This is a genomic window from Treponema sp. UBA7567 (assembly GCF_002476655.1).
Lineage (GTDB): Bacteria > Spirochaetota > Spirochaetia > Treponematales > Treponemataceae > Treponema_D.
Window position 1 is genome coordinate 1 of the sequence record NZ_DLLH01000017.1, and the last position, 57,570, is coordinate 57,570.

At 38.0% G+C, this 57,570-nt stretch carries 55 protein-coding genes; 10 read left to right on the forward strand and 45 right to left on the reverse strand.

Features of this window, described 5'->3' with window-relative positions; all coding sequences use genetic code 11:
• From B3Y13_RS01625 to B3Y13_RS01660, 8 genes are all read right to left on the reverse strand, one after another.
• Window positions 1–524: hypothetical protein (locus B3Y13_RS01625; RefSeq protein ID WP_296692277.1), on the reverse strand; the 524-nt coding region annotated here is incomplete at its 3' end.
• Window positions 521–1,291 (reverse strand): M15 family metallopeptidase, encoded by a 771-nt coding sequence (locus B3Y13_RS01630; protein ID WP_296692280.1) that lies wholly within the window; start codon window positions 1,289–1,291, stop codon window positions 521–523. The genes B3Y13_RS01630 and B3Y13_RS01625, both read right to left, overlap by 4 nt.
• A complete protein-coding gene (locus B3Y13_RS01635) occupies window positions 1,272–1,442 on the reverse strand; it encodes a hypothetical protein (protein WP_296692283.1) in 171 nt (56 codons plus the stop codon). Before B3Y13_RS01635 ends, B3Y13_RS01630 begins: the two co-directional genes overlap by 20 nt.
• A gap of 81 nt (window positions 1,443–1,523) precedes the next feature.
• Window positions 1,524–1,727 (reverse strand): hypothetical protein, encoded by a 204-nt coding sequence (locus tag B3Y13_RS01640; protein WP_296692286.1) that lies wholly within the window; start codon window positions 1,725–1,727, stop codon window positions 1,524–1,526.
• Window positions 1,728–1,745: 18 nt separating this feature from the next.
• Entirely contained in the window at window positions 1,746–1,922 is a 177-nt protein-coding gene (locus B3Y13_RS01645) for a hypothetical protein (protein WP_296692289.1), read from the reverse strand.
• The gene (locus B3Y13_RS01650) at window positions 1,922–2,485 is read right to left on the reverse strand and encodes a hypothetical protein (protein WP_296692291.1); all 564 of its coding nucleotides are present in this window, start codon (window positions 2,483–2,485) and stop codon (window positions 1,922–1,924) included. Before B3Y13_RS01650 ends, B3Y13_RS01645 begins: the two co-directional genes overlap by 1 nt.
• 11 nt (window positions 2,486–2,496) lie before the next feature.
• On the reverse strand, window positions 2,497–3,417 hold the full coding sequence (locus B3Y13_RS01655; RefSeq protein ID WP_296692296.1) for a hypothetical protein: 921 nt from the start codon (window positions 3,415–3,417) through the stop codon (window positions 2,497–2,499).
• 9 nt (window positions 3,418–3,426) lie between these two features.
• On the reverse strand, window positions 3,427–3,591 hold the full coding sequence (locus tag B3Y13_RS01660) for a hypothetical protein (protein WP_296692298.1): 165 nt from the start codon (window positions 3,589–3,591) through the stop codon (window positions 3,427–3,429).
• A gap of 425 nt (window positions 3,592–4,016) precedes the next feature.
• Here B3Y13_RS01660 and gpmI point away from each other — a divergent pair, with 425 nt between their 5' ends.
• The gene (gpmI, locus tag B3Y13_RS01665) at window positions 4,017–5,678 is read left to right on the forward strand and encodes a 2,3-bisphosphoglycerate-independent phosphoglycerate mutase (protein ID WP_296692301.1); all 1,662 of its coding nucleotides are present in this window, start codon (window positions 4,017–4,019) and stop codon (window positions 5,676–5,678) included.
• Window positions 5,679–5,854: 176 nt separating this feature from the next.
• On the opposite strand, the gene mfd is transcribed toward gpmI, so the two are convergent.
• Entirely contained in the window at window positions 5,855–9,484 is a 3,630-nt protein-coding gene (gene mfd / locus B3Y13_RS01670) for a transcription-repair coupling factor (RefSeq protein WP_296692304.1), read from the reverse strand.
• Window positions 9,485–9,537: 53 nt separating this feature from the next.
• Here mfd and B3Y13_RS01675 point away from each other — a divergent pair, with 53 nt between their 5' ends.
• The 4 genes from B3Y13_RS01675 to B3Y13_RS01690 are packed head-to-tail and all read left to right on the forward strand — an operon-like array spanning window position 9,538 to window position 13,039.
• A complete protein-coding gene (locus B3Y13_RS01675; RefSeq protein WP_296692307.1) occupies window positions 9,538–10,530 on the forward strand; it encodes a hypothetical protein in 993 nt (330 codons plus the stop codon).
• 31 nt (window positions 10,531–10,561) lie between these two features.
• Window positions 10,562–11,497 carry a hypothetical protein gene (locus tag B3Y13_RS01680; protein ID WP_296692310.1) on the forward strand — a complete coding sequence of 312 codons (936 nt, stop codon included), beginning with the start codon at window positions 10,562–10,564 and terminating at the stop codon, window positions 11,495–11,497.
• Window positions 11,498–11,502: 5 nt separating this feature from the next.
• Window positions 11,503–11,901, forward strand: a complete 399-nt coding sequence (locus tag B3Y13_RS01685) for a zinc ribbon domain-containing protein (RefSeq protein WP_296666559.1) — start codon at window positions 11,503–11,505, stop codon at window positions 11,899–11,901.
• Between the two features lie 25 nt (window positions 11,902–11,926).
• Window positions 11,927–13,039, forward strand: a complete 1,113-nt coding sequence (locus B3Y13_RS01690; RefSeq protein WP_296692314.1) for a 4-hydroxybutyrate dehydrogenase — start codon at window positions 11,927–11,929, stop codon at window positions 13,037–13,039.
• A gap of 30 nt (window positions 13,040–13,069) precedes the next feature.
• Here B3Y13_RS01690 and B3Y13_RS01695 read toward each other — a convergent pair whose 3' ends face one another.
• The 8 genes from B3Y13_RS01695 to B3Y13_RS01730 form a co-directional block, all read right to left on the reverse strand.
• On the reverse strand, window positions 13,070–13,750 hold the full coding sequence (locus B3Y13_RS01695; protein WP_296022637.1) for a pseudouridine synthase family protein: 681 nt from the start codon (window positions 13,748–13,750) through the stop codon (window positions 13,070–13,072).
• Window positions 13,738–14,787 carry an RluA family pseudouridine synthase gene (locus B3Y13_RS01700; protein ID WP_296692318.1) on the reverse strand — a complete coding sequence of 350 codons (1,050 nt, stop codon included), beginning with the start codon at window positions 14,785–14,787 and terminating at the stop codon, window positions 13,738–13,740. Before B3Y13_RS01700 ends, B3Y13_RS01695 begins: the two co-directional genes overlap by 13 nt.
• Window positions 14,774–15,280, reverse strand: a complete 507-nt coding sequence (locus B3Y13_RS01705; protein WP_296692321.1) for a hypothetical protein — start codon at window positions 15,278–15,280, stop codon at window positions 14,774–14,776. The genes B3Y13_RS01700 and B3Y13_RS01705 overlap by 14 nt, the downstream gene beginning before the upstream one ends.
• Window positions 15,277–15,957, reverse strand: a complete 681-nt coding sequence (locus B3Y13_RS01710) for a YggS family pyridoxal phosphate-dependent enzyme (RefSeq protein WP_296666571.1) — start codon at window positions 15,955–15,957, stop codon at window positions 15,277–15,279. The genes B3Y13_RS01705 and B3Y13_RS01710 overlap by 4 nt, the downstream gene beginning before the upstream one ends.
• Before the next feature lie 8 nt (window positions 15,958–15,965).
• Window positions 15,966–16,841, reverse strand: a complete 876-nt coding sequence (rsmA, locus tag B3Y13_RS01715) for a 16S rRNA (adenine(1518)-N(6)/adenine(1519)-N(6))-dimethyltransferase RsmA (protein ID WP_296022641.1) — start codon at window positions 16,839–16,841, stop codon at window positions 15,966–15,968.
• Window positions 16,842–16,861: 20 nt separating this feature from the next.
• Window positions 16,862–18,175: a ComEC/Rec2 family competence protein gene (locus B3Y13_RS01720; RefSeq protein WP_296692324.1), complete on the reverse strand. Its 1,314-nt coding sequence runs from the start codon at window positions 18,173–18,175 to the stop codon at window positions 16,862–16,864.
• The gene (locus tag B3Y13_RS01725) at window positions 18,169–19,332 is read right to left on the reverse strand and encodes a hypothetical protein (RefSeq protein WP_296022643.1); all 1,164 of its coding nucleotides are present in this window, start codon (window positions 19,330–19,332) and stop codon (window positions 18,169–18,171) included. The genes B3Y13_RS01720 and B3Y13_RS01725 overlap by 7 nt, the downstream gene beginning before the upstream one ends.
• 19 nt (window positions 19,333–19,351) lie before the next feature.
• Window positions 19,352–20,554 carry a PilZ domain-containing protein gene (locus B3Y13_RS01730; protein ID WP_296022644.1) on the reverse strand — a complete coding sequence of 401 codons (1,203 nt, stop codon included), beginning with the start codon at window positions 20,552–20,554 and terminating at the stop codon, window positions 19,352–19,354.
• Window positions 20,555–20,593: 39 nt separating this feature from the next.
• Between B3Y13_RS01730 and B3Y13_RS01735 the strand changes: the two genes are divergently transcribed.
• A complete protein-coding gene (locus tag B3Y13_RS01735) occupies window positions 20,594–21,253 on the forward strand; it encodes a CPBP family intramembrane glutamic endopeptidase (protein WP_296692327.1) in 660 nt (219 codons plus the stop codon).
• 36 nt (window positions 21,254–21,289) lie between these two features.
• On the opposite strand, the gene B3Y13_RS01740 is transcribed toward B3Y13_RS01735, so the two are convergent.
• From B3Y13_RS01740 to B3Y13_RS01755, 4 genes are all read right to left on the reverse strand, one after another.
• On the reverse strand, window positions 21,290–22,135 hold the full coding sequence (locus tag B3Y13_RS01740; RefSeq protein WP_296666584.1) for a hypothetical protein: 846 nt from the start codon (window positions 22,133–22,135) through the stop codon (window positions 21,290–21,292).
• The gene (locus B3Y13_RS01745; RefSeq protein WP_296692330.1) at window positions 22,132–24,390 is read right to left on the reverse strand and encodes a GldG family protein; all 2,259 of its coding nucleotides are present in this window, start codon (window positions 24,388–24,390) and stop codon (window positions 22,132–22,134) included. The genes B3Y13_RS01740 and B3Y13_RS01745 overlap by 4 nt, the downstream gene beginning before the upstream one ends.
• 6 nt (window positions 24,391–24,396) lie before the next feature.
• Window positions 24,397–25,140 carry an ABC transporter ATP-binding protein gene (locus B3Y13_RS01750; protein WP_296666588.1) on the reverse strand — a complete coding sequence of 248 codons (744 nt, stop codon included), beginning with the start codon at window positions 25,138–25,140 and terminating at the stop codon, window positions 24,397–24,399.
• Between the two features lie 69 nt (window positions 25,141–25,209).
• Window positions 25,210–26,136, reverse strand: coding sequence for a ribonuclease Z (locus B3Y13_RS01755; protein WP_296692333.1), 927 nt, complete (start codon window positions 26,134–26,136; stop codon window positions 25,210–25,212).
• Window positions 26,137–26,404: 268 nt separating this feature from the next.
• Between B3Y13_RS01755 and B3Y13_RS01760 the strand changes: the two genes are divergently transcribed.
• On the forward strand, window positions 26,405–26,632 hold the full coding sequence (locus B3Y13_RS01760) for a helix-turn-helix domain-containing protein (protein ID WP_296692336.1): 228 nt from the start codon (window positions 26,405–26,407) through the stop codon (window positions 26,630–26,632).
• A 35-nt stretch (window positions 26,633–26,667) separates the two neighbouring features.
• Here B3Y13_RS01760 and B3Y13_RS01765 read toward each other — a convergent pair whose 3' ends face one another.
• The 22 genes from B3Y13_RS01765 to trpS form a co-directional block, all read right to left on the reverse strand.
• Complete coding sequence (locus tag B3Y13_RS01765) at window positions 26,668–26,844, reverse strand: hypothetical protein (RefSeq protein WP_296692338.1); 177 nt, start codon at window positions 26,842–26,844, stop codon at window positions 26,668–26,670.
• A 42-nt stretch (window positions 26,845–26,886) separates the two neighbouring features.
• Window positions 26,887–27,741, reverse strand: coding sequence for a hypothetical protein (locus B3Y13_RS01770; protein ID WP_296692341.1), 855 nt, complete (start codon window positions 27,739–27,741; stop codon window positions 26,887–26,889).
• Between the two features lie 100 nt (window positions 27,742–27,841).
• Window positions 27,842–28,717, reverse strand: a complete 876-nt coding sequence (locus tag B3Y13_RS01775) for a hypothetical protein (protein WP_296692344.1) — start codon at window positions 28,715–28,717, stop codon at window positions 27,842–27,844.
• A gap of 19 nt (window positions 28,718–28,736) precedes the next feature.
• Window positions 28,737–29,513: a JAB domain-containing protein gene (locus tag B3Y13_RS01780; protein ID WP_296692347.1), complete on the reverse strand. Its 777-nt coding sequence runs from the start codon at window positions 29,511–29,513 to the stop codon at window positions 28,737–28,739.
• Between the two features lie 19 nt (window positions 29,514–29,532).
• Window positions 29,533–29,868 carry a hypothetical protein gene (locus tag B3Y13_RS01785; RefSeq protein ID WP_296692349.1) on the reverse strand — a complete coding sequence of 112 codons (336 nt, stop codon included), beginning with the start codon at window positions 29,866–29,868 and terminating at the stop codon, window positions 29,533–29,535.
• A 21-nt stretch (window positions 29,869–29,889) separates the two neighbouring features.
• The gene (locus B3Y13_RS01790; RefSeq protein ID WP_296022655.1) at window positions 29,890–30,075 is read right to left on the reverse strand and encodes a hypothetical protein; all 186 of its coding nucleotides are present in this window, start codon (window positions 30,073–30,075) and stop codon (window positions 29,890–29,892) included.
• Between the two features lie 93 nt (window positions 30,076–30,168).
• A complete protein-coding gene (locus B3Y13_RS01795; RefSeq protein WP_296692352.1) occupies window positions 30,169–30,387 on the reverse strand; it encodes a hypothetical protein in 219 nt (72 codons plus the stop codon).
• Between the two features lie 74 nt (window positions 30,388–30,461).
• The gene (locus tag B3Y13_RS01800) at window positions 30,462–30,896 is read right to left on the reverse strand and encodes a hypothetical protein (RefSeq protein ID WP_296692353.1); all 435 of its coding nucleotides are present in this window, start codon (window positions 30,894–30,896) and stop codon (window positions 30,462–30,464) included.
• Between the two features lie 113 nt (window positions 30,897–31,009).
• The gene (locus tag B3Y13_RS01805) at window positions 31,010–31,225 is read right to left on the reverse strand and encodes a hypothetical protein (protein ID WP_296692355.1); all 216 of its coding nucleotides are present in this window, start codon (window positions 31,223–31,225) and stop codon (window positions 31,010–31,012) included.
• A 256-nt stretch (window positions 31,226–31,481) separates the two neighbouring features.
• A complete protein-coding gene (locus tag B3Y13_RS01810) occupies window positions 31,482–31,751 on the reverse strand; it encodes a hypothetical protein (RefSeq protein ID WP_296692357.1) in 270 nt (89 codons plus the stop codon).
• Window positions 31,752–32,132: 381 nt separating this feature from the next.
• Complete coding sequence (locus tag B3Y13_RS01815) at window positions 32,133–32,924, reverse strand: tyrosine-type recombinase/integrase (RefSeq protein WP_296692358.1); 792 nt, start codon at window positions 32,922–32,924, stop codon at window positions 32,133–32,135.
• 140 nt (window positions 32,925–33,064) lie between these two features.
• Window positions 33,065–34,147, reverse strand: a complete 1,083-nt coding sequence (locus B3Y13_RS01820) for a lipid II:glycine glycyltransferase FemX (protein ID WP_296692360.1) — start codon at window positions 34,145–34,147, stop codon at window positions 33,065–33,067.
• Between the two features lie 104 nt (window positions 34,148–34,251).
• Entirely contained in the window at window positions 34,252–35,565 is a 1,314-nt protein-coding gene (locus tag B3Y13_RS01825) for an HAD hydrolase-like protein (protein WP_296692362.1), read from the reverse strand.
• A gap of 100 nt (window positions 35,566–35,665) precedes the next feature.
• A complete protein-coding gene (metG, locus tag B3Y13_RS01830; protein ID WP_296692364.1) occupies window positions 35,666–38,002 on the reverse strand; it encodes a methionine--tRNA ligase in 2,337 nt (778 codons plus the stop codon).
• A 190-nt stretch (window positions 38,003–38,192) separates the two neighbouring features.
• The gene (locus B3Y13_RS01835) at window positions 38,193–40,289 is read right to left on the reverse strand and encodes a tetratricopeptide repeat protein (RefSeq protein WP_296692366.1); all 2,097 of its coding nucleotides are present in this window, start codon (window positions 40,287–40,289) and stop codon (window positions 38,193–38,195) included.
• Window positions 40,290–40,327: 38 nt separating this feature from the next.
• Window positions 40,328–41,152, reverse strand: a complete 825-nt coding sequence (locus B3Y13_RS01840) for a hemolysin family protein (RefSeq protein WP_296023749.1) — start codon at window positions 41,150–41,152, stop codon at window positions 40,328–40,330.
• A 64-nt stretch (window positions 41,153–41,216) separates the two neighbouring features.
• Window positions 41,217–41,693, reverse strand: coding sequence for an rRNA maturation RNase YbeY (gene ybeY / locus B3Y13_RS01845; protein ID WP_296668264.1), 477 nt, complete (start codon window positions 41,691–41,693; stop codon window positions 41,217–41,219).
• The gene (locus B3Y13_RS01850) at window positions 41,686–43,383 is read right to left on the reverse strand and encodes an HDIG domain-containing metalloprotein (protein ID WP_296692369.1); all 1,698 of its coding nucleotides are present in this window, start codon (window positions 43,381–43,383) and stop codon (window positions 41,686–41,688) included. The genes ybeY and B3Y13_RS01850 overlap by 8 nt, the downstream gene beginning before the upstream one ends.
• Window positions 43,361–44,317, reverse strand: a complete 957-nt coding sequence (locus B3Y13_RS01855; protein WP_296023733.1) for a PhoH family protein — start codon at window positions 44,315–44,317, stop codon at window positions 43,361–43,363. Before B3Y13_RS01855 ends, B3Y13_RS01850 begins: the two co-directional genes overlap by 23 nt.
• 49 nt (window positions 44,318–44,366) lie before the next feature.
• Complete coding sequence (locus B3Y13_RS01860; protein ID WP_296668269.1) at window positions 44,367–47,639, reverse strand: hypothetical protein; 3,273 nt, start codon at window positions 47,637–47,639, stop codon at window positions 44,367–44,369.
• Window positions 47,620–50,502: an excinuclease ABC subunit UvrA gene (gene uvrA / locus B3Y13_RS01865; protein WP_414718183.1), complete on the reverse strand. Its 2,883-nt coding sequence runs from the start codon at window positions 50,500–50,502 to the stop codon at window positions 47,620–47,622. Before uvrA ends, B3Y13_RS01860 begins: the two co-directional genes overlap by 20 nt.
• Before the next feature lie 23 nt (window positions 50,503–50,525).
• The gene (trpS, locus tag B3Y13_RS01870) at window positions 50,526–51,620 is read right to left on the reverse strand and encodes a tryptophan--tRNA ligase (protein ID WP_296692374.1); all 1,095 of its coding nucleotides are present in this window, start codon (window positions 51,618–51,620) and stop codon (window positions 50,526–50,528) included.
• Between the two features lie 295 nt (window positions 51,621–51,915).
• On the opposite strand from trpS, the gene B3Y13_RS01875 reads away from it, so the two are divergent.
• On the forward strand, window positions 51,916–53,325 hold the full coding sequence (locus B3Y13_RS01875) for a bifunctional folylpolyglutamate synthase/dihydrofolate synthase (RefSeq protein WP_296668274.1): 1,410 nt from the start codon (window positions 51,916–51,918) through the stop codon (window positions 53,323–53,325).
• Here the strand turns inward: B3Y13_RS01875 and alr are convergent.
• Window positions 53,259–54,428 carry an alanine racemase gene (gene alr, locus B3Y13_RS01880; RefSeq protein WP_296692377.1) on the reverse strand — a complete coding sequence of 390 codons (1,170 nt, stop codon included), beginning with the start codon at window positions 54,426–54,428 and terminating at the stop codon, window positions 53,259–53,261. The two genes, B3Y13_RS01875 and alr, sit on opposite strands and share 67 nt — an antisense overlap.
• Window positions 54,429–54,669: 241 nt before the next feature.
• Here alr and B3Y13_RS01885 point away from each other — a divergent pair, with 241 nt between their 5' ends.
• Both B3Y13_RS01885 and thrC read left to right on the forward strand, forming a co-directional pair.
• Window positions 54,670–55,689 carry a hypothetical protein gene (locus B3Y13_RS01885; RefSeq protein WP_296692380.1) on the forward strand — a complete coding sequence of 340 codons (1,020 nt, stop codon included), beginning with the start codon at window positions 54,670–54,672 and terminating at the stop codon, window positions 55,687–55,689.
• A 23-nt stretch (window positions 55,690–55,712) separates the two neighbouring features.
• Window positions 55,713–57,131: a threonine synthase gene (gene thrC, locus B3Y13_RS01890; RefSeq protein ID WP_296668279.1), complete on the forward strand. Its 1,419-nt coding sequence runs from the start codon at window positions 55,713–55,715 to the stop codon at window positions 57,129–57,131.
• Window positions 57,132–57,182: 51 nt separating this feature from the next.
• Here the strand turns inward: thrC and B3Y13_RS01895 are convergent.
• Window positions 57,183–57,570 (reverse strand): deoxycytidylate deaminase (locus tag B3Y13_RS01895; protein ID WP_296692383.1); only part of this gene is annotated, 388 nt, incomplete at its 5' end.

Genomic DNA, 57,570 nt, shown 5'->3' on the forward strand with positions numbered 1-57,570 from the left:
TCGTCTACAGATGATTTAACTTCGTCTACAGATGATTTAACTGCGTCTACAGACACATTTATACTAACTTGATTTTCTTTAGTAGGCATAACGTTATGAATACTATTTATCAATTCAAAATTTGGAACTTGATTATATAAAGCAGCTGTATATCTTTCAATCTTTTGTAAAGTCTTTTCTTGCGCCAACTCTTCCAAGCCGACAACATCAACTACAGAACCGTCAAGAGGAATTACGCTTGTTGGATCAACATAAGTTGTATTTACAATCGGCTCCCCGTCCTCATCATCATAAACAAGATTAAGAGAATAGACCTTGCGCCCCATTCCCTCTTTGGAGCCGTCCGCCATAACCTTACCCGAAAGAAAATCATTGACACGGAAAGCCCAACGACCCTTGCGGAACATAAGTTTGTCGTCACCCTCAAAACCATCCCCAACAGGGTTAAAAATAACCTCTACATCTCCGTAACTGTCAACCGTGATATAATTACGGCTAGGAAACACCTGTTTCACTTTTTTCATCTTCTACCCCTCTTATTGCCCATAAACGAAGCAATTAAATACGCAACAACACCGAAAGCACCCATTTTGACAACTTTTTTGGCACCGCTTAAAACACCGCCCGAACTTTCAGAACTTCCGACAGAAAGCCCCGAATTAAGACGCTGTAAGAACTCAAAAGTCATATTCTTGTCATAATGATATTCAATGCTAGGAATTGTATAATTTTCATCCTGAAAATGCGCCAAGTCGGGAAAATCTCCCCACAATCCGCCCCATTCCAATCCGCAATCTTCAGCCAACTTTGTCAGACCGATTAAAGAATAATAATTGGCAAGACTAATAGCACCGTCCGAAACCTTGATAATAGAAGCGGTACCAAACTTGCGCAGAACCAAATCAACCGCAAGCCCCCAATTGTGATAACTTCCGCCAGCCCAAACATTCGTAGAAATTTTCGCTTTGTTGTCAATAACACCCTTGTTTGTCAAGGTATATTTCCAAGCAGGCACGGCAGAACAATACTTATTGGCACGCAACAAGCACTCTGTCTGACTCTCAACACCCTTGCGCCCTTTCTTGTATTCATTTATCTGTTCTTTCGCAGTACGAACCGAAGAAACAACACGGAAAAAAGAACCGTCTTTTTGCATACAGCCATCCCTCTCAAGACGTGCCCATTTTATGCGACTGTCCTTTTCATTAAGTGCCCTTAAAAATTCCTGTATGTTTGGACTGCAACGAGTAAGAGCCGTCAAATACTGCTCATCATTTAGAATTGCCGACATCTTCAACCCCCTGTGTAACATCAAAAACTTTTGTCAAATCATCGCCATTGCATATTTTTTTATATGTCTGACACAAAAGCAACGCAACTGACGACCAATAAACTACGTTTTCAACCCAATCGGGAACTTTATTTCTATTCTTATCCGCCATTTTCTACCCCCTTAAAAAAAAACCCTTTATTCTTGAAAAGAAAAAGGGAGAAAAAGAACAAGCGGAGAATTTCAAAATAACCTAAAAACCCGACTTCCGATTTTTAGGCATTTCTGTAAATTTCAACCAACCAAGAACACCGTCTTTTTTACTGTCGGAATATTCAACTTTGAAAAATTGATTTTTGATTTCAATATATCCCCGTGGAAACCCCTTGCCATTGTCTTTCATTCCAATAACCAAACAGTTGTTTCCAAACCTATCTTTTGAAACATATCTTGCCATTACCTTACCACCTTTTAATTAAGAAAGTTTTGCGCCAAGCGCAGAACCAATAGCAGAACCAACCAAAGCCCCACTTTCAGAACCAATTGCAACATTGCCAAGCAATGCCCCCACCAAAGTCATAACCAAAGGCAGAATAGCCTTGATTACGCTGACACCAAAATTTTTAAAAATGTTTTTTGTTTTTTCAGTCATTACAATACCCCCATAACTTTTAAAGCAAGAGCACCAAGGGCAAGCCCCCCGACACCCGAATCAACAATGCTTTTAGAACTAACAGAACTTCCCGAACTGACAACCAAATTCCCTGTTCCATCAACTTCAGTTTTCGCAACATCTGTTGACGGAACAACTTCCGTAGTAGTCGTTACATTCGAGCCAAGCAAATCTTTTACAACTTTCCAATCATCGTAATATTGATAGCCGTAAGAAACCGCCAAAATATACTCATCACGAGAGGGAAAGCCGTATTTTTTATATTCGTATTCCGAATTATATTCGCCCGACTTGTCAAGTTCCGTCATTGTTTCATTCATCAACGAAACCGAAGCCCCTGTAATCGCCCCAGCAATTCCGCCAGTCTGCAAACCCGATATGGCATTTGTTAGCGTTTCTTTTGAAAAAAGATTTTTAATGCCTGTACTAGCAACAGATACTGCACTTCTTACCCCCGATTTAACAGTAGACGCAACGGACTTGATACCGGACGAAAATTTTGAAGCTGCGCTTTTAAAAGCCTTTTTCAAAGACCAACCCATAAAAGCCCCCTTTATGCCGAAAGTGTTACACCGTATGTGTTTGCACCCTCAAGTTGTAAAGATTTGAATTTATCAGGATCAACAGAAGCAACTTTTGCCATAAGCGCACGAGCATCGTTTACAAACTCACTGTTACCGCTCATTTGTGCGGAAAGATTGAAAACACGGCAACACATCAAAATCTGCTCATCATCGTTAATATTTGGACAATTAAATGTAAGTGTCTGACCTACACCAAATTCATCTTCATAGAACTGTCCATAACGTTTGAATTTCTCGAAACGTCCGACCGCATTTGAAAGAGCGATACAAGTTTCAATATTCAAAACTTCATTTGACATATAGTCCGAAGTGCTGATTGTGTCATTAAGTTCCTTTTCAGTCGAAATGAAAGCGGAAAGAACATTTTCAAATGTTTGACTTGCGCCTGTCGGCTTTGTCTGTCTGTACTGAACAATCTGAACATCAGAACGCTGACGCAATTCTGTTGAAACATAAAGTTTCGATGTGATTTCAGGATTCTGCGTAACGTAACATTGAATATCAAGCGAAGCATTTTCGCTTACTGAAAGATAACCCAATCCAAGATGACCGCAAGCCCGCCATTCCTTGCCAGCCTCCATTGGAGTTTGCGTAATATCCAAACCAGCAATAAAATCAGAATGTTCCATAAGCAAGAACAAATTAACCCTGTCAATCAAAAGCGCATTTTTTCCCGAACCTACACCGTCTCTGTAATTGACATTGACAACAATGTTTTTCAGAACACGATAAGCAGATTTCCCACTTGTTGTACCCTCAATATATTCCTCCGTAGGAACAAAGCGGAAATCAAAAACAATGCCATTCATTTTGACATTCTGCAAATTCGTTGACCTGTCTGTTATTCCGTTTGGCGCAAATTCAGTCTGTAAATAACTCTGTAATCTCATACCGCCCCCCTACTTTTTGCCAAGCGCGCTATTTATTACGCTTTTTACCGAAGTCCAAATCTTTGTAAAAATAGACTGTGTAGGACTAAGCGAAAGCCCCACGCAGAAAACCGCCATACCAATCAACGCAGATTTTACATCTACATTGATTTTACCAACTCTTATACTTTTCATTTATTACCCCCTTGAAAAATAATCAGATATTTAAAGAACTTAAAAAAAAATAAAGTTTTTCTTTTGATTTTTAATTCTTGCATTGGTAAATAAAAAACTAAAAAAAAACTGAAAAAAAAACAAAAAAAAGCCCTTATAACTCCCCTACTCCACTTTTCCTGAACGTTTTTTTTGCAAGCAAAAAAAAACTAAGAAAAGTGGCAAAAGAACCCTATTTTTTTCCCTCACTAGTATTTGTCAAAGAACTATACACATAATGACTAGATAGAATTCATATTATAATAAGTATATTATTTTTTCAAATCTGTAAGTAAAGCAGTTTTTTTTATTTATCTGTTATGTTTTTCTTTTAGATTTACAAATTATTGTAAAAAATCGTAAAAAAAAGTATTATTTTGTATATAGAATACTTTTTGGAGTAAAAAATGGCAGATACAATGCATGCTTTGGAAAAGAATCCAAATTGGAAAGGACGCCGAGGACCGGTTGTTCTGGTTATTATGGACGGTGTTGGTTACGGAAAATATGTTGAAGGCGATGCTGTAAAGGCTTCTAAAATGAAGTATTTAGACTGGTTTACGGCTAATTGCCCGCACACAAAACTTAAGGCTCATGGAACTGCGGTTGGACTTCCGAGCGATGATGATATGGGAAACAGCGAGGTTGGGCACAATGCAATTGGTTGCGGCCGTGTTTTTGCCCAGGGTGCGAAACTTGTTGGTGAATCTATAAAGTCTGGTTTGATGTATCAGGGTGAAACTTGGAAAAAACTTATTAAAAATGTAAAGGAAAAAAATTCTACGCTTCATTTTATCGGACTTGTTTCTAACGGGAATGTTCACGGTCATATTGATCATCTCAAGGCAATGGTTGCAGAGGCTAACAAGGAAGGAATTAAAAAAATCCGAGTTCATGCGCTGCTTGACGGCCGCGATGTTGACCCTACTTCTGCGCTGACTTTTGTTACTCCGCTTGAGGAATATCTTGCGTCGTTCAAGGATTCTGATTACAGAATTGCTTCTGGCGGCGGACGTATGTTTATTACAATGGACCGTTACAACGCTGACTGGCCGATGGTTCAGCGTGGCTGGTACGCGCATGTTCTTGGCGAAGGCCGGCAGTTTGAGTCTGCAACAAAGGCGATTGAAACTTACCGTTCTGAACAGGCAGGGCTTTTGGATCAGGATATGCACGAATTTGTAATTGCGGAAAATGGAAAGCCTGTTGGAACTATTGAGGATGGCGATTCTGTTATTTTGTATAACTTCCGTGGCGACCGTGCCCTTGAAATTACAAATGCTTTTGAGGCTGGCAGTGAATTTAATCATTTTGACAGAAAGCGCGTTCCTGCATGTGAATATGCCGGCATGATGGAATATGATGGTGATGCTCACATTCCGCACCAGTATCTTGTAAATCCGCCGAGCATTGACCGCACAATGGGCGAATATCTTACAAAGACTGGCGTTCATCTTATGGCTATTTCGGAAACTCAGAAATATGGCCACGTAACTTATTTCTTTAATGGAAACCGCCAGGGAAAATTTGACGAGAAACTTGAGGATTACGTTGAAATTCCTTCAGATGTTGTTCCTTTTGAGCAGCGCCCATGGATGAAATGCGCGGAAATCACTGACAAAGTTATTGAGGCAATCAAGTCTGGAAAATATGACCACATCCGTTTGAACTATCCGAACGGTGATATGGTTGGTCATACAGGCGTATTCAATGCGGTTGTTTGCTCAATGGAAGGAATGGATTTGCAGCTTGGACGTCTTAAGGCTGCTATTGACGAGACCGGAGGAATTCTGTGCCTTACCGCTGACCACGGAAACAGCGACGATATGTACGAGCACGCAAAAGACGGTTCTGTGAAATTAGACAAGAACGGCGAACCTAAGCCAAAAACAAGCCATTCTTTAAATCCGGTTCCTGGAATTATCTACGATCCGGAATACAAAGGTGAATACGATAACACAAAGCTGAATGACGGGCTTGGAATTTCTTCTTGGCCTGCAACATTGATGGAATTGATGGGATATTTGCCACCAAAAGATTACGACAAAAGTTTGATTAACTTAAAATAAGTTTTGACAAAATTATAAAAAAACAACTTGCCCAATCACAGAGAAATTAACGTTTCTGTGGCTGGGCTTTTTTTTGCGTTACGGATTGCAAGGGCGCCGAAGGCGTTGTTTTCTGGAAGAAAACAATGACAACCCTGAAAAGCCGGACGGCAACTTGTTGCCGGAACGCCCTACCCTTAAATTAAAGTTTCCAGTTTTTCCCGGATATATTCGCTTTTTTCTTTTAGGCCGATTTTGCCGGTTGAAAGAATCAGCTGGTTCGGTTTTGTGCTGTCGAGACGAATTTTTCCAGAATTTTCCTTTATGAGTTTCATCAGCTTGTCAAGCGGAACATCTGTTACGCGGCCGAATTCTACGGTTATCTCGCCTTTTCGTTCGCGCAATGTTGTTATGCTCAATTTTTTTGCAATAATTCTGACTTCGGCAAGGCTCAAAAGGCTGTACACTTCGTCCGGAATTGGGCCGAAACGGTCTTCAAGCTCGTTGTACATGCGGTCTAGTTCCTGTTTTGTCTGAATTCCCGCGACTTTTTTGTAAATCTCCATTTTGGTCTGGATTGAATGAACGTAAGTGTCTGGAATAAAGCCTGTGTATTCAAGCTCAAGGAGAACTTCGTTTTGCTGGTGATAATCTTTCTGTTCTGTGAGCCGTTCGACCGCATCGCTTAAAAGTTTGACATAAAGCTCAAAACCGACAGAATAAACATCGCCGCTCTGATCCCTTCCGAGAAGGTTTCCGGCTCCGCGGATTTCCATATCTTTCATTGCAATTTTGAATCCGGCTCCAAGCTCTGTAAAGTCAGAAATTACCTGAAGTCTTTTCATTGCAACTTCTGACAAAACCTTGTGCTCAGGATAAAGAAGATACGCATAGGCTTTTCTGTCGCTTCTGCCTACCCGTCCACGCAACTGATAAAGCTGGCTTACACCGTACATATCCGCGCGGTCAATTATGATCGTGTTTACGTTAGGAATATCAATTCCGTTTTCGATGATTGTTGTAGCGATAAGAACTTGAAAGCCGCCAAGTTTAAAACGCCTGAAAATATCGTCAAGTTCTTCTGAACTCATCTGTCCGTGAGCAGTTTCTATCATCATTTCAGGAACAATGCGCTGAAGCTTTAGCCTTGTTTCTTCGAGCGATTCTACACGGTTGTGAAGATAAAAAACCTGTCCGCCACGGTCTGTTTCCCGGCGGATTGCCTGCGCGACTTTTTCTTCTGTGTATTCGGCGACTATTGTCTCAACGGGTTTTCGTGTTTGGGGCGGCGTTGTCAAAAGCGACATATCGCGGATTTTTAAAAGGCTCATGTGAAGAGTCCGTGGAATCGGAGTTGCAGACATTGCAAGACAGTCGATGTTCGCTTTTAAGGACTTTAATTTTTCCTTGTCTTTTACACCAAAACGCTGCTCCTCATCGATTATCATAAGACCTAAATCTTTGTATTTTACGTCTTTTTGAATTATTCTATGAGTTCCAACAAGAATATCCACTTTTCCGCTTTCGAGTTCTGCAAGAATTTTTTTCTGCTCTTTCGGAGAAACAAAACGGCTCATCTGTTTTATTGTAACCGGAAAATTTTTAAACCGTTCAAGACAGGTTTCATAATGCTGCTCCGCAAGAATTGTCGTAGGAGACAAAAAAGCAACCTGTTTTCCTCCCATTACAGCTTTGAACGCCGCTCGCATGGCAATTTCCGTTTTTCCAAAACCTACATCGCCACAAACAAGCCTGTCCATTGGAACTGGTCTTTCCATGTCTCTTTTTATTTCCTGCGTAACCGAATACTGATCTGCTGTGTCTTCATAAGGGAAACTCGCTTCAAATGCTGTCTGCCATTCATTGTCTTTTGGAAAAGGAAATCCTCTTGAAGCCTGACGGCGGCTGTAAAGCGCAATCAATTTTTCAGCCAAATCTTCAACAGCCTTTTTAACTTTGTTTTTGCGGTTTTCCCACGATTTTGAACCGATTTTATCGAGATGAGGTTTTTCGCCCTCGTTTCCAATGTATCTTTGGACGAGGTTTACTTGCTCAATCGGAACAAAAACAAATTCTTCTTCGGCGTATTCAAGTTTTATGTAATCGCGTTCATTGCCCATGGCTTTTACGCGCTGAATTCCTTTAAACTGGCCAATTCCATAATTTACGTGGACTACAAAATCGCCTTCGTTAAGCTCAACAAAAGTGTCAATTGCCTGACTCTTTACATGTCCGAGCGATTTTTGAACATGCTTTCTTCTGCCAAAAATTTCATTTTCCTGAATAACCAGAGTTTTTGTCTCATCAATTCCAAATCCGCCGCTAATCGGAAAAGGAAGAACGGCAAGCGCAAAGTCTTTTAAAATTTCTTTTATGCGAAGCGACTGATTCGGATTATCTGCAAAAACAACTACGCTCCAACCGGAAACAATCGCCGCATTTAGCTCATCTTTCAGATAGTTTATGTTTCCAAAAAAACTTCTGCCAGGATTGCAACGAACAGTCAGTTTTGAACGGGATTTTTTTGAATTTTGAAGAATTTCTGTTTTTTCGCCTTCGCAATGTACAGTTTTTTCAACATCTTCAGCTTCCGTTGTAAGAGTACGGAAGAAAATTGACTTTTCGTGAATGTTTATAACATCATCAAAATTCAAAAGCATCAGCCCTGCTTCGAGAACAGGAAAATTTTGACGCGCAATTCTGAACATTCCGGAATATTCCCTGGCAAAGCTTTCCTGCGCATTTTCCTGACGGTCGTAATCAAAATAAAAAACCGGAGTATTTTCTGCAACGTAGTCTAAAACCGTATAAATTTCATCCCACAAAACAGGATAAACAAGTTCTTCGCCTTCGCTTTGAGCCTTCGTTTTTAATTCTTCAATAAGCTTTTCTTTTGCTTTTTTTGCAGCCTCCGTAAGTTCAAGATGTTCCGAAAACTCTTCTGTTTTTTCAAGCTTAGAAATAAATTCGTCATTCCAAATCACTTCTTTCATCGGAAAAACTAAAATCGAATCAACAGTTCCAATTGTAGCCTGATTTTCCGGATTAAAAGTTTTTATATTTTCAATCTGGTCAAAATCAAAAAGAATTCGGTTTGCGACATCCATTCCTGGCGTAAAAACATCAAGAACTTCGCCCCGAAGAGTAAATTCTCCAGGCACGCTAACTTTTGGAACACGAAGATAGCCCAATTTGGCAAGATTTTCTGCAATTTGAGTTGAATCAATCTGCTGATTTTTGCGCAGGCTAAAGACAAGAGAACGAAGATATTCTGGCGGAGGAACAGGAGATTGAAGAGCTCTTTGCGTTACAAGGAAAATTCTAGGTTTGACTGAAGAACTTAACTTTCTTTCCTGAAATGCAAGTTTAGACAAAAAAGCCGAACGTTTTCCAAAAACCGCAGAACCTACATTTGCCGCCCTATACGGAACAGTTCCCCACCACGGAAGCGTAAAAATTTCCACATTTTCCTCAAATGCAGTCGCAAGATCCGAGGAAAGCTCCGCTGCATCTTTTTCGTTTGGAACGACAAAAACTGCATCAAGCGAAGCAGAATCGTTTGCTTTGATTATATTTTTTTGAGCTGGATTCACCGCAGAATTTGAATACCGTCCGGTCGCCTCATACTGCATTCTGCTAAAAGCCGCATTTTTTGCGCTATCAAGACAAGATGCCGCAAAAAAAGGAACTGCAGCTCCCTGCAGGCCGTTTATTTCGATTGGAAAAGAAATTTCACCGTTTTGAGAAGTAATTTTTTTTACGGCGGAAGAGAATTCCTGCCAACCATTTAAAATTGACAAAACGGAATTTGATAATAATGATTTCATTAAAAGTATCCGATATTAAAATATAACATGTTGAATTAAGGGAGACATAGGTTTTGAAACGAAGCCCACTTTTGATTATAGCGATTTTTTCTTTATTTGCACAGACAGCGTTTTGCAGCGGTCTTTCGGATAAAAAAAATGACGCAAAAAAAGACTTTTCCGATGCGAGCGTAAAAATTAAATTTTACGACAGGACAGTTTATTACACTTCTGCAGCTCAGGATAATCCTGTTTATGTAACTGTTTCTATCGAAAACACAGGCTCTCAGACGCTGCGCTTTAAGCTTGCAGACGACCGCGCATTTAGCCTTGATTTTGTTACAAGAACAATAAAAAACAAAGTTTTGCCGGCAACAGAAAATCTTATTATGAAACGTTCTGCAAACCAAACAGTATATTTTCGGGAAGTTTCTATTGAACCAGGGGAAGCATATTCTTTTGTCGAAAACGTAAAAGATTATATTAAGTTTGAAGAACCTTCGATTTATTACCTTGAATTGAAATTTTATCCAGAACTTTACAAATCAAAATACATTGAATTCGTGTCAAACCGTCTCAGCCTTGAAATCCGCCCTTCACCATCAGCGGCAAATTCTTTGATTCTTCCTGTTTCTGAAGAAAATGGACTTCTTCTAAAACCGGAAAACATTTCTCCAGACAAAGTTGTAGAACAGACAATTGTTGCAAGGCAGAAATCTCTTTGGAATCAGTATTTTCTGTATATGGATATTCAGGAAATGATACTTAGAAATTCACAGCAGCGACGCCGTTACAACGCTGCTTCTGCTGACGAAAGGGAGCGCATATTAAAAAATTACAAAGCCGACCTTATGCAAAACAGAATCGACAGCGATATTGTTGCCGTTCCTGAACATTTTTCAATCGAAAATACATCTTACGGTCAAAATGAAGGAACTGTAACAGTAAAAGAATGGTTCAAATATCCGAATTTCCATGAAGTTAAGCGCTATATTTACAAAGTTCGCCAGCGCGATGGAATCTGGCAGATTTACGACTATTCAGTAACAAACCTCGGAACAGAATAAACAAGTAATAAAAAAATATTAAGGTAAAAAAATGAAAGCACTTTTGGTAGCAGACAATCAGATTGCAATTGACAACATTTCTCAGGTTCTCGAAACAGCAGGATACGATGTTATTATTTATAAATGGCTTTTAAAAGCTCTTGATAATGTTGAAGAAATTGCTCCCCACTTGATTATTGTAAGCACAAAGGATTATCCGCGCCATTGGAAAACTCTAACGCAATACGCGCAGACTGTATGCACATCTTACAAACCTCAGGTAATTTTATACTCGGAAGGCGGTCTCGAAGATGAAGAAGCTCAAAAGGCAAAAGCTTTAAATGTCCGCGGAATATTTGACTCAGTTGATGTAAAAGGTTTAGACGAATTTAGAAAGATTCTTACAAAAGAAACTGACATTTATTCAGGAAAACTTCTTTCTGACGATGGAATTCCGACAGTTGGAAACCTGCTAACCAACAGCGAAAATGATGAAAAAACTGAAACAGAAAATTCAATTCAAAATACTCAAAATAAACAAAACTGCGAAAAAGAAGAAATTGACGAACTTTTAAAAAATGCCGCAGAAATATTGAATTCTCAAGAAACAGAAATCGTTCAGCCAGATAAAAGTTCTTCTATTGAAAAAACTGAAAACTCTTCTGACAATGAAAATTCTCTGCTAGAAATCAAAGAAAATGCAACCCCTTCTGATTTTTCCGATATTGTAAAATCCGGCGAAAAAATAAAATCCATAGCCTGCACTTTTATGTTTGAAAATCCAGTTTCTGGAAAACTTATAACCGGTTATGCCTGCAATTTTGACGGGAAAACCTTTGAATTCAATGCCGACATTCCAGATTTTGTAAAAAATCTTTACAGCGGAATTGAAATTGAAAACTGTTCGTTAAAAACAAAAGAAAGCACAAAAAATGTTCATACAATCGTAAAGCAGAATGAAGAAAATATGATTTTGGAGTTGCGCTGAATAAGATGACGCAAAAAGTAAAAACTGCAAAATTTTTTTGTGAAAACTGCGGCGCCGAAGTTTCAAGAAATGCAAAAGTTTGCCGGCATTGCGGGAGATTTTTTTCAAGCGTACGTTGCCCTCAATGCGGAAAAACCGGAACCCCAGAAGAATTTTCAAAAGGCTGTCCTGCCTGTGGCTATACTGTTGAAGCTTCAGCAAAAAACGAAAGGTCCATTCTAAAAAAAGACAAAAAAGCTCCATTTTTTAAAAGGAAAGCCTTAAAAAATCAAATAACCAGATTCAACAATCAAAGAAAAAGCGAAAAAACTTCTCAAAATGACGAAAATCTTCCTGTCTGGATTTTTCTTTTTATTTTTTTTATATTCTTGCTGATAATTTATTTTTTCTTAAAATTCTTTTAAGTTTTTCATTTTTTGGAGGCTAGATATGAAAACTTTTAAAATTGTTCCTCAAATCGTTGAGTACGAATCTTCAAGTGATTTTTGCAATGAATTTAAAATCGGAAGCGGCGATCTTGTTTTTTTGGGCAAATCTTCGGAAAAATATTTTGCAGGAAAACTAGGAAAAGCACATGTTATTTACAGAGGCGATTATGGCAGCGGAGAACCGACCGATGTCATGGTTGAAAAAATTTACGAAGACATAAAAAATATCGACTATAAACGCGTTATTGCAATTGGCGGGGGTACAATTCTTGATGTAGCAAAATTGCTGTCATTAAAAACTTTCCATCCAGTGGTTGACCTTTATGACAAAAAAATTCCGGCAGTCCGAGAAAAAGAACTTGTAATCGTTCCGACAACTTGCGGAACAGGAAGCGAAGTTACAAACATTTCAATACTTGAACTTACCGTCAGAAACACAAAATTCGGACTTGCAGTTGACGAGCTCTATCCAGACTATGCCGTTTTGATTCCTGAACTTTTAACAGATCTTCCATATAAATTCTTTGCAACAAGTTCAATCGACGCGCTTGTCCACGCAATGGAAAGCTATCTTTCACCAAAATCCACTTCTCTTTCAAGAAAATTCAGTTTTATGGCAATAGATTTAATTTTGGGCGGTTATGTAAAAATGGCGGAAAAAGGACAAGATGAATATAAAAATCTACTCTCAGACTTTTTGACAGGCTCAAATTACGCAGGAATCGCATTTGGAAACGCCGGAACAGGATATGTTCATGCAATGAGCTATTCATTCGGAGCAACTTACCACGTTCCTCACGGAGAAGCAAATTACGTTCTTTTTATGGCAGTTTTTAAAACTTACCAGAAAAAAAATCCGAACGGCTTTATTTCCTCGCTGAACAAAAAACTGTCAGAAATTTTAAAATGCAGCGAAAATGAAGTTTATGAAGAACTCGATACACTTTTAAATAAAGTTCTTCCTCTCAAAAAAATGAGTGAATACGGTGTAAAAAACAACGAGCTCGACATCTTTACAAAAAATACAGTGGAATCTCAAACCAGGCTGACACAAAACGGTTATATTCAGTTTTCTGCCGAACAGGTAAAAGAAATTTACGAAAGTGTATTTTAAACAAAACTGCAAGAAGAGGCTTTCAAGTTTTTACAGTTCATAAAAAATGTTTTTTAAACTTTTTGGATCTGTAAATTCAAACCTGAAAGCTTCAAACTGCATTTTTTCGTCAGGTTTTGCATTCGGATTGTAAAGCTTATCCCCGCAAATAGGATAACCGGAATATGCAAGATGCGCGCGAACCTGATGCCTATAGCCTTCCGATATCCGGCAGACAGCAATATTTTTTTTAATTTTTATATCCGTTGAATAAATTTTATTTCCGCACTTTTTTATATCCGCAGCCGAAGAATTTTCAAAAACAGGTTTTACCATCCGCCCTTTCGGACCAAACGGGCGAAAAGCCGATATTACGGTAAAATTCTTTTCAAAATCGCAGTTTTGGCTTTCGTTTTTATTCAATTCAACCTGGGCACGATAATATTTTATAAATCTGCCATTTTTTTGCTCTTTGCGCAAAAAATCATAACTTTCCTGATTTGAAGCAATCAGAAGAAGACCGGAAGTTTCAGTGTCAATCCTGTGCAAAAGACCATATTCAATTGATTTTTTTCCAACAACCTGTTTTAATTCTGGAAAAAATTCTATGGTCTTTGAAAGGGCACTTTCATCTCCTTCAAAAAGAGGAGCGCTTGCAAGTCCTGACGGTTTATAAATTACTGCAAAAGGATGATTTTTGTCCGGGGCTTGAATTATCTTTATTTCTGCCATTGTCCGTAACCTTTTTTTGCCTCAAAAACCAAAATCTTTTGGTTTTGAACAGTCATTTCAGTTTTAAACTTGGAGTTTATTTTTTCAGGAGGCAGAGATTTTTTGAATGATTCATGAAGTTTTTTTAAGACTTTTTTAAACCTTACAGGAACTTTCGCCGTAAAAACAGATTTTTGATTTTTTCCAGGAAGCATAATTTTTAGCTTGTAAGCATGCAGCATGAGAGTTGCGTTCTCAAAAACCGTGCTTTTTGTCTTAGAATAAATCCTGTCTCCAAGAATCGGACATCCTATAAATTTTAAATGAACTCGAATCTGATGAGTTCTTCCTGTGTAAATTTTCACTTTCATAAGGCTGTAAGGACCATAACAGGCAATACATTTGAATTTTGTAACTGCAATTTTTCCGTTTCCTTCCAAATCAGTAGCTTTAAAGCGTTTTCTGTCGTGAGGATCGCGTGTGAGCTTTGTTCTTATAAGCCCTTCTTTTACAGGAGGATGTCCTTGACATATGCATATATAGATTTTTGAAAGTGATTTGTGATTTTTGAACTGATTTCCTAAAAATTCTTCTGTATCACGGTTTTTTGCCGTTATAATGATGCCCGATGTATCTTTGTCGAGGCGATGGACAATTCCAGGTCTGCGCCCTTCAAAAATTGCAGAATTTTGATTTTTTTGCTGAGGAACCGCTTCCCGTCCCCAATGATACAAAAGAGCATTTACAAGCGTTCCGTCCCAATTTCCGGCAGCAGGATGAGTTACAATTCCTTGCTTCTTATTTACGACAGTCACATTCTCATCTTCATAAATTATGTCCAATGGAATGTTTTGCGGCTCTATGTCGTCAGGAATCGAGTCTTCCCACTGAAAATAAATTTTATCTCCAGCCTTTATTTTTGAATTGAGTTTTGCTTTTTTTTCATTTACGAGAATTTCGATTATGCCGCTTTTTAATTTTGAGCGGTTCATTGCATTTGGAAGAGNNNNTTCAGTTCCATTAAATTCAGCAGGAACCGTTTCGTTAAAAAATGGCATTTTCAAGTCCTCCGATTAAATATTCTTTTTTATGTTCTCTTTCCCGTTCAAAATTAAAATCTTCTTCAAAATTTTCATGTTCAGAATTTTGAATTTCCAACATCTGCTCGCTAAAAGGAATTACGCGGATTGTTTTTTCAATTTTGTTCTGTCTGGATTTTTTTACGTTCCTCATAATCAGATTTATTGCAAGATCTGTAAGTCCAAGGCCAACACTTGCCGCCGCTGAAATAGCAAAAATCTGTTTTTGTTCAGTTTGAGTATATCTTGTTGTCGATTTATTGAGCGGATTATGAAAAGTTCCATGGACTGCAAGACCGTAGCCAACCGTTGTCCAAAGCGTTACAAAAGGAAGCGAACCGAATGTAATTATTTCCGTGCGTCTTAAATCTTTAGACCACTGAGGAACCGTCTGCTCCGAAGTTTTTTCGGCAAAAGCAAAATTTGAAGAAAAAATCAATAATGAAAGCAAACACAAAGACTTTAATTTCATTTTGAATAATTCCGCTCGCCAAAAATTGCAGTTCCGATACGAACCATTGTAGAGCCTTCTTCAATTGCAATTCTATAATCTCCGCTCATTCCCATCGAAAGTTCTGAAAAATCAAATTCGCTGAATTTTTCAGCAAATTCATGCTGGATTTTTTTTAAAGTTGAAAAAGATTTTCTGACAAGTTCTGAGTCCTGCGAAAAAGGCGCCATCGTCATAAACCCCTTTATTTCGATATGAGGATACATTCCTTTCCTGAAATTTTGCACAGCTTCCTCGAGGTCTGGTTTCGCCGTAAAACCTGATTTGGATTCTTCTCCTGTATGAATTTCAAACAAAATTTGAATTTTTTTATTGATTTTTGAACACTGTTTTTCTATTTCGTTTAAAAGTTCAATCCGGTCAACAGATTCAATCATCGAAGAAATTCTTACTGCCTCTTTTACTTTGTTGCGCTGCAAGGAGCCGATTATATGAAGTTCTGGAGAAAACCCCGCGCTTCTGATTTCGTCGAATTTTTGAGCGGCTTCTTGAACCCTGTTTTCCCCAAAAAGATTTTGGCCAGCCCTTATAGCTTCTATAACTTCTTCAGCAGGATGAAATTTGCTTACGGCCACGAGTTTTACGTTTCTTGGAATCGTTTCTAAAATTTTTTTTAAGTTTTCCTGAATTTTTGACATTTTCTACTTTATTCCATTTTAGTTTTTTCTATTACGGAATTAAGCGCATCTGACAGTTTTAGCAAATCGTCTACGCTTAAATTTTCAGCACGGATTGAAGGCTCAATTTCTGCAATTTTTAATGCTTCGTCGCAAATTTCCGCTTTTACAAACCTGGACAGATTATTCCTCAAAGTTTTTCTTCTAAACGCAAAAATCTGACGGACCATTTTTCTAAAAAGCTCCGGATTTTCGCACTTAGGGAAATCTTCTTTTTTCGTCATCAAAACGGCGCGGCTTGCAACATTCGGCACAGGCCAGAAATTCCCGCCAGCCAAATCCATAACCGGTTTTACATCGTAAGCCCACTGACACAAAACACTGAAAGAAGAATAATCTTCCGTCCCAGGCTTTGCATTCATTCTTTGGCCTACTTCCTTTTGAATAGTAAAGACAGCTTTGTCAAACCTAAAGCCTTTGGTTATCGTGTCGGCAATAATTGTCGCCGCAACATTGTAAGGAAGATTTCCAAAAAATCGTTCCGGAATATCATTTTCTTTTGCAAATTTAGGCCAGGTTTTTAAAACATCGCCTTCCACAAGAGAAAAATGACTGGAATTTGCATATTCTTCAAAAAATTGAGCCAGCAACCTTGCAAAACCGTGATCAATTTCAAAAACGGTAAGATTAACACCGCGTTCCAAAAGTTCGCTTGTCATGCTTCCAAGACCAGGACCTACTTCCCAGACTTTCATTTCAGGCTTTACGTCAAGAACATCGACAAGTTTTTTTCTGGCATCTGCATTTACCAAAAAATTCTGTCCGAATTTTTTCTGCATCGCCATATTGTTTTCATCCATAAAACTTTTCAAGGCAATTGGTGAATTATAATCAGGATGCTGCATTTTTTTTCTCCGCAGTTATGTTAAATTGTGATTATTGGAGCTTTTGCAAAAAATAAGACCAAATTTTTTAAGATTAAATAAACCGCATTCATAATAACACTAAAACCGCCACCTAGAAAAGGGATTACAAGACTCAGCAAAGTTCCAAAAAGTCCCGCATACAAAAAAAATATTACGAAAGGACTTACAATCACAGAAGAAATTATTCCAACAGGCATGACTTTTCCGAAAAGACTGAGAGTTACAGGAGCAGTAAAAATCTGAGCACCTGCGCTTTCACTCAAAGCTGAAGCAAGTTTTGGAAAAAAACGCTTTCCCATAAAAAATTTTATAACCTGCCCTATGCTCATAATTCCTGCCAGAGCGCCATAAGACAGCATAAAGGCTGGTGATTTTAAATGGACAGGAAAAATCATCAGCTGCAGCAAAAAACTTGCAGAAAGCACCGTTATTCCCTTAAAACGGCGCATTCTAAGCGAAGAATTAAAAAAAACAATCAAAGAGCTAAGCATTGCCCGAAAAAGCGACGGCGAAAGTCCTGCAAACCAGACAAAAAATATAATAGCTGCAAGTTGAAAAAAATCCGCCGTACTGCGTTTTGCAAGCCGTTTTCCCAAAAAAAACGCAATTCCTCCAAAAAGATTCAAATGCATGCCAGAAAGCGCAAGAATGTGCGAAAGTCCGGCATTTTTAAAAGCTTCGCCTGTCAAGGTTTCGGTATATTCTCTCGAACCAGACAGAAGAGCCAATAAAAGACCTCCCGCTTCATTCCAGCCATACATAAGCCTTTTGAATTGCAACCTGCATAAACTCCGTATTTTTTGAAGAAAGCCAGAAAAAGACTGCGAAAATCCAAAAGAAACTGCCGATTTTACAACAAAAAATGAAAAATTTTCATCTTCAGAAAAATTTACATTTACGAGGAAATTGTTTCCCGTTTCAAATAAAAGCGGATATTTTTTTTCGTTTTTTGAAACATTAAAAGAAGTATAGATTTTACCAGGATAATATTTTTCAACAAGTTCTGAAGGAATTAAAACTTTCACAGTTCCAGAGCAAGCTGTTTTTGAAGAATTATCTAAAACAGCCTCCGAAACCTTAAAATCCGCAACATAGTATTTTTTTTCAGAAGAAGATTTTACAGGACTTGATGCAAGGCTGCCATTTAACTGAACAATTTTTTCCGAAGGAAAAAGGCAGTTAAAACATTCCCTGTCTTTTATTGAAACAATATCAAAATAAAACAAAAACGCACAAATAATTGCCGCTAAAAAAACAGGATTGGCCAGAAAAAGATAGAAAAGAGACTTTAGAATTTTTTTATTTTTTACCACTTAAGTTTTGCCAGAGAATTTCTGGCTGCTGTTTTTACATCTTCCGAATAATTCAAATAGGTTACATAGAGAAGATTGTCAAAAGCAGTCTTATCTCCGAGCGCTCCTAAAGAATTGATTACGGCCAAAACAACATTTTGGGCAGAAAAATTATTTTTTTCAGTTTCAGAATTTATTTCTGCAAGATAAGCCGAAATTGTCTGAGCCGCGTCTGGCGAAGACAGCTTTGCAATACATTCGATAACCTGAATAAACTGCTCATCGTTCAAACAGGAGGTTTTATATTCATCTTTTGCAATGGCAAAAAAACGAACCGAAAGTCCTGCTCCGCGAGTCCAGTTTGCGTCAGAAATCGCCTTTAGAAGCTTCAGCTGAAGTTCGGCAGTAGCTGCATTTTTTTCCGACTTATCTTCCATATAATGAATTGTCGCTAAAAGTGCATTTTCAGCAATTTCTGCCTTAAAATTTAATGAAATTTCCGAAGAATTATTGATTAAATCAAAAAATCCTCCAATTTCTTCAATGCTGCTCGAAGAAATCAATTTTATTGATTCAGTTATATTTGCGTACGAAAGTCTCAAAAGCGATTTTTGAATTTCCAGCGAAAATTCTGGATATTTTTTTTCTTTCCAAAGCCTGTAAACAATAAAAAAAGACTCCTCATTTCCTGTTTTTCCGACCAGTTCAATGACTTTTTTTGTTACGGCAGAATTTTGAGAATTTGAATCAAGCTCTTTTAAATAGCCGTTCATCAAATTTTGAACTTTAAAAAATGATTTTGAATTTGAAACGTTTTCAAATTTTTCAAGAACTGCAATTCTTACAGTTTCATCTTCAAAAACTTCAAAAAGCTGTATTAAATTCTCTGTAGCCGACGGGAAATTTTTTCCGAGAATTTTTTCATCTTTTGGCAGCTTAAAAAGCGACGCCACAGCAAGCGCGCTAAAGTCTCTGTCTGATCTTGCAATTTCTTCGTTTTCGAGAATAAAATCAATTCCTTTTTTTGCAAGCCTGTCGCCTTCTTCACCTGAGGATTCTTTTACTGCCCGAGTCTTATCCTGAATATTTCCCTTGATAAAACTTTTTTCAAAATCGGAAGTTTCCGCGTAAAGACTAAAAATAAATGCCAAAGCTAATATGAATATTGATTTTTTCATTTTAAATTATTCCTAAATTTTAGTTTACATCAATTTCTGCAAGTTTGTCTAAACTTTCCAAACTCTTATCAAAACGAATATCCAAACCTTGAACTTTCGCATCTTCTGTTTCGTTTTCAGTTTCACTTTCAACAGGTTCAAGATCTGCAATTTCCTGTTCATTTTTGCCTGAGGCAATTTCGTCCTTTGACTGATCGTCTTCGGTTGCCGCAAGAGCATCGAAAATATCTTTTTTATCCTGTGGCAAAACATTGTAAACAAAACTCAAAATTGCATTTCTCATTCCTGTATCAAGATGAATACACTCAAAATGCAGCCTTGACTGATTTATTTCGCTGTTATATTCGACCGCACGAACAATTCCGTACATCAAGATTAAAACGTCATTTATCATAAACTGAAGCTTAATTTGCGCATTTGCAATTCCTTTTCCACCGACGCGGATCATAGCTCCGTCTTCAGAAATATCCTCAAGCACAACCCTGTAACCAGGTTCAGTTTCGACAAGGTTAAAATCCGCAACAGGCTGCTTTATAAAATACATTGAAGCATTAAGGTTACATTCACAACGAACCGACCTTCTTTTTTGAGCGCGCAAAAGCTCGTTTGTTTGAGAAAGAAAAAGAACTGTCTGACCATTAAAAACTCCGGCATTTGTAACTTTTGTGTCAAAAACGTAGGAAGCATCGCCTTTTCGCCAAAGATAAACGCTTATTTCGTGATTTATCCACTCTTCGCTCAAAACTGTAGCAAATCTATTTTGAACAGGAAGCTTTATAATTATTTCGTGACTGTTATTTAAAATTTCTGATGAAAAAACACCTTTATGCCCTGGAAAAATAACCCTCAGACGCTGACCTTTATCAAGATATTTTGTAGATTCTAGTCCGCATTTATTTTCGTGCTCGATGTTGATTCTTGTTCTAAATTTATAAAGTTTTGTAAGAAAATTTTGAATTTTTGGAGAATTTTCATATCCTCTTCGACTGGCTTCTGTCAAAAGAGAGCTTATCGCACGGTTTAAAGTCGGAACTGAAACAAAAAGAGCAGACGGTTCTTCAAGCTCAGTCATTTTTGCAAGTTTCCAAAGAGCAATACATTCTGCAAATTTAAAGCCGCTGTCATTTCCAGCCGTGAAAAACTTTATTTTGTCCGAAAAAACGACCAGAAGCCTAGAAAAAACAAGAATTAAAATAACTATAATAACTAATGTAAAAACCACTTTTTTCACACTCTCTTTTTTTATTATAATATATTTTAAATGAAAAAAATGCTTTTAGCCACAGAATTCTTCTTTGTTTTTTTGATTTTCCTTTTTCCGCCATTAAAAGCCAGGCCTCAAGCTGGAATTTCCATACAAGAAATAAAACTGACACTTTTCTCCTTGGCAATGACTCTTGCATGCGCCACGCTTTTTTTCTTTCATCTAGACATTTACAAAAAAAAATACATTCAGGGTTCAAAAATAAACATCTTCGTAAAACATTCCGTAATTCTAATCGGTTTCGGAACATTGGTTCTAAGTTCTAGTGCTTTTCAGGCAATTTCATTTTTTATGAACAAGGGGCTTTCGGTTCAAAAAAGCCTTGCCGCGCCAACTTCCTTTGTTTTATGGCTAAGTTTGTTTTGCGCAACTGTTTTTGCCGCTTTTTGTGAAGAATTTTTATACAGGTTTTATATTCCAGATGTCGGAACAGAACTTTCAGACGGAAAATTTCCGCTTTTCTGGGAAATTTTTGCGGTTTTAATTTTTGCTTTTTCGCATTTCTATCAAGGCGCGGCCGGAGTTTTCAACGCATTCTTTTGCGGCATAATCTTAAGGCTCATCTTACTAAAAACAAAAAGCCTCTGGTGCTCGTTCGGCGTTCACGTTTTTTACAATTTTTTTGTGATTTTTATAGAATTTCTAATTCAAAAATAGAAAAAAAAAACGTGCTATTTTTTGAGCAAAATTGTGTTATTTTAATATTTCTTGCAGGCGCTCATAAGTCCAGCTGCTGACTTCAAAAACAGCATTGTCTTTTACAACCTGCGGCTCAACTGTCTGGCTGTAAAAATATTCAAAACCTTCCTGAGTTTTTCGCTTGTAAAAATCAACTCTCTGCAAAGAATCGTACTGTCCAAACAAAGTTACAGATTTTTCAAAAACCGCATTTTCCGGAAAAGCATTTTCTCCGTAAATTTTTCCATGGCGAAGGCTTAAAAGCGTATGCAAATCCGCCGAGGAAAGCCTCAAGTTTGACGGATTTTTTATTGCAAAAAAGATTTCTGGAATCGACCAAAAATTTGCATCGGTTTTTAAGCAGGCTGAAAAATCATCTTCCGTTTCGTAGCAAATTTTTCCTTTTTCTGCGGCAACAGTTATTCTAGATGAAAGCGAATCCGACGCTCCAAAATACAATTTTGAAAGAATTTTCCCATTAGGGCCGACAACTGTAACAATTTGTGCACTACCTTCGATTAAACCAAGCTCAAGTCTTCCATTGGCACTGTCTGAAATTTCGTACATATTACGAATTTTTGTCAAATTCTTTGTAAAATTTGAAACAATTTTTTTGTCGGCAAAGATTTTTATTCCTCTGCTTTCGCAGCTCCACCACTTTCCTTCGCTTTTTAAAACAAGAATTTCCTGAGGAGATTGAATTATAATTTTTTCTATATTTTCGTTGTACGATGGGTTTACAAGGGCGGATTTTATTGAATTCACAGAATTCTTTTTTCCGGAAAAAAATGAAAAACAAAAAAGAAAAAACGAAAAAATGGTCGTAAAACTTAAAAAGAAATTTATTTTTTTATTTTTCATTTTTTTTCTCCATCGTAAAAAATATCAGATTCAGACTTTTTTATTTTTGGCATAGAATTTATTTTTTTGCGGAAAATAAAAAAACAAAAAGCCAAAAAGAGAATTGATGACGGAAGAATGACAAAACAAACTATAAGGACAAAATTTTGCTTTTTTATAAAAGCATTTTCATCAGAAATCTTATAAAGCGAGCTATTTGAAACGTTTTTTTGTATCAAAAGGCCAAGTTTCTCTTCTCCGCGGAGTTTTAATAGAATAGTTGCAGCGTAATCGTAATTTCTAAAATCTCCCTGCTCAGAATTGCTTATAAAACCAGTCATTAAAGAATTTAAAAAGAACTGGTCAGAAATCAAGGCAACGTTAAGATTTTTTTCCTTATCCTGCAAAATTGCCGCAAGAGTCAAACTTTCGTTTTTTTCGCCCTGAGCCGCCGCGGACTTTGGAACAGCAAAAGGATCCAAAACAAAAAGAGAAGATGAACTCTCTGACGGTTTTTGCTTCCAGGCAAGCGGGCTTGAGACAAGAAGCGGCTCCGTTTTTCCATAACAGACGATTGGACTTGCCCAGGTTATTATTGTGCCCTCAAAAGCTTCTTTTTGCGGCAGAATACTAATCCACAAAGGATAATTCATAGTCTTGTAAACAGTGTCGGACCCCTCTGTAGAAGTCATTGTAAGAGGAAAATTTGAAATATCTTCTGCCAAAGAAAAATCAAAAGCAAATCCCCATCCGTTCAAAACTTTTAAGAACGGATTTTGATTTTTAGAAACCTTCCATTCATCTTTTATATCTACGCTGTAAGGAGATGTCATAATCAAAGCAGGAACTCCGTTTTCTACAGCAGTTTTTATGGACTGAGACTGTTCATCATTCAACTTATCCGAACCCAAAACAAGAATTTGAGTATTTTTTATGTCTTGAACCTGAATTTTTTGAAGAGCCTCTGGAATTTCGTCAGTTTTTATAGTTTGCGTCAAAAAACCTCTTGCATTCAACCAAGGCTGAACATAAGAATAGTCTTCCTCGGAACACCCGTTTCCCGTAATAACAAAAACCTTGCGTTCTTTCCCGCTTACAAGCAGCTGAATTCTTTGCGCCAAATCATATTCAAGAGTTTTAGTAGAAATTGAAAAAGGAATTATTGAAGAACTGTCCAAATACTGCAAAACTATTGCCGAATAAACTGTCGTGTATTCAAGTTTTGTAGAATTTTCGCTTTTCATCTGCCGCCCCTGAATTCCAAGCCTCTCAAGCTTTTTAGGTTCTGCCTTTTTTATTGAAAAAAATACATTTTTTGAAGACGAAGCAAAAGTGCTCAAATATTCGGCAACTTCCTGCGATTGAGGATAAAAATTTTTTAATTCTTTCGACTGATAATAAGTAATTCTCAAAGGATTTTGCAACTGGCTGCAAAGTTTTCTGCTTGTTTCCGAAACAGAAAACTGTCTAGTTTTTGTAAAATCAAGGCGGAAATATATTCTTTCAAACGAAATAGCAAAAAAAATCAAAGAACAAAAAAACAGGCTTGCCGTAATCCGGCTGATTTTTCTTTCAGTGCGTTTATTCTCGCAAAAAAACGCAAGAAACAAAAACAAGACAGAAGCAAAAAAGTAAAACGCAAAGTCACGTGAATCTAAAATTCCTTTTGAAGCAGCATCAAAATGCCAGGCAAAACTCATTTTCTGCAAAAAAACAGAAAGTCCGTCGCCAGTTTTTAAGTATAAAGGAATCAAATGAACAAAATTAAAACTAAACAGAACTGTTATGCTCAATAAAAGGCTTAAAATATTCTGTGAAATTTTTATTGCAGAAAACAGAAAAAGGACAAAACAAATTGCCATAAAAGTGTAAAACACAAGCGCAAGATAACCGGTAAAAATCTGGCCGGCATCAATTCGTCCAAAAAAATTAACGCTTGCAGGAATAAAAACCAAAAGCAAAAGAGGAATCAGACAAACAGAGAAAACAGAAAAAGAAAGCGTAAAAAAACGGCAAATCCCACCGACAGGAATCGAATCATCCTCGATAAATCTTTTTATTCTAAAACACAAAAGAGGAATTACTAAAATAAAGACAGAGGAAATTGAATTAAAAAACGCTGAAATTGAAATATTTGAATTTGAAACCAAAAAAAAACGGTTTACAAAATAAAACATAAAAGACGTATACAAAACCGTCAAAACAGAACTTACATAAAAAAGCGGATTTATAAAAAAAGAATACAATGAATGTTTGTAAAGTGATTTATTTATCATTTTTGCTTAAAAAGAAAAATTTTCTTCTCCGTCAGATTTTTTTATAAGATAGAAAAAAGCTTCCTCGAGATTTTTTGTTTTTGTTTCGACCGTGATAGAATCAATCGTTCCTGTAATCAAAATTTTTCCGTGGTTTAAGATTATAATTTTATCGCAAAGGCTTTCTGCTTCCTGCATAAGATGCGTCGAAAGAATTATAGTATGATTTTCCGCCAATTTTTTTACGGCTTTTCGCATATTTACTATTTGGGCTGGATCCAAACCAGAAGCAGGCTCGTCCAAAATCAAAATTTCAGGATTATAGACAAAGGCCTGTGCAAAATTCACTCTTTCGCGAAAACCTTTTGAAAGTTCCTTGATTTTTTTTAGAAAAACCTCTTCAAGAGAAAAAAGTTTTTCGGCCTCTAAAACATTTTTTTTGTCGGCTGAATGAAGGTCGCAAACTTCACAAAGATATTCTTTTACAGTGTAATCTTCAGGCAACTGAGGAAGTTCTTCTACAAGACCTGTAATATTTCTGACCTTTGCAGGCTCCTCGCATGATTCGATTTTTCCATACTTTTGCGAATCTATAAAAATATGTCCATTTGTCGGAAAATGCCTTCCAGAAACTGCCTTTAAAATCGTTGTTTTTCCAGCACCGTTTGGACCTAAAATTCCTGTAATGAGATTTTTTTCAAAACTACACGAAATATTATCCGCGGCAAGAAAACTATTATATTTTTTTGTAAAATTTTTTAATTCAATCATAATAAACAGTAACACTCAAAAAAATAAACAAAAAAAATTTTCAGTCAGTTACACTTTTTTTGTAAAATTTTATTCCTCATAAGGAAGATCAAAATGCATTCTGTCGCGAGTAAGTTCTGCGTTCGGATAGACTTCCTGGGCCTGTTCAAGCAAAACGGGAAGCTCCTTGTCGCTGTAACGCGGACTGTAATGAATCATTGCCATTCTCTTTGACGAAGAATCGCGTGCAATGGTTGCGGCCTGCCGTGAAGTCATGTGCTTTTTTTCTTTTGCCTGCTCAAAACAATCGTCGGCAAACATTCCTTCGCAGATTAAAAGGTCGCTTCCTTGAACTTCTTTTGCAATCGATGGAAGATAAAGCGTATCTGTCACAAAACTGAATTTTCTTCCGTGACGTTTACTTCCCATAACATCTTCTGGCTTTACAATTTTTCCGTCAGCAAGCGTAATTTTTTCTCCGCGCTGCAAACGTCCAAAAAGAGGTCCTACAGGAACTCCGAGATCGCGGGCTTTTTCAGCATTAAATTCGCCTGGACGGTCAAGTTCTTCCAAAGTATAGCCCACGCATGTTTTTGTGTGCTGCAAGGGAAAACAACGGATATAAAAATCTTTTCCTTCGTGCACAACGCAGGGAGCTGTGATTTCTTTTACGATAATCGGATAATTTATGTACATATCCAAAACTTTGCGGCTTGTTTCGACATATTCTGCAATTTTCGGCGGTCCATAAATATAAAGCGGTTCTGTCCTGTCAACCTGGGAATTCAGCATTAATATTCCAGGAAGACCGGTAACGTGATCGGCATGAGTGTGCGAAATAAAAATTGCATCGATTTTTTTCCATTTCAAGTTCAGTCTTTTTAAAGAAACCTGAGTTCCCTCTCCACAGTCAAATAAGAATAAATCACCGTCGCGGCGCAAAAGAACAGAAGTTAAATGACGGTAAGGAAGAGGCATCATTCCGCCGCAACCTAAGACAAAAGCTTCAAGATTCATTATCTTCCCCTGATTGTAACTGCTTGTAATGATATAATTTTTTAGCAGAATTTAATAGGAAGATAATATACTAAATTCTAAATAATTAGAATAAGCGTTATTTATTTTTGTATACACGATTTCCCCTTGTCCTCCTTTAATTATTCTCTATTTTTTATCGGCTTTCATATTTTGTTTCAATACTGTTTTTTGGCTGTAAATATACTGATTCTATCCCATCTCAAAATTAAGCGTCTGTTTTAATATCTTTTCTCATAAGGAGAACAATATGAACGAACTGCTTACTACTAAAGAAGTCGCAAAATTACTCAAGGTGTCAGAACAGACAATCAGAACAATGACCAACAGCCACGAGATTCCTCATTATCGAATGGGAAAAATGATTCGGTACAGTCGTCAAGAAATTATGGCTCTGTTCGGCGGAGAACTTGAAGCAGACCCAGTTCTTGATTGGTTGATAAAGATTACACAAAGGAGGAAAGAGGGGAAAATTTAAGCAGGTACAAAATTAGCCCTAACCAATCATTAGGGCTAATCATAAAATTCGACCCAATCATCGCCAAAACCGATATTTTTTACAATTTCTTTTATATCCAAGACAGCTTTATTGCCGCTTTTTTTTCTGCCAATCCAATGAAGGAAGTTGTGGCTATGATGACTTCTTAGATTTAATAAATCATTAAGTTTATCTTCTTCTATGTTAAGCATATAAAAATTATATAAAATATTTTCTTAAAATCAATAGATAACCTATTTTAGATATTTTTCAATTAACATTTCTTGTATTTTAGTTTCTGATTCTCTATTTGTTACAATTATGCAAATTATAATAAATATAAACAGCGGAACAGTTATACCTAGAATTTTATTTATGCAAAAAATTATAATTGAGATGGCGATAACAGCAATCGAAATAATCAAATTTTCTTTATGTATTATAAGGCGGAGCGTAAGAGGAATCTGCTTGATAAATATAGGAAAATAAATCTTTGCACTGTAATATTTTTTTATAAAAACACAAATAAAAACACAAATTGAATGTTTAAAAAAGTCAGATAACGATAACAAAATCTCTTCATAAAATTCTTTCCTATCTAATCGGGCTAGTTCAATATCGTCTAATTTATCATCTTTTTTCTTTAACTTAAAATATACAGTTTCATAATGCTCAGTTATCCAAGACTTTATAGCGTACTGTCTGACCAAATATTTATATTGCTTTTTCTCTGTCAAAAAGATGTACCACGATAATTTTGTCAGGCAATATGATTTGTCAGTATTGTCAGTGCCCTTCCATTTATCTTTTATAACGGAAAGCCCATTTTTATATTTTTTCTTTAAGATGAAGCTGAAAACATTTTTTTCTGAACAAGTTTTTTTTATTTCGGCAGCATCGAACCCCTCTCTCTCCCAAAAATTACCAGAAGCCTCCAATGCCTGGATTTTATCATCGGAAATATCCGCTCCATCCAGCTTAACCCTAACAAATGGGTCGTCAATATTCTTAAAGTTCTTCTTTTTCCATTTAAGGTATTTTCTCATCAGCTTTCGTTTGAGCTTTAATTCCTCTTTTATTTTTCTTTTGAATCTAAACCAAGTAAACATATTCATTCTCCTTTGCAACTAAAATAAAAAGACTAGATAACCTATTTTAAGAAACCTAGCCTTTTTATTATCAAGATTTACTTTCTTTTTAGAAATGAAATCAATCTTCATCATCTCTATGGAAGAGTTTTCTCACAAGAGAAAGTCCGCCAAATGTAATTATAGATGTCATAAACGCATTGTTCAGAAGTTCTGTATCAGCATCAGTCATAGCCATTCCGTGCTTACTCATAGAGCCTTTAACAGCTTCTGGTCCAGCAAACAAGGCGGCAAATCCAAATATAGTGAGCAACAGCGGACAGAAAGCGACCACAAATATAGAGTGTAAAACTCCGTTAAAAAGCACAGACATACCACCTAGTCCATCCCGGAAACCATTTAAACATCCGGCAACAAATGGAACCCAAAATGGAGCAGATGCTACTAAAATTACAGTTAATAGTCCATTCACAAGAGAATGACCCCAGCATATATCGTGATGCAGTTCTAATTCTACCGATGATGTTCCGCACGCACGAAGTCCCAGCTCGGAAATGAACGCAGACATTCCATCTATAGTTCCAAAAATGACAGACGGAAGATTTGCAAGAATCTCGAATATTAAAGGGATAATCTTTAAGATGCCGTATAAAACCAACGATACAGGTGTAACGATAAGTCTTAATATAAATATCATAAGATTTATAATAGTAAAACTTATCTTAAACAGACGATAAGCCAGGTTGCGGCTAAAACTTCCTGCATCATAAAATATTGTTTCTAAGCAATCTTCATAATGACTTACGACATTACTTTGAGCAAAGAGCAGCTGAAATGGAGCATAATCCTCTCCAGTTTCTTCGTTTAGGCAGACTTTCTTGCTATAAAAATCGCTCTGTTTCGTCCTGTCTATGTTGTCAGCTTTTGCCTTCATATTTTTGTAGAGTTCAATGTAATCTTCATTGGATTTACACGAAATGTAACCACACTTTTTCATAGGCTCTCCTTTAATTCTTTTACGCTTTTATGTTTTTTTCTAATTCTTTAGAAAACTTTATGAATTTCTTTATAAAACCTTTCATAGATTTTTGCAAAGACTTTGCCTTTGCAATATTCAAAATTTTGCTATGCTGTTTATAAAAATCTTTTAAATCTGATAAATTATTTCTCCATATTTCAATATCTATCTCTGAAATATCTGGTTGTCGATTTTCTTTTTTAGAATTAGATATTTCTTCTTTATACGATTCCATTGAATCCGTCATAATTTCAAGCATAGTTAAATAGTTTTCAGAATCGTCTTCTAATGCTTCAACTGCAATTTTAGGTCTATACCATTTAGGAGCAACCTTTTTATATTTATTCAAATCGCAATCTAACATTTTTTCGTCCTTAAAGGAATAAAAATATTTAGCACCAACTATTATATGGTCAATAAATTCAACATCGTGATTATCACATATCTGTTTATCACATTTCGTTGCACCAATATCATTAGTAGACGGGAAGCCATCACCATGAGGATGATTATGGGAAACTATTACTCCGGTTACATCTTCTGTAAATACTTTTTCAAAAAGTTTCTTATCCGGTGTAACCTGCCCTTCTTTTCTGTCTTTGCCAATGTAATACATAGACAAAATCTCGCCTCTGCCTTCCTCGCCTTTCACAGTAATTACAACCTGTTCTTCTAAATCAAGCGTTCTTAAAGGTGTCAAAAGTGCCAAAACATTTTCTTTTGTGAATTTGATTTTATTTGCCGATGTGATAAAAGATTCATTTTTTGCTCTCATAATATTTATTCTCCTATAATTAGTTAAATTTCCATCCGCTCATATCTACCGGCTTTGACCTAAACAGAACATAATGTTCCCTGTTTTCTTCGATTATTCTTGCTTCGCAAGTTAGTTCAGATACTCCCCATCCCCATGTAAGCTCGCTTGCGACCGAACTTATTTCACCGGAAGTGGGAAGTCTTGGCAGTAGTTGATAAAATTCAGAAAGTTTCTTTTTATAAAAAACTTTCCTGCCACGAAAATAGGCATCTTCCATAAGTTTTTTATCTCCTTCAATTTTTAATATTTCTTGGAAAATGTTGTTTGTTATTTTATCCTCTACATATCTAGATTCTTGTGCTGCATCCATCATATTTCAGTTCTCCTTATAATTTTATTCTGTAGTTAAATCTAATGATTGTCCAGTTAATAATTTATATATTCTAGGCTTATCTTTTTCGTTTACCAGATAACCATAATAAAATTTCTTTGCTATGATTGTTGGTAAATTCAAACGATTGCCAACCGCCTTTATCTGTAATAGCAGTTCACGATGGGTGTAATCTTTTGTAGAGTTCATTATTCATAACTCCTGTCTCCCACCCAGCATAAATAATTAAGCACTTTGTTACTTAATAACGACGGAAAATATAAGTTAGATTATTGATTTTATTTAATTATCAAATTTTCCCTCCCATACTTCATCCCAGTAAGATTTTCTGCCACTTCTAGTTCTTCTTAAATCTGATGCCGCATATTTTTCAGCTTCGTTTCTTTGAGAACTAAACTCATCATAACCAGTAATTTCCTCCGCCCTATCCATCTGACTGTATATAACATCGTAATTATCATATCCCTCACCAAACAGAGAATCGTAAGTTACATATCCCATATACACTCCTTTTATATTTTAAAATAACAACGAGGACATATAGTGTCCTCGTTCCTTTTGTTTTATTATGTTTTTTATAATTTCCAGACAGTCATTACATAGTATTTTTTATCAGTCTTTGCCACAGAAGTTTTTCCGTTGCCAAAATTAAATATATAATATTCATTTTTGGCTGCTTGTGATGATGACCAATACCAAGATTTTTTGAATTTTATATCATCTATTTGAAATGCTTTTCTACTTTTATAAATTGCTTTTAACATTTCAATAGACGGTAGCGATAGCTTCAAATTTTTTAACTCTTTGGCATCCATACTTTTATTAAAGTAGTCAGAAACATTCAAGTACAGTTTAACCTTTTCATCAGTGTCTGAATTAAGTTTTATTTCTCCCAAAAATATTCCTTTTATCAAAGGAGATATTCCTTTGGGAAAGGCTTGATTATAATTCTCACGGCTTATTATTATCTTGTTTTTCAAAATAATATCGCCAATTTTTAATTGTTCCATCCTTTTGTTCTCCATATTTATTTTATCATATAATCTTAATAATGTTACAAGGACTTATAGTGTCCTTGTAACTTGTTAAACCGCATCTGTCCTAGTTCGTTGATTCAATTGCTTTAACATTGATTTTCATATATTCCTCCTGTTTTTTTTGCTACAGTTTCCCAAACTGTCCGCTTTGTTTTGCTATATGTTTCTGCAAGGTATGCAGAAATTGACGAATACAACATCTCAAGGTGATAGTTAAAATCGCTTGTCTGAGTGTTGTCTTTTTCAATGTCCACTAAAACTGTCTGAACATCTTCTTTCAAGTAGTTGAGTAATTCTTCCATACACGCTCCTGGAAAATAAAAAAGGCTAGGAATTAACCTAGCCTTTTACAGTTCAACCTCATTTAGAAGCCGTTTATGTTTGCAATTCTCTTTACAATGTCTGTGCTTTGCCTGTTTGTTACTAACAAAGCACTCGTGTTTTACGCAGTAGCAATAGATTCTATTGATACCGACATAACCATTGTTTAGACACAGCTTGTAATACCCAGACAACTCCGGGTCAAAATCAATGTCTTTATAATCCACAGAACCTCCTTTATCTTGTCGCCAAGTAATTGATGTATTTCTTGAACAAAGAATCAACAGAATATCTTTTTCTGAAAAACAAAATGAAACAATCTGCAACCATTTTAGGCGGCATAAAAACTAAATCATCAAGAGTTGTCTTATTTACGATTTCATTCAAATCCTGCTCATCAATACTATTTCTTATCGCAAGAGGAACCCCAAGAACCTTGCCTAATGTATAGATTGCCAATCTCTCACCGTCCCTATAAAGGCTTACTTTCCTAGTTGCATTTTCCATATCAATTCTCCTTTATTGCCTTATTGTATTTTCGCTCGAAAGACTTTTTTGTTCGTTCAAAAAGTTCCTCAAGTTCCCACCTAATGCTTGATTCGTTTAGGTAACTACAATATGTTATAGCATTTTCCAAACTCTGTAAAACGTTCGTTATTGCGTATTCGTTTTTATTTTCCATTATATACACTCCTTATTGCATAACTTTCATTATGATTTTGTGGTCTATAAGCAGCTTATTAAGAACGCTTATAGCATCTTGCAGGTTCATTCGTTGTATGCCGGGTGCTAAAGTAAAATCCGCACAGTTCTCGACAAACATAAACCAAGAATAATAGCTTAATAACAACGGCAGTTCCGAGCCAGTAGGTAGTGTCGTGTTTAAGTTCAGCCAATGAACAATTTAGGAATAGGAACTTTTCTTCCAATTTTAGTTTTACAACTAATAAGAGTTCCTCTGAAATTTTGTAAAGATACATCAATGTATTTTTCGTGAAGTCTGTCCTTGCCTATAGCGAGAAGTTCCCCTATTCTCATTCCAGTAAGGGCTGCGACTAACATCAAAAGTTTATTTGATTTATCTTGCCATTTATAATCAAAAATCTTGACTGCTTCTTCATAAGTGAAGGCATCTCTTGTAGAACAGTTTTCTCGTAAAGATGTTATTCCTCTCATAGCATTGTGAACCATAACATCGTCGGCTAAAGCAGTATCTAAAATAATTTTAAGTGCTTTCACAACATTATTTATAGTGCCCCGGCTAATCCCCTTTTCATTTAATAACATCGTTCTGAATGATTTTACTGTATTTGGTGTAATTTCATTCATTCTCAAATGTCCAAAATAAGGAAGTATATGTTTATTTAAGGACAGTTCATATTGATAAAGTGTACGCTTAGAAATAGATGGAGAATCTTCGGAACTTTCAATAAGCTTATTTTCTAGCCACGAAGAGCCTTCGCTAAACCAGCCGCTTGCATAGGACTGAAACGAGATGGATATTCCGTTAAACAAGAAACCACGTTGAAGCAGATTGTCGCAATACGCCCTGGCATTTTGTTTAGAAGTTTGCCCGGTAGATTTACCAGTGGATAATGTGCCATCGGGCTTGTAGGCTTTGTAATACCACACTATTCCCTTTTTTAACTTTCTCTTGTAAAGAAAATATGCTCCGTGCATAGCAATTTAAGGGGGATTTTTTTTTCGGTACAAATTGTATACATTTTATGCACACGGAAATAAAAAATCAAGATAGACTTTTTATTATGTGCATATATTACAAGGAATTAGAACATATCAAAATTTTGATAATATTTCTCCTACAATCTTCCCCTGATTTTTTTCATAATTTTTTTGTGATAAAATGCACGCAAACTTTCTGCCAGACAGTAAAGTCCATAAAATTTTGACAGCGGAATGTCTACACTTCCAGGTCTGTGCACTTCCCGCCCGCCAAACCCCGTCTTAAAAAGATAAAGCCCGTGCATAGGATGATTTTCGCTTCCCGTCGGAGGAATTCCGTAAAAATCATATATTTTTGAGCCGTAATTCTTTGCATCGCAAATTGCAGTCCACTGCACAAGATAATTCGGCATTAAATTACGCTTATTGTTTGACGAGCATCCATAAAGATAAACCGCCTCGTTATCTTGAAAAAGAGTTATTATTGCGGCCAAATCTTCACCTTCATGGCTTGCTATATAAAGGGTGATTTTCGTTCTTTTTTCTGAGCCAGATTTTGACGATTCTGCACCTCGTTCGAGCAAATCACGATAGTAAGAAAGAGGATGAAGTCCAATTCCGTCACGAGAAGCAGTCTGCCTGTAAAGCGAATAGAATGAATTTAAATCCTTCTCAAAATCCGCAGAATCCGCATCAACCGCGCGAACTTCAACTCCGTGCTTTGAAGCGTAGCGTATGTTGTAGCGCCATTTGCTTTTCATATTTTTTAAAAGCTCATCTTCAGAAAGAGATAAATCCAAAAAAGTGCTGTCAGGAGGCTGAATATCAGTCTTGCTTTTTTTTAAGTTTACACCGGCAATTTTTGAAAGCTCACCAAGCCTTGAAAGATACTCATCTCTAATTTCAACCGAAGGCATGTCAAGAGGAACATCAAACCTTATAAAAAGAGGTTTTTCAGAAAGACTATTTTTTATTGTTTCAGAAAGAACTCCAAGCGACTTCACATAGCCAACTTCACTTTCCGCATGAACTTCAAATCCAGGAACACAGTTTTCCATCTTAAATTCTGGAGCCATAGGAACATAGCATATAGAAAATTTAAGCGGACCTTTTTTAAAAATTCTAAAAAGAACGTTGATTTTATCAATTTTTATAGATTTCCAGCCATGCGCACTTTTAAAATCGCACCAGAAATCGGACTGTTGAAAACGAATAGACATAATAACTCGCTCATTTTAGCAAAAAAATGAAAATTTGGAAATAGAAAGAAGATTGTTTTAAAAACGTTTCCGCCATTTAACAAAAATAAACAAAAATCTCTGGATTAGTGCAATTTTTTTCTTCTGCTCACGCCGATTCCGTCGCCGACTTTGAAGAATTCGGTCTCAAAATTCTCGTTGGTTTTCAAAAAGTCGATATATTTCCGGATTTTCTTTACAAGTTTTATCGTGCTATAGTTGTGTGTCAGGCTCAAGTCTTCAACCATTCCGTGAAATGACAGATTATCGCTTATTATCACGCCTTTTTCAGCCAAAAGCGGAGAATATCTGTTGAAGAAATTTATGTACTGTGCTTTCGCCGCGTCGATAAAAATCAGGTCGAATTTTCCTTTGATTTCCGCAGTGAGCGCGTCGCCTAGAATCAGCGTGATTTTTTCTTTCAAGCCTTCACTTTCAACATTTTTGACAGCCTGAGCATACCGGGCAGAGTCAATCTCGATTGTCGTTACGTGAATGTTATCACGGATTTTCGCAAAACGGATTGACGAAGTTCCAATCGCTGTTCCGATTTCAAGAATATTTTTAATCTCGTGATTTTTGATGTAGTCCGCGATAAAGTCGCTTCCGGCATCTTGGAGAACCGGCACCTCGTTTTTCATCGCGTATTTTTCCATCCCGGTAACGCCGTCGTCTTTTGAAAGAATATCAATGAATTTTTCAATCTCGCTCGCCACCGAAAAACAAAAATCAGGCTTTTCCGCCATCAAAAGCCCTTTGTTGCCAAGTCCGCCGCGGCAAGCGACAGTCTTGCAGCCGAACGATTTTCCAGCCTGAATGTCCTGCGCGCTGTCTCCGAACATAATCGCATTCTTTGCGGTAAATTTCGTTCCAAATTTTGAATTGATTTTCCGCAAAGTATATTCAAGTCCGTCTGGAGCAGGCTTTTTCTGGATTTTTTCTCCGTTCTCGTCCAAAGTGTCAGGTCCTGTAATAAGGTCAAAATATTCGAGAACATCAAGTTTCTTCAAAATCACTTCGGCGATTTTTTCCGGCTTGTTTGTAAGCAGGCAGACTTTTTTTCCTTTTTCTTTCAAGGCGCGGAGAAGCTCTTTTATTCCAGCGTAAAGGCTTGTCTTTTCGACCGCGTGGCTGTAATAATATTTAAGATAAAAATCGAGAATTTTCTGAAAATTTTCTTTTCCGTAAGCGGAATTCTCGTCGAATTTGTTTTTTGTGGAGAATTTTAGCGCGCGGAGCAGAAGCTTTTCAGTTCCGTCGCCCACAAATTCAACGACTTTTTCAAGAGGAATCTGCCAGTAGCCGAATTCTTTAAGCGAAACATTCACAGCCGATGCAATGTCCTCCGCAGAATTTATAATCACGCCGTCGCAGTCAAAAATGTAAAGTTCAATAGACATATTCTTTTTTACTTTTATAAAAACAAAGAGCCGTTACTTGCCGTTTTTATCATCTTTTTTGCGATAATCAGGCTTTTGCGGCTCTAAAATATTTTTTATTTTATCCGATTTCAGAATTGACAGCGTTCACAGTCTTGATTTCTTTTCCGGCCGCAAGGAGCTTTTTGCCTGCGATTTCGACTGTGCCGCTCACAGCGTTGATTGAAACAGAGAAGAATTCGTCGCCTGTGATTTCGGCTTTTTTTGCCGCGCTTTCGTCCGCGCCTTCAAGAACGACTTTTGTTCCAGGCTCAGCCCATGAAGCGTCAAGAACTTCAACGCAGTCTTTGCCGTCTTTGTCCTTGTAGTCGCCTGCGAGCAACATTCCGTAGCTTTCAACTCCTCGCATTTTTCTCGGAGCAAGGTTTGCCGCAATCACAACGTGTTTTCCAAGCAAATCGCTTTCTTTAAGGTACATTCTAAGTCCTGACTGGATTGTGCGCGTTTTTCCGTTTCCGTCGTCGAGAGTCTCGATATAAAGCTTCTCGCCTTCCGGATTCGGCTTTACATCGACAATTTTTGCCACGCGAAGCTCGATGTTCTTATTGAAAAAGTCAATCTGCTGCTCAGGCGTTAAAGCCGGCTTCGGCTCTTCTTTTTTCGCCTTTTTGCTCTTGTTTTCCTTTTTCTCAAGCTTTTCTTCTTTTTTTCCTGCGAATTTAGAACGGAAAGCGTCAACAGTCTTGTTGTCAAGCGGAGTAAAGTAAACCGAAGTCTCGGCGATTGTGTCCAAGCCCTCGATTTTTCCCAAGTCGCTCCATGTCAAAGATTCTTCTGCGCAAGGCTCTGCGAATGTCGCCGAATAAATTTTCTTTCCAAGATAGCCCGCGATAATCTGGGTGTAAGTCGGAAGATAAGGCTCGAGAAGAATCATCAGGTCCTTGATTACGTATGCGAGATTGTAGAGAATGTTGTCCGCAACAGCCTTGTCGGTCTTGATTGTCTTCCACGGCTCAGCCGCCTGGAATGCCTTGTTCGCGATGTCCGAAATCTCCATGATTGTGTGGAGAGCGTCTTTTATCTCAGCCCATTCAAGAAGCTCTGTCGCTTTTTTCTCTTTTTCTTCGATCTGCGCCCACAAAGCCTCGTCCTTTTTGCCTTCAGGAATCTTTCCGCCGTAGTTCTTGTTGATGAAAAGCAAAGTGCGGTTCACAAGATTTCCGAGATTTCCAATCAGCTCCTTGTTGTATTTTTCCTGAAAGTCCTTCCAAGTGAACTGGTAGTCCTGATTTTCCGGGCGGTTGTAGTAAATGTAGAATCTCCACGCGTCGCTTGGAATTCCAGACTCTTTCGCGTCTGAGCCGAAAACGCCTACTCCTTTTGACTTTGAGAATTTTCCGTCCTCATAGTTCAGGAATTCTGTCGATGACATATGATAAAGCTTTGTGTAGTCTCTGCCCGTTCCGATTTCTGAGCAAGGGAAAACAACTGTGTGGAACGGAATATTGTCCTTTCCGATGAACTGGAAAAGCTCGATTTTCGCGTCGTCTTCGGCGAATTTCTCATCGCTTTCTGACGGAAGCCACCATTTTTTCCAGTCAAAAGATTTTTTTCCGGCAGATTTCAGCTCGTCTTCAAGCTGCTTTGTGATTGACATATATCCGATTGGAGCGTTGAACCAGACGTAGAAGACTTTGTTCTCGTAGCCAGACTTTGGAACAGGAATTCCCCATTTCAGGTCGCGTGTGATTGCGCGCTCGTTCAAGCCGTCCCGAATCCATGCGCGTGTCATCTGAATCGCGTTCTGCGCCCATTTTCCCTCGACACTTGCATTCTTCATCCATTCCTCAAGTTTCGGCGCGATTGAAGGCAAGTCAATGTAAAGATGCTTTGTCTCGCGCACTTCAGGAGTCGAGCCGCAAGTGTGGCATTTAGGATTCAAAAGCTGTGTCGGGTCAAGAAGAGTTCCGCAGCTGTCGCACTGGTCTCCTCTCGCGTCTGTCGCGCCGCATTTCGGGCAAGTTCCGTCAACGTAGCGGTCGGCAAGGAACATCTGGCATTTCGGGCAGAAAAGCTGCTGGCTAGTGTGCTCCTTTATGAAGCCGTTCTTGTCCAAGTCATTGAACATTGACTGAGTGATTTCAGTACATTCCTCGTTTGAAGTACGTCCGAATTTGTCGAATGCAATGTTAAACCACTCGTAAATTTCCTTGTGAATCTTGTAATAGTAATCGCAAAGCTCGCGCGGAGTCTTTTTGTCCTGAAGAGCCTTTGTCTCCGTTGCAGTTCCATACTCGTCAGTTCCGCACACATACATTGTCTCGTAGCCACGTGAGCGGCAGAAACGCGCGAAAACATCAGCGGAAAGCATCTGGATAAGGTTTCCAAGATGCGGAATATTGTTTACATAAGGCAAAGCCGAAGTGATAAGCCGTTTAGTCGTTTTGATATTTTTCATAGATAAAAAGTATAGTAAATTTTTACAGATTATACAAATGGGAATTTTTTAAGTGTTTTTTAAGATTCGGGTGGCTTTTTGCATAGCAAAAACCGGGTGTTCCGAGGTTCCGCGTCCTCGCGCTCCATTGCCTGCTGCCAGCAGCAGACAACGCCAAAGGCGCCTCTACACCCCCTGCCACATTTTCTGACTAGTAAATTTTTCTTATTAAATCCAAAAAAGCCGGAGTTTTTACAAGGCCAAGCTCTTCCGCAGTAAGCTTTTCCGTCCTTGAGTATGGATTTCCGTTTTCATCCGCAGAAGGATTTACATCCGCAGTTACAGACTGAGAACTTTCCTTTTTTTCAGGAATTTTTTTTACCAAAACTTCATCTCCAATATTCACCCGGTCATAAAAACTTTTTTGAGTTAGAATTCCTTGAGAAATTTCTTCATCGCTTTTTTCTATTTCAATCTGCCCAAGAGCAAATTTCTCATCAAAACTTACTCCCGGCTTTGAATCGCAGGTCCGGACATTTCCTTTTTTTACTACGTCCAAAACAGTTCCTTTTTCAATTCCCTCGTTTTTTCCCATGTCAATAAGAATTTTATTTCCGCTTCTTGCAAGAATTTTTCCACGCGCCGGAAGCAAATTCAAGACATTTCTTCTAAAAGAGCGGATTATCGACGAAAACCTGTCATTTCCAGTTCTAAATAGATTAAATTCGCTTATTTTTATTCCGTTTCTGCCATTGTAAACGGCCGCATCAAGACTTACTTCACGCTCAGTTTCCTCAAAATTCATCAAAATAAAATAATCCTGAGAACTTTTTCGTGCCTTCAAAAAAGCCTCTCCAAAGTTCGCAACAGGATTTTTTTCAACATTAACCGCAGTAACCGCAATTCCGTTAAAACTTTCACTTGCCATTTCAGCGGCGATTTCCTGAGAATCTGGATGCAAAAGAACTGCGTTTTGTCTTGTATAATAAAGCCCGATATTCCATCTGATTTTATCAAGATAGAACGGCTCAACATTCCATTTCGCGCTCAGAGAATATTTCATAAGCGAAGAAAGAGCTTCAATAGTATCGTTAGTTTTTGTGTAAGTATATTTTTCTTCATCCGAAAGAGTTTTTTCGTCAATTTTTTCATTATTTTTTATAAACGAAAGCTGCTCCAAATAAAGCTCATTTTGACCGAGTTTGTAAATTTCTGCGGCAAATTCACTTCTAGCAATTATGTTGTTCGGATCAATTTTTAGGGCGCGCTGATATTCGTACCTTGCCTGCTCGCCTTTGAAAAATTTTGCATATTCCCTCGCCTTTAAAATATGAAACTGCGCCCAAGCTGAACGCCTTGTATCTTCAAGCGGCAAATTTTTATCAACAAGAAGCTCAAGCGCGCTTCGCAGAATTTCATCCTCAGGCTCAATTGCAAGCGCCGCAGACAAAATTTCAAGCGCGGAATCAAAATTTTTCTGACGGGAAAGCGAAAGTCCTTTCAGATACCAGGCTGCAATTGTATTTCGGTCTTTGTCGATAAGATAATCGCAAATATCTATTACTTCATCATATTTTTTTTGTTCATAAAGAATCGAAGAAAGAAGCATATAAGCCTGATAAAAATCAGTCTTTAACTGAAGAGCGGAACGCGCTTTTTTTTCGGCTTCAGCAAAGTCGCCTTTTTTTGCCTTTAAGTACGCTGCAAAATAATAAACTTCACTTTCTGACGGATGGCTTTTTAGAGCCTGTTGAATGTAATTTTCAGAAAGTTCATCTTTTCCCGTTTCCGAAGCAAGAAGCGCAAGCGAAAGAAGAGCTTTTCTGTTTGTTTTTTGACGTTTTAGCGCATCAAGATAAAAACTTCTGGCAGAATCAAAACTTCCGTTGTAAAGCTCAATTTCTGCAAGCCCAAAACGCGACTCAATATTGTTAGGATACTTATGCAAAATTTCCTTAAAAATTTTCTGCGCCTCGTCCAAACGGCGCAACGAAATAAGGCACATTCCGCGCAAATTCAAAACATCGGTGCGGTCTTTTATGAATTTTTGCGCGCTGTCCAGATAATCAAGACAAAGCTCAAAATCATTAAGTTCATAAGTCGCCTTTGCAAGCAAAAACCACGCTTCTCCAAAAGAAGGATTTTCCTGAAGCGCAAGCTGAAACTCTTCACTGGCCGAATACCAGTTTTCTTCCGCCTCAAATTCTTGACCGCGCTCATAATGTTTTAAGGCAGAAAGATTTTCGGCCTGCGCAAAAAATGCACAGTGAATAAAAAAAACTAAAATCGGCAAAGCAATTTTTTTCATTTTCTCCCACCCAAAAGTAAATCGAACATCTTTTAACGTTATTCTTTTTCCGATTCTTCTGATTCTGCTTTTTTTATAACTTTAATAAGATTTACGCGGTGGCCTTCCATATCTTGAACGATAAATTCAAAGCCGCCCCAATTAATTTTTTCATATTTTACAGGAATTCTTCCAAAAAGATCGAGGACAAAACCGCCTAGAGTATCAAAATCTTCCGTCGGAAAGTTTGAATTTATGTTTTCGTTCAAATCTTCGAGATTGACCCTTGCGTCGCAAAGCCAAATTTGATTTCCAATCGCAAGAATATCTTCCCTTTCGTTGTCAAATTCGTCCTGAATATCGCCAACGATTTCTTCAATAATGTCTTCCATGCAGACGACACCGCTCACTCCACCATATTCGTCAACGGCAATTGCAATATGAATATGGCGCCTTTTAAACTCGCGCAAAAGTCCGTCGATTTTTTTTGATTCAGGAACAAAATATGCCTTTCTAAGCAGTTTCTCAAGGTCAATTTCCTGATTTTTTGAAATCACGGCAAGCAAATCCTTTACATAAAGAATTCCAAGCACATTGTCGATTGATTCCGAATAAACAGGAAAACGCGAATGTCCGCTTTCTGCAATTTTTGCAAGGAGTTCTTCCTGAGGAGTATCAATCGAAAGAAAGTCGACATCAATCCGGGGAATCATAACTTCCTTTACAGAAGTTTCTGACAAATCCTCGATTCCTTTTATCATATCTTTTTTTTCTTCAATTAAACTTAAATTATCCTGACTTTCTGACTGCTCATTGCCGTTTTTTCCAGAAAAATTTGAATTTGAACCGTCGTCTTTTTTCTTTCCTAAACCAAAAATACTCATAAAATCCCTTTTTATTTTTTAGCGCGTCTTGAAATTTTTAAATCTTAAGACGCGCTTTTAATGCTTAAATAAGATCGGCATCAGAAAAAGTTTTTAAAACTTCTTCCTGTTTTTTCAGCATCGGACTTTTTATTTCAAGACCTTCGCCGACATGCTCTTCTCCGTGATCCATTCCATTTAAATGCAAGGTTCCGTGAATCAAAAGCCTTTTTAATTCTTCATTCTGTGTAACCTTAAAATATTCTGCATTTTTTGGCAATGTATCAAGAGAAATTATAATGTCGCCCGCACTGAACCATTTTATTCCGTTTTCATCAGTGTATTCTTCACCATTTTCAAAGGAAAGAATGTCAGTTGGAGCATCTATTTCACGGTAATTTTTATTCAATTCCTGAATAAACTCATCGTTGCAAAACAAAATCGAAAGTTCCTGACCGTCAAAACCAAGTCTTTTTAAAACTTCCTGTTCATATTTTTCAATTTTTCCAAACCAGGCAGGCTCGCTAAGTCCGTCCTGCATAGAAACAAGAACTCTATTCATTTTTTTCACCTTCAGAATTATTTTTTTCAGAAGTAGAAGAATCCGTTGAATCCTGATTTTGATACTTTATGCGTCCGTGATAATATGCCGCAAGAATCGAAACGAAAGTATTTTTTATTTTTGTCATTTCGCCGTAAGTAAGGGCGCAGTCGTCCAGCTGTCTTGCCGCAATTTTTGCTTCAATCAGCTGCTGAATAAATTTTTCAAGACGCTGTGCTGTTGGCTTTTCCAAAGATTTGCAGGCAGCTTCAACAACATCGGCAAGCATGACTACAGCGCTTTCTTTTGTAGAGGGAAGTTTTCCGTCATAACGGAAATCTGCTTCGTTCGCGTTCGGATCTTTTTCTTTTGCCTTGTTGAAAAAATACGAAATTACAGAATTTCCATGGTGCTCTGCAATAATATTTACAACCTGGGCAGGAAGATGCATTTGATGAGCCTTTTCAACGCTCAGGCGCAAATGACTTTTTATAATTGAAACCGAAAGCGACGGGTTTAAATCCGTATGTTTATTTTCAGAATCAATGTTATTTTCCGTAAAATACTCAGGATGCTCCATTTTTCCAATATCGTGGTAAAGAGCCGCAACTCTCGCCAAAAGCGAATTTGCCCCGATTTCCTTGCAGGCGCTTTCTGCAAGCTGGCTTACCATTATGCTGTGCTGATAAGTTCCGCTGGCTGTAAGCAAAAGTTTTCTCAAGACAGGAGAATTCTGATCGCTTAAATCCATGAGCCTGAAAACCGAAGCCGTATTCATTACAACTTCAAGCGGTGTAAGAAGACCAAGCGCAAGAATACCAGAAATAAAACCGTTAAATGCAACTCCTGCAAGCGGGAATACGCAGTCAGAAAAATTATCATTAAAGATAACTTTTAACACGCAGATATAAATTACGTTCAGAACGGCAACACCTATCGAAGAAAAAATCATATCAATTCTGTTTTCTATCGTACGGAGAATTTTTACGATTGAGAGAGAAGATGCAAGTGTATACAAAAATGGAATCAATTCAAAATTGCAGGCACAGAGCACTCCAAAAGAAATCAATATCGAAAAATAAAGTCCAAAAATCTGTCCAAAAAGAATCGTAATCAAAGCAACGCACAATCCAGAAGGAATAATTACAGGAAGATTGAAAATTCCCTGAAAAAGCGGAGCCTTGTCGCCAAAACAGGCAACTCCAAAAACAACTACAAAAAGCAGAGAGGCAAGAATAATTTCTTTAAGCTCAACCTTGCGTCCTAGGCAGACAGGAGAAAAAAGCAAAAATGCCATCGCAGAAACAAGCATAAGAAACAGAATATTGTCCGCGAAAACCCTGTAATCAATGTAGGACGGAGATGCCGCCATCTTTCGCAGTTTTAAATAATCCTCTTCCGCAATTGGAAAACCTTTTCTTATTACTTTTTCGCCTTCTTCGACCGCAATCGGAAACTGATCATCGGCTGCAAGATTTGTCGTAGCAATGATTGTCTTGTCGGCAACCATTCCCGGTTCATATTCGTCAATCGAAAAAGAAGCAATAGTCTGCCGCGTGCTCGCGTCAAAATAAACAATTACGGCAGAAACCAAAAATGTAATTGAAAAAACAAGCAGAATCGCCCAGTTTTTCTTTACATATTCAAGTGCAGAATGAAATAAATCATAAAAAAAAGAATTTTTTCCGTTATTCGCTTTTGTCATTTTCATAAGCCTGTACAATTTTTTTAACAAGCGGTGAACGAACGACATCTTCGCCGTCAAGTTCAACCATGCTTATTTCTTCTATACTTTTTAAAATTTCAAGTGCCTGAACCAGACCAGATGGAATTTTTTTCGGAAGATCTATTTGAGTAACATCTCCCGTTATAAACACTTTTGAATTCTCTCCGGTTCGGGTAAGGAACATTTTCATCTGTTCACACGTCGTATTCTGCGCTTCGTCAAGAATTACAGCCGCATTGCTCAAGGTACGTCCGCGCATATAAGCCAAAGGCGCAACTTCAATTATACCATTCTCCTGAAATTTTTTCACCATTTCTGAAGGAATACAGGCGCTCATAGAATCATAAAGGGGCCTTAAATAAGGATTTATTTTGTCCTGCATATCTCCCGGCAAAAAACCAAGACTTTCTCCAGCCTCGACAACCGGACGCACAAGAATAATTGAACTTATTTTATGGCTTAAAAGAAGACGCAGGCTTTCTGCAACGGCAAGAAAAGTTTTTCCGCTTCCTGCAGGACCTGTTGCAAAAACCATGTCATTTTTTCGGAACGACTGGATGAGTTTTGCCTGATTTTTTGTTTTTGGATAAATTTTTCTCGTGCTTCCTGGAATTGAAATTGAAAATTTCTGAGCATCAAAATTTTCAACTCCAGTATTCAGAACAGATTCAATCAGTTCGGAACCAGAAATACTGTTTTCAAGCCTATTCTCAGAGATTTCATCGCTAAGACGGTCGATTATGAACTTGAATTTCTGCTGAATTTCAGCGGAAGCTTCAGCAATTGAAAGTTCGTTTCCTTTTGTAAAAATGCTGACTCCAAGATGCTGTTCGATGAGCTTTAAATTGCTGTCATTCGTTCCACAAACCTGAGAAAGAATCTCCGGATCTGAAAGAACTATAGTAAATTCGTTTTCCAATTTGCTTATTCTATCACCTTTCTTTAAAAAAATCATCAAAAAACTGAATTTATTTTAAACTCCATTCTCCATATTCATCAAGAATTTCCGTCTTCATTCCTGACATTGGCCGCCAGCTTACGCTCAAAGAAAAATACGGACTAAAGTCGTAATGCGCCTGCTGGCTAGAAGTTGCAGAAATGTAGCGCGGTGAAATTTTAAACGAACAGTTCAAATCCCAATCGTCAAGATCGTGAGTTATCGACATTACAAGAGATTTTAGCTTAAAGGCGGAATTTTTCCGTTTTTCGTCGCTATCAAGCCTGAATGAATCTATTAAATCATTCAAAACATTTCTTTCTCCGTTGTTTCCGTAATAATAGGCATAATCTGAATCTGAACAGAAATATCTGTAAATTACGTTGTTGCGGCTTTCAGAACTGAATGAAAAATCAAGAAGCTCATTTATCTTAAAAGTAATCTTCGGTATAAAAACAAAATAACTGCTTGTCGGACGCACAAAATCATAGACAAAACTTGTAGAAAGTGACGGTGTCCACGAAATTTTGTCGGTCCAGTGCTTGAACGTTTTTGAAGGACTTGTGTACGCAAAACTCAACGAATATGGCTGGAATTTTTTGTCTGAAGTTGACTTCCATCCTTTTCGGCTGGTTATATCTCCGTTTGAATCATATTCAACGTCAAATTCATAAACATTTGAATAACTCATTGTATATGCAAGCTGCGCGCCATAACCGCTCAAAGAAAATTTAAAGGAATCGTGCTCTTCCTCTTCCCAATCATAAACGTAAGACTGAGAAAGACTCAATTTGCTGTTAAAAAACTTAAATGAAAGCGACTGCGAAATATCGTTTTTTACCCAGGTGTCGTCAGTAGAACTTTTTTGCTTGATTCCTGTTCCGACAGAAAAAGTTGTGTACGGAAAATTAAGCGAAAAAACGCCTGTGTAAGAATCAACCTGAGGAGGAAGAGTTGTCGTAAGCGAAAGCTGCTGTCCAAAATCCCCTTCATTTGCAGCAAGAACAAGATTCAGATTATGTGTCGTTACACATTCTTCGTCGGTCAAATCCATCGTAAGATATTCCCACTCAGGATTGTTTACGTCGTCGCTTATGTATTTTGTCTGGATCATTTTTACGGTCGTATTCCATGTGAGGGCCGTATTTGAAAAATAATTCGTGTAATAGAGAGGCTTAAAAGTAAGCGCGTTCGTGTCCGTCAAATCGAGTTTTCTTGCATTGTAGTCGGCTTTTTTAATCGAAGCAATTGAAGATTCAGAATATCCTCCGTCCGAAGTGTCGTTGTTCAGATAAGGATGCTTTTGAAAAACCGGATTGAACGTAAAAGTGTCTGCAAGCGAAAGAAAGCTGTCTTTATAACCGAGATTGCTCGTCAAAGTTGCCGGAGCTTTTACCTGAATATAAGTTGCCTGGACAGTCCGCCAATCAAAATCTTCAGGAATCTTTAAATTTGAAGATGAATATGAAATTTGTGAAGTAAAATCCGGCGAAATACTGTAACCGAGTTTGTAGGTAATTCCATTTAAGCTGCGTACAGAACCGTTCAACGTGGCAATCGATGGAAGCGCAGACTCATCAAAAAGAATATTTTCTTCAGAATCGGAACTTTCTTCTTTTTTGTCAGAATTTTCTTCATTTTTTTTGTCATCAAATTCAAGAGGCGGCAATAAAGAAAGCGAAACTGACTGTTTTTTTGAAGATGCCGAAGCCTTCGGATACTGAAAAATCGTTCCAGAAATTTTTGCGCCGATTTTAAAAGGCGTAACCTGGCTCGGATAGTAAAAATATCGTTCTGGAGTATAGCTCGCCCATGCCGAGTCATTCCTGTATTCATCACGGTCAGTCAAGGCCGCCGATTGGGAAGAAAAAACTATCGAAGAAGAAAAACTAGAAATTGAAAGAGTAGAAACAAAAGGCTTTATGAATTCCGGCAATTTGAAAGTATAAGAGCCGTTTAAATTCCAGTTAAATGAAGAAACCGTCGTAACGCTGTCTTCTTCAGAATCGTCAGTTGCAACACCAGACATAAGAAAGTCAATCCAGTCCATTGTCTCCGCGCGATTGTTAAAATCATAGTCAAAATATGGATCCGAATAAAGCGGCATTGAAAGCGTAAGGTTGAACGGAGAAGAAATCGAAAGCTTTAGGTTAAACTGATAACGGAACGGCAAAGTATAGCCCATCAAGTTTGAAGAATCCAGGACCTTATCTCCAAGCTGGTTGTACGGAAGATAAGCCGAATTGTTTTTAAAAATAGTATTGCTAAATCCAAGTTCTGTATTGAATTGAAGATCTGAAAGTATCTTGGAAGGTTTTAGCACAACGTCAGCGCCGACCATTGCTCCCAAATTTGCATAATAGTCCGCCATAATTTTTACATGATTTGTAGTGTCGCCTTTAAAATCCGCATCAAGATTATGAAGCACGATTCCTTCACGCACCTGCTCTTTCATAGAGTCGGTTTTCATAAAGCTGAAAGGATTTATTTTATCATCATCGTCAGAATTCGAGCTGTCATTTGTAGATTTTGCGTCCGCAGGTTTCCGGCCATAAAGATAAGTTGTCGTATTTATAAAATATCCCTCGCGGAATTTATAGCCCATCGCAGGATTAAAAATCAATTCGTCTTTCGGATAATAAAAAGCAGGAAGATAAATCAAAGGCACACGGCCAACATAAAGAAGCGCGCTAAAAAAGGCAAATTCTCCGCCCGGCAAAAGCCAAATTCTCCGCGCGCGGATTTTCCAATGAGGATTCTCATCGTCGCAAAAAGTAAGCTCGCCGCCTTTAAAAGCGATTGTTCCTCCGGAATCCCTGCCGAAAATTTCACTTGCAACAATCAAAGTAGAGCCTGAAGGAAGATTTATTGCATCTGACGAAGTTTGAACTGCACGGCCGTTGTCAAAAACTCCCTCAAAGGTCGAAGTATTAAAAAGAAGACTGTTTGCGGTGATTTTTTCTCCGCCGGCAGAAGACGAGCCGCTCTGTTCAAGACAGACGTTTCCTTCCGCATAAAGCATTTCCGAAGAACGGTTGTAGTTTATTCTGTCAGCAGAAACTGTTGTTTTGTCATTTCCGCGAGAAACAGAAATTACGACATTTCCAGAAAGAATAATGCAGTCGCCGCCAGAAAGCTGATCTTTTTTGTACTCAGATTTTTCGGCAGATTCAATATTTATGACAGAAACCTGCCCTTCAGCCGAAGATTCTTTACAAAAAGCAAAAGACACAAGAGAAAAAAATAAAAATATTAAAAGCGCTTTTTTTCTCATTGCAAGACCGTCAGTTTTTGTGCGCCGCATTTAACGTTTCTTCAAGATATTTTCCTGTCCAGCTTCCAGTTTTTTTCCAGTTTGCAACAATGTGTTCAGGAGTTCCAAAGTCAACAATCTGACCGCCACCAGTTCCACCTTCAGGACCAAGATCAATAATCCAGTCCGCCTGAGCAATTACATCGAGGTTATGTTCAATCATAACGACAGAATTTCCCTTGTCCACAAGTTTTTGAATAACTTCCATTAGAACCTTTACATCTGCAAAATGAAGTCCTGTTGTAGGCTCGTCAAGAATGTAGAGAGTTTTTCCTGTTGAAGGACGGGCAAGTTCCGTTGCAAGTTTTACACGCTGAGCTTCTCCGCCAGAAAGAGTAAGCGCGCTCTGTCCAAGCTGAATGTAACCAAGTCCGACATTTTTAAGAGTTTCTAGTTTTCTTGAAATATGCGGAATCGCGGCAAAAAAATCAGCAGCTTCCTCAATCGTCATATTCAAAACATCAGAAATATTTTTTCCGTGGTAGCGGACGTCCAAAGTCTCGCTGTTAAAACGCTGACCGTGGCACACATCGCACTGAATAAAAACATCCGGCAAAAAGTTCATTTCGATAGTAAGAGTTCCGGCGCCCTGGCATTTTTCGCACCGCCCGCCTTTTACGTTAAAACTAAACCGGCCTGGAGTATAGCCTTTAGCCTTTGAATCAGGAAGCGTGCTAAAAAGCTCGCGGATCGCATCAAAAACTCCGACATAGGTTACAGGATTTGAACGCGGAGTTCTTCCGATCGGGCTTTGGTCGATATTTATGACCTTATCGATATTTTCAATTCCAAGAATTTCATCATGAAGCCCCGGCTTGTAGCTTGTCTTCATCAATTTATTTGAAACAACAGGATAAAAAATATCGCTCAAAAGTGTCGATTTTCCAGAACCGCTAACTCCTGTTATGCAGGTAAAGGTTCCAAGAGGAATGTCGACCGAAATATTTTTTAGATTGTGTTCGCGCGCACCTTTTATTGAAATAAAACTTCCATTTCCTTCCCGCCGCTTTTCCGGCAGCTGCATATAAAGCTTTCCGCTCAAATAACGTCCAGTAACGCTTTGTTCAACCTGCATTACCTGCTGAGGAGTTCCGCTTGCAATCACTTTTCCGCCATGAACGCCAGCTCCAGGACCTATATCAACAATCCAGTCGGCAGTACGCAAAGTCTGTTCATCGTGTTCAACAACAATTACAGTATTTTTTAAATCCCTAAGGTAATTAAGAGTGTCGATAAGCCTCTGGTTGTCGCGCTGATGAAGTCCAATGCTCGGTTCGTCCAAAATATACATAACACCAGTAAGACCAGAGCCAATCTGAGTTGCAAGACGAATTCTCTGGGCTTCTCCGCCAGACAAAGTTCCTGCAGAACGGTCAAGTGTAAGATATTCAAGTCCGACATTCTTCAAAAAATTTAAACGGGCATTTATTTCTTTTAAAAGCTGAACCGCAATTTTTTTCTCCGTTTCAGAAAGTTCAAGCTGCTTAAAAAACTCAATGCTGTCCGCAACGCTCAGACTGCAAAGTTCAATTATATTCTTTCCTCCGACAGTAACGCCAAGCGCTTCTTTTCTAAGACGCATTCCATGGCAGGATGAACACTCGGAAACAGACATATAGTTTTCTTCAATCCGCACACGCTGAGATTCCCCCCAGGCTTCATTGTGCCGTCTTTTCATTTCCGAAAGAATTCCTATCCACGGACGGTTGTATTCAGAAAAGCCTTCTCCGCTCTGTTTTTTGTAAATCCAGCGGATATTTTTAGTCAAATCGCCATTCCACAGGCTGTCAAACTGTTCGCGGGTCAAATCTTTTATCGGAGTATCAAGAGTCCAGCCGTTTTCTTTTGCAATCGCCTGAAACATCGCCTGATTCCATTCGCTCGACGGATTAAAAAACGGAAACGCCCCCTGGTTAAAGCTTAGAGAAGAATCCGGAAGTATTTTTTTTGAATCCCATTCCATTTTTTCACCAAGTCCAGTACATTCCGGGCAAGCTCCAAAAGGATTGTTGAACGAAAAAAGTCTCGGCTGCAGTTCCGGAATAGAAATTCCGCAGTCCGGGCAGGCATTTTTTTGAGAAAAAAACACTTCTTCTTCATGCCAGCCTTTTTCGCTGCTGTCATTTACACGCCTTAAAACAACAAGAACTCCGTCAGAACTTTTCAAGGCAGTTTCAACAGATTCGGCAAGACGTTTTCTTGAGTCATCTTTCAATGCAATTCTGTCAACGACAATTTCAATCGTATGCTTTTTCTGTTTGTCGAGTTTTATTGAATCGTCCAGTTCAACCATAAGTCCGTCGATTCTTGCGCGAACAAAACCTGATTTTTTTGCATCGTCAATGATTTTTTGATGTTCGCCTTTTTTTCCATGAATTACCGGAGCCAAAAGCGTAATTCTTGTTCCTTCGCCCCAGTCCATGATCGAATCGACAATCTGATCGTCAGACTGCTCCTTAATTTCTCTTCCGCAGACAGGACAATGCGCATGCCCGGTTCTTGCAAACAAAAGACGGTAATAGTCGTAAATTTCGGTAACTGTTCCAACTGTAGAGCGAGGATTATTATGAGTTGTTTTCTGCTCGATAGAAATTGCAGGCGAAAGTCCTTCAATCTGATCGACATCGGGTTTGTCCATGCTTCCCAAGAACTGCCGGGCATAAGAAGAAAGAGATTCCATATATCGCCTTTGTCCTTCGGCAAAAAGCGTATCAAAAGCAAGCGATGATTTCCCAGAACCGGAAAGTCCCGAAATTACTACAAGCTTATTTCTCGGAATTTCTATGCTTATATTTTTTAAATTGTGAACACGGGCGCCATGAATTACAATTTTTTCGCCCTCAACCCTATTTATGCTTTGCAATTAAGTTACCCTTATTAAATTTCCATATTCATTACAGCACGAACTTCTTCCAGCGTCTTTACGGCAATCTCGCGGGCCTGGACAACACCTTTTTTGAGGACGCCTCTAATATAGTCCATATTACTTTCGAGTTCGGCGCGTTTTGCGCGCAAAGGACGCAATTCTTCGTTCAAAGCTTCTGTCAGCACAGATTTCAGCATACCGCCGCCACCATCGCCAATTCTCTCGGCAATAGCTTCAGGCTCTTCTCCAGTACAAAGAGAAATTATCTGCAAAAGATTGGCAACTTCAGGACGGTTTACAGGATCATAAGAAATATGACGCTCCTGATCTGTTTTTGCTTTTTTTATGAGCTTTGCAGTCTCATCTTCGCTTGCACAAAGCATAATCGTATTCCCAAGCGATTTTGACATTTTTGCAGAACCATCAAGACCTTTTATCATTGGAGTTTTAGAAAGCAAGGCGTAAGGCTCTGGAAAAATAGGATTCTTCGGGCAAAATTTATTGTTAAAACGTCTGGCAATAAGACGCGCAACTTCAAGATGAGGAAGCTGGTCTTTTCCGACAGGAACGACATTTCCCTTACAAAAAAGAATATCAACCGCCTGATGCACAGGATACGTAAGCATTCCGGCATTCACCGATTTCATTCCAGATTTTTCAATCTCGTCCTTTACAGTCGGATTCCGGTCAAGCTCAGAACTAGAAACAAGAGTCAAAAAAGGAACCATAAGCTGGTTTGCCTCTGGAACGTGGCTGTGCGGATAAATGCAGACATCTTTTCCAGGTTCAATTCCCGCGGCAAGATAATCAATTACAAGCTGCTTTGTATTCTGACTGATTTTGTCAAATGCGTCGTGATCCGTCAAAACCTGATAATCGGCAATCAAAACCATAGTCGGAACGCCAAGCTTAGAAAGGCGGACACGATTTTTAAGCGAACCAAAATAATGTCCAATATGAAGATTTCCGGTCGGACGGTCGCCTGTCAAAACACGGTATTTTTTCGGATTAACAACAATATCTTTTTCAATCATTTCAGATTTTCTAACCGCTTCGGCAAGAATTTTATCGGCATTATTTTCAAGTTTTTCCTCAGTCTGAGACATTTTATTTTCCCTGCAAAAATCAAAATTAAAGCAACATAAAAAGTTACATTAAAGTTATATAAAACTTCAGCATTTTCTTCAATCTAAGAACAAAAAAATCAAGAATGAAGCACAGCTTCCTTTCAAACCGGCTCTTACTGCAAGTCCTCCTCGCTTCGCTCGTCCGGTCTTTCCGTGGCGATCCGGGCTAAGTTTTCCGGCCTAACAAAAAAAATGCGCACGAGTTTTCTCATGAGCGGACTTATTTTCTTTCAAACACTTTTCTTAAACATTTGTTTTAATTAAAATCATTTCTATGACAAAAAACACCGCACCTTCTTCTCCTTATCTTGCAAATTTTGAAAACTGGCTCGATTCATTCTTGAATTTTGAAAAACTTCCGCAAAAAAACATGTTCTGGCTCGACACAATGGAACACTTTGCAAAACTCGCAGGCAACCCAGAACTCTCATATCCAACATTTCACGTCGCAGGCTCAAAAGGAAAAGGCTCAACATCCGCATTCATAGCCTCAATTCTCGAAGAAGCAGGCTTAAAAACCGGACTTTACAGCTCGCCGCACATTGAAAACTTTCTGGAGAGAATCACCCAAAATCAAAATTTTTTGTCCAAAAAAAACTATGAAGACGCAGCAGAAGAGCTAAAGTGTCTAATAAACTGCACTGATTCAAAAACTTTCTTAAAAGACCGCCCAATTACATGGTTTGAGCTCGTAACGCTCTATTCTTTTCTATGCTTCAGAAAAGCAAAACTTGATGCGGCTGTTTTTGAAGTCGGACTCGGAGGAAGGCTCGACGCGACAAACGTCATAAAGCCAAAAGCCTGCTGCATAGGCCCAATTGAACTCGAGCACACAGAATATCTCGGAGACACAGTAGAAAAAATCGCGGCAGAAAAAGGCGGAATTATAAAAGAAAGAACTCCTGTTTTTATAGCACCGCAAATTCCATCCGTAAAAGAAGTCTTTAAATCAATTGCAGCCCGAAAAGACGCAAAAATATTTTTTGTCGATGAAATTTGCAAAATTAGTACAAAAATTTACACATCATCGGAAAAAATAAAGACTAAAATGGCTATCTCATCTTCGTTTTTTTCCCGCCCATTAACCGCGGAGCTAAATCTTGCAGGAGAATTTCAGGCTCAAAACGCAGCGCTTGCGGCTCTGGCAGTAAAAACCGCATTTCCAGAAATTTCAGAAGATATTATCGAAAAAGGCCTTTCAAAAACTTCGCTTCCAGCCCGTTTTGAGCTTGTAAAAAGTCCTCAGAATTTCAGCAAAATTCCTTATCTTATTCTGGACGGAGCGCACACGCCAAAAAGCATAAAATTAACATTGGAAACAGTAAAAAACGCAAAAATAAAAATCGACGCCCTTCTTTTTGCCTGCGCCCAGGACAAGCACAGCAAAGAAATCGCAGAACTATTTTCACAGAGCATATGTACAGATTCTCAAAATTTTCAAAAAATATTTTTGACAGTTCCAGGCAATATAAAAAAATCAGACCTGTCAGAAGTCGAAAATTCGTTTGTTTCTGCAGGTCTTTTATTTGATTCAGATTCGAATTACAAAAAACAAATCGAGAAAGTTCTTGATTTTTGCAATTCAAACAAAAAAACTTTGCTCATAACAGGCTCGTTTTATCTGGTTGCGGAGGTTACAAAAATTCTAGGCACACGCTTTGAAACTCCACATGTAATTTCATAGCTGATAGTTCCTGTCATATCGGCAATTTTTTGAGCGCTTTGCAAAGCTCCGCTTTCTTCAGGTCCAAAAATTACGGCTTCACAATAACGTTCAATATTACTGTCTTCTCCAAGCTCAATCATACACTGATCCATACATATTCTTCCGCAGACAGGATAATTTTTTCCATTAATTGCAACATAAAGTTTTTTGCCATCTTCATTAAAACAGCGAAAAAGTCCATCTGCATAACCAATTGGAAGAACTCCGATTTTTGTTTTTTTAGAAGAAGTCCATCTTCTGCCATACGAAACAGACCTGTCTTTTTCAAATTCGCGGATTGCGACAACCTTTGTTACAAGCTCCATAACAGGTTTTAAGAAAGTTTTTTCACCAAGTTTTTCAAAATATTTTTTATCAACCTGACCTGGATAATATCCGTATGCAATAATTCCAGGACGGCACATATCAAGGTGCATTTCTGGATGAGTCAGTGTAAGCGCCGAATTTGAGCAGTGGCGGATTCCAGGATCAATTCCTTCTTTTTTTACGTTTTCAACCGCTTCCAAAAACAATTTGAACTGTTTTTCCGTATACTCACAATTTTCAGGCTGGGTACTGTCTGCGACAGAAAAGTGAGTGCATATTCCGCCCATTTTCAAAACACCTGTTTCTGCGATTTTTTTTGCAACTTTTCCGGCATCTTTTGCAAGACAGCCAAGTCTTCCCATTCCGGTGTCAACCGCCAGGTGAACGTTAAAGCCGTTTTTTTTGTATTTTTTTGCAGCTTCCGCAACAAAGCCGATGTATTCTTCATCAAAAACAAGAGGCGTAAGCTCATTTTTTACAACCTCTTCCATTTCTTCTTTCTGGCACAAGCTCAAAACAAAAATTCCGACTTCTATTCCTGCAAGCCGAAGCTCAATGCCTTCATCCACAGTCGCAACAGCAAGAAAATCCGCTCCGCACTCAACGGCGGTTTTTGCGCATTCTACGGCGCCATGACCGTAGGCGTCAGCCTTTACCGCAACACACATCTTTGCATTTTTGTTTATTTTTGAGCGAATATATTCAAGGTTATATTTTAAATTTTCAAGGTGAATTCTAGCGAAAGTCGGTCTCATTTTTATGCCTCGTCTTTTTTTTATTTTGCATTATTAAAAGTGAATTCTCAGCCCCACTGACTAAATGATAGGTTTTTGAAACTTTTTTAGCAATATTTTGAACTGATAAAACTTCCATAAATTTAATTTTTTTACTGTCTGTTTTTTTATTGAGAAAAACTTGATTTTAGGATAAAATTAGAAGGTATGCTATTTTTCCCATAAAAAAAATACATATGGCAAAAATTTATCTGGAGACATCATGAAAAAATCACTTTCTGTAACTTTAAGCATTGCGACATCAGTTGCTTTTTTTATAACATCCTGCGCATCAGCTCCAAAAGACCAGCCGCAGCCTCAAATCGAGCAGGCTGAAGAAATTGAGCGCCCAAAAACACCTCAGGTTCCTAGAAAACTCAATGTTGTAAACAGCTCTGTTTCGGCACAAAAAGAAGAAACCGAAGAATCAATATATGCAAAAAAAATTGAGGGGATCAAACTTTCAGTTGTTTCAAGTCCAAAAGAAACAACAAAAGGAAAGGCTTTTTCTTCGCCATTCGTTTTTAAAGCAGAAAAAGCAGACGGAACTCCGGCTGCAGGCCTTGAGCTCTCAATAAGTTTTCCTGAAACAAAAATTAACGGTCAGCCGACATTTTCTCTGGCAAATCTTACGACAAATTCTTCTGGAACTGTAATTTTCGTACCTGCAACTCCGACATTTTCGTTTAACAGCGAAATAAGTGTTTATCCTTCCGGCGATGTTACAAACGCAGAAATTGCAAAACTCGCAGAAAAAGTTTCTGTAAGCGCGCCTTACAAAGTTAAGACAAACCTCTTTTCACGTGGCGGAACTGTCGCAATCGTAGATTTCAATGCATCAGGAAAACCGATTTTAAGCAATTCAGTTTCTTCGTCAAACCTTCTTATGGCGCTTATGCGCTCAGGTTTTGTAAGAATCGGAAATGCTGATTTTTCAAATGCAATTTTGACAGACGACATTCCGACAGTCTATAAAACCGCGTCAAATCTCGTAGGTTCAAATTCTGCATATCTTATTTTTGGAAAAGTAAAATATCTTACACCAATTGAAAAAAATGCTGACCAAAAATACACGCTCACGCTCGAAGGAAACCTTACCTGTCTTGATATGAAAAATGGCTCGATTTTATGCGAACTGCGCAGCACAGCTACGGTAACAGAAGATAAAGATTGGAACTGCCTTAATTCTGCAAGAAAACTTTTGGCAGAAAATCTGGCGCACGAAATAATCTACGGACTTTAATTTATAAAAGTGAGGATAAACAGATGATTTTCACAGACACAAGAGACAAATCTGTAAAGACAGATTTAAAAACCGCTGTAGTCAGCGGCATGAATGAAAAAACCGGAGGACTTTATATTCCGGTCGATTTTCCAGAACTTGATAAATCATTTTTAAATAAAAATCCGGAGCCAAACCTTCGCGATATTGCTTTTGAAATGGCAAAACCTTACGTTGAAGGAGAAATTCCAGAAAACGATCTTAAAAAACTCATAAACGATGCCTATCCTTTCCCTGCTAAGGTTTCAGGTCTCGACCCGAATTCATACGTTCTCGAACTTTTTCACGGTCCAACATGCGCATTCAAAGACTTCGGTGCTCGTTTTATGGCACGTGTAATGTCATATTTCAACCGCAACGAAGACAAACCGCTCCATATTCTCGTTGCAACTTCTGGAGATACAGGTTCTGCCGTAGGTAGCGCATTTCACAATGTTCCGGGGCTTGATGTTACAATTTTGTATCCAGAAGGAAAAATTTCACCGCTTCAGGAAAAACAGCTTTCAACTTTTGACGGAAACGTCCGTGCTCTAAGAGTAAAAGGCACGTTCGATGACTGCCAAAAACTTGTAAAAACAGCATTTACAGATAACGAGCTTCGCGCTTCACTTCGCCTCTCATCTGCAAATTCAATAAATATCAGCCGCCTTCTTCCTCAGAGTTTTTATTATATGTACGCTTCGCTCTACGTAAAAAACAGAGCATGGCAGTACAATAGAATTGAAAATCCTTCTATAATTATGGTTGTTCCAAGCGGAAATTTCGGAAACCTGACATCTGGACTTATCGCAAAAAAAATGGGCGCTCCAATCACAGGTTTTGTCGCTGCAACAAATACAAACCGAACAATTCCAGACTGGATTGCAACAGGAGACTACAAAGCCCGACCTTCAGTAACAACCTATGCAAACGCGATGGACGTTGGTGCTCCAAGCAATTATGAGCGAATTTCAGCAATGTATTCTCTTGACGATGTACGTCATCTATTTGCTTCTTATTGGCTTGATGACAGCGGAATCATCGATTCAATCAAAGACTGCTATGCAAAAACAGGCTACACTATCGATCCTCATGGAGCTGTCGGCTGGAAAGCATGGAGCGATATTAAAAACGGAGCCATGGCAGAACTTGCACAGGGCAAAAAACATGATTACACAAAACCTGGTCTTACACCAAATCTCCCTGACTGGGCAGATGATGTAATTTCTAGGAAAAACGCAATCGGCGTAGTTTTGGAAACAGCCCATCCTGCAAAATTCGGCTCAATAGTCGAAAAGGCAATCGGCTCAAAACCAATAATTCCAGACAGGCTTGAAAAAGTTATGCGCCTCGAAGACAAATCAATTCAAATGGAAAACAACTACAGCCAGTTCAAATCATGGCTGCATGAAAACTTAAAATAAAACAAAAAAAAGGCTGTCTGAAAAGTAAAACTTCCAAGACAGCCTTTTTTATTACATATTTTCGTAAGTCTGGACATTATCTTCCAAATGTTCAATCGCTATTCCAGCTTCCTCAAGCATTTTTAGGCTGTCGGCTTCATCATGGTAGTGTTTTTCACACACAACCCTTTTTATTCCGCAGTTAATTAAAAGCATTGCGCAGGTTCTGCACGGAGTCATTTTGCAGTAAACAGTACCGCCGTCAATAGAAATTCCACGTTTAGCAGCCTGGCAGATTGCATTCTGCTCCGCATGAACGGTTCTTACACAATGCTGACTGACAGTTCCGTCACTGTGCAGCATTTTTTTTAGAAGGTGGCCTGCTTCATCGCAATGCGGAAGCCCAGCAGGGCTTCCAACATATCCGGTAACAAGAATCTGATGATCTCTTGCAATCACG

Bases quoted from the DNA above. Each gene is read 5' to 3' on its own strand.
- B3Y13_RS01630 (WP_296692280.1), bottom strand. From the start codon at position 1,291: ATGTCGGCAATTCTAAATGATGAGCAGTATTTGACGGCTCTTACTCGT.
- B3Y13_RS01635 (WP_296692283.1), bottom strand. From the start codon at position 1,442: ATGGCGGATAAGAATAGAAATAAAGTTCCCGATTGGGTTGAAAACGTA.
- B3Y13_RS01640 (WP_296692286.1), bottom strand. From the start codon at position 1,727: ATGGCAAGATATGTTTCAAAAGATAGGTTTGGAAACAACTGTTTGGTT.
- B3Y13_RS01645 (WP_296692289.1), bottom strand. From the start codon at position 1,922: ATGACTGAAAAAACAAAAAACATTTTTAAAAATTTTGGTGTCAGCGTA.
- B3Y13_RS01650 (WP_296692291.1), bottom strand. From the start codon at position 2,485: ATGGGTTGGTCTTTGAAAAAGGCTTTTAAAAGCGCAGCTTCAAAATTT.
- B3Y13_RS01655 (WP_296692296.1), bottom strand. From the start codon at position 3,417: ATGAGATTACAGAGTTATTTACAGACTGAATTTGCGCCAAACGGAATA.
- B3Y13_RS01660 (WP_296692298.1), bottom strand. From the start codon at position 3,591: ATGAAAAGTATAAGAGTTGGTAAAATCAATGTAGATGTAAAATCTGCG.
- gpmI (WP_296692301.1), top strand. From the start codon at position 4,017: ATGGCAGATACAATGCATGCTTTGGAAAAGAATCCAAATTGGAAAGGA.
- mfd (WP_296692304.1), bottom strand. From the start codon at position 9,484: ATGAAATCATTATTATCAAATTCCGTTTTGTCAATTTTAAATGGTTGG.
- B3Y13_RS01680 (WP_296692310.1), top strand. From the start codon at position 10,562: ATGAAAGCACTTTTGGTAGCAGACAATCAGATTGCAATTGACAACATT.
- B3Y13_RS01685 (WP_296666559.1), top strand. From the start codon at position 11,503: ATGACGCAAAAAGTAAAAACTGCAAAATTTTTTTGTGAAAACTGCGGC.
- B3Y13_RS01690 (WP_296692314.1), top strand. From the start codon at position 11,927: ATGAAAACTTTTAAAATTGTTCCTCAAATCGTTGAGTACGAATCTTCA.
- B3Y13_RS01695 (WP_296022637.1), bottom strand. From the start codon at position 13,750: ATGGCAGAAATAAAGATAATTCAAGCCCCGGACAAAAATCATCCTTTT.
- B3Y13_RS01705 (WP_296692321.1), bottom strand. From the start codon at position 15,280: ATGAAATTAAAGTCTTTGTGTTTGCTTTCATTATTGATTTTTTCTTCA.
- B3Y13_RS01710 (WP_296666571.1), bottom strand. From the start codon at position 15,957: ATGTCAAAAATTCAGGAAAACTTAAAAAAAATTTTAGAAACGATTCCA.
- rsmA (WP_296022641.1), bottom strand. From the start codon at position 16,841: ATGCAGCATCCTGATTATAATTCACCAATTGCCTTGAAAAGTTTTATG.
- B3Y13_RS01725 (WP_296022643.1), bottom strand. From the start codon at position 19,332: ATGAAAAAATCAATATTCATATTAGCTTTGGCATTTATTTTTAGTCTT.
- B3Y13_RS01735 (WP_296692327.1), top strand. From the start codon at position 20,594: ATGAAAAAAATGCTTTTAGCCACAGAATTCTTCTTTGTTTTTTTGATT.
- B3Y13_RS01740 (WP_296666584.1), bottom strand. From the start codon at position 22,135: ATGAAAAATAAAAAAATAAATTTCTTTTTAAGTTTTACGACCATTTTT.
- B3Y13_RS01745 (WP_296692330.1), bottom strand. From the start codon at position 24,390: ATGATAAATAAATCACTTTACAAACATTCATTGTATTCTTTTTTTATA.
- B3Y13_RS01750 (WP_296666588.1), bottom strand. From the start codon at position 25,140: ATGATTGAATTAAAAAATTTTACAAAAAAATATAATAGTTTTCTTGCC.
- B3Y13_RS01755 (WP_296692333.1), bottom strand. From the start codon at position 26,136: ATGAATCTTGAAGCTTTTGTCTTAGGTTGCGGCGGAATGATGCCTCTT.
- B3Y13_RS01760 (WP_296692336.1), top strand. From the start codon at position 26,405: ATGAACGAACTGCTTACTACTAAAGAAGTCGCAAAATTACTCAAGGTG.
- B3Y13_RS01765 (WP_296692338.1), bottom strand. From the start codon at position 26,844: ATGCTTAACATAGAAGAAGATAAACTTAATGATTTATTAAATCTAAGA.
- B3Y13_RS01770 (WP_296692341.1), bottom strand. From the start codon at position 27,741: ATGTTTACTTGGTTTAGATTCAAAAGAAAAATAAAAGAGGAATTAAAG.
- B3Y13_RS01775 (WP_296692344.1), bottom strand. From the start codon at position 28,717: ATGAAAAAGTGTGGTTACATTTCGTGTAAATCCAATGAAGATTACATT.
- B3Y13_RS01780 (WP_296692347.1), bottom strand. From the start codon at position 29,513: ATGAGAGCAAAAAATGAATCTTTTATCACATCGGCAAATAAAATCAAA.
- B3Y13_RS01785 (WP_296692349.1), bottom strand. From the start codon at position 29,868: ATGATGGATGCAGCACAAGAATCTAGATATGTAGAGGATAAAATAACA.
- B3Y13_RS01790 (WP_296022655.1), bottom strand. From the start codon at position 30,075: ATGAACTCTACAAAAGATTACACCCATCGTGAACTGCTATTACAGATA.
- B3Y13_RS01795 (WP_296692352.1), bottom strand. From the start codon at position 30,387: ATGGGATATGTAACTTACGATTCTCTGTTTGGTGAGGGATATGATAAT.
- B3Y13_RS01800 (WP_296692353.1), bottom strand. From the start codon at position 30,896: ATGGAACAATTAAAAATTGGCGATATTATTTTGAAAAACAAGATAATA.
- B3Y13_RS01805 (WP_296692355.1), bottom strand. From the start codon at position 31,225: ATGGAAGAATTACTCAACTACTTGAAAGAAGATGTTCAGACAGTTTTA.
- B3Y13_RS01810 (WP_296692357.1), bottom strand. From the start codon at position 31,751: ATGGAAAATGCAACTAGGAAAGTAAGCCTTTATAGGGACGGTGAGAGA.
- B3Y13_RS01815 (WP_296692358.1), bottom strand. From the start codon at position 32,924: ATGCACGGAGCATATTTTCTTTACAAGAGAAAGTTAAAAAAGGGAATA.
- B3Y13_RS01820 (WP_296692360.1), bottom strand. From the start codon at position 34,147: ATGTCTATTCGTTTTCAACAGTCCGATTTCTGGTGCGATTTTAAAAGT.
- B3Y13_RS01825 (WP_296692362.1), bottom strand. From the start codon at position 35,565: ATGTCTATTGAACTTTACATTTTTGACTGCGACGGCGTGATTATAAAT.
- metG (WP_296692364.1), bottom strand. From the start codon at position 38,002: ATGAAAAATATCAAAACGACTAAACGGCTTATCACTTCGGCTTTGCCT.
- B3Y13_RS01835 (WP_296692366.1), bottom strand. From the start codon at position 40,289: ATGAAAAAAATTGCTTTGCCGATTTTAGTTTTTTTTATTCACTGTGCA.
- B3Y13_RS01840 (WP_296023749.1), bottom strand. From the start codon at position 41,152: ATGAGTATTTTTGGTTTAGGAAAGAAAAAAGACGACGGTTCAAATTCA.
- ybeY (WP_296668264.1), bottom strand. From the start codon at position 41,693: ATGAATAGAGTTCTTGTTTCTATGCAGGACGGACTTAGCGAGCCTGCC.
- B3Y13_RS01850 (WP_296692369.1), bottom strand. From the start codon at position 43,383: ATGAAAATGACAAAAGCGAATAACGGAAAAAATTCTTTTTTTTATGAT.
- B3Y13_RS01860 (WP_296668269.1), bottom strand. From the start codon at position 47,639: ATGCGGCGCACAAAAACTGACGGTCTTGCAATGAGAAAAAAAGCGCTT.
- trpS (WP_296692374.1), bottom strand. From the start codon at position 51,620: ATGTCTCAGACTGAGGAAAAACTTGAAAATAATGCCGATAAAATTCTT.
- B3Y13_RS01875 (WP_296668274.1), top strand. From the start codon at position 51,916: ATGACAAAAAACACCGCACCTTCTTCTCCTTATCTTGCAAATTTTGAA.
- alr (WP_296692377.1), bottom strand. From the start codon at position 54,428: ATGAGACCGACTTTCGCTAGAATTCACCTTGAAAATTTAAAATATAAC.
- B3Y13_RS01885 (WP_296692380.1), top strand. From the start codon at position 54,670: ATGAAAAAATCACTTTCTGTAACTTTAAGCATTGCGACATCAGTTGCT.
- thrC (WP_296668279.1), top strand. From the start codon at position 55,713: ATGATTTTCACAGACACAAGAGACAAATCTGTAAAGACAGATTTAAAA.